Below are 57,671 nucleotides of genomic sequence, written 5' to 3' on the forward strand. Positions count from 1 at the left end.
CCACTCTACCCGATGTCTCAACCTGTTCCAAACGGACCTCGGATCCAGCTGAAACGGTCACGCCATCGGGCGCCAGTCAAGGCCGGCGCTGTCCGCGCCACCCGCCTGGATTGGCCCGCCACCTCCGGAATTCGATCTCCGGCGGCCCCGCGGGCAAAGAGAAAGTTACGCCCGCCCAACCATGATCGTCAAATCCGACGACCTTGTCCTGCGTCACATCCCAGCCACGACCGTCCGAGATGGACGATCCGTTGGCCGGTGACCAGGACGCCAGGTGGGCGAACACCATCCTCAACCCCGACCGGGGGAACTTCATTCCCCTCGACCGGCAGTCCAACCCGCATCGAGCAGCAGCCCGACACCGAGCAGAGGACCCTCACATCAACGCCGTGGACCAGGAAGTCATTCCCGCAACCGGCAACCGCGACCGCACGGACACAGCCGTACGAGCGAGCGACTGAGAGTTCAACTCCAACCGCCGGAACTTCATTCCCGCGGCCGGCGCCCCGACCCTGTACCGAGAAGACCCGGCACCGGATCCGACGCTTCTACGTCAACGCCGCAGTCCCCGGAACAATTCCCCCGACCAGACGACCGCCGGACGGGCGAACCCGCACCGGCGGTGGAAGTGGTTCAACACCGCCTCTGTCCCCAGCATTCCCCGCATCCGTGCAGGGAGATGGCAAGGTCACGACGGCAGACCACATGCATCGTCAACGCCATTGGCCGGGTAGACGTGTCCTGAGCTGGCGCCTAAGGACTCAACACCGAACACGCGGATATGGTTCCCACGACCGGTGCCCGGTCTCGTGCCGAGTGACTCGGCCCGGTCCGGGCTGCCTGTGTGTCAACGCCGTTTCCTCGGGAGACATCCCCGGACCAGCGGCCCGCTGATGCGGACCAGCCGTGCGGTCGGAACGACGCAGGGAGGTCAACGCCGACGAGAGAACGCTCATTCCCGCGTCCCGCCCGGGGCCGCCGGAAGCTCGGCAATGCCCCGGTCGACGCCGAACGAGTAGCGATCCTGTTGAGATCCAGAGCTTGTCGGCAGGCACGCGCGGGGCGCACGTCCGGCCGCCCTGGGCGACCGACGATCCGATTCGCTGCCCAGTGCACCCGTTGACCGGGAACCGGCAGGGTCAAGAGACTTCCACGCGAGTAGCCGGGTCCTCTGCTGCTCTCCGCAACACCGTACGGGCGAGCACCTGCTGGATGGTGGCGGTCCGCTGGGAACGGCCGCGACCGATGAAGCTGACGAACCAGTGCAGCACTGCGGTGACGCGGTTCTTGAAACCCACCAGGTAGAGCAGGTGGACGGCGAGCCAGAGCAGCCAGCCGACGAAGCCGGACAGGCGCACCTTGCCGACACTGGCGACGGCCGAGAACCGGGAGATGGTCGCCATGCTGCCCTTGTCGTGGTATTGGAAGGGCTGCCCGGTTGGCTTGCCGTTCAACCGGCGGACGATCTGGCCGGCGGCGTGCTGGCCGCTCTGGATGGCGACCTGCGCCACACCGGGCAGTCGGTTGAGGCTCATCAGGTCGCCGACGACGAACACCTCCGGGTGCCCGGGCAGGGAGCAGTCCGGTTCGACCATGACCCGGCCGGCCCGGTCGGTCTCCGCGCCGGCCGCCCGGGCCAGCAGCGGGCCGAGCGGGGACCCGGCGACGCCGGCAGCCCAGATCTTGGTCATGGCCTCGATGCGGCGGCGGTTGCCTGCCGAGTCGACGACCTCGATGCCGGTCTCGTCGACGCCGACCACGGTGGTCTGCAGCTCGACCTCGATGCCGAGGCGGTGCAGCTGGCGCAGCGCCCGGGTGGACAGGTGATCGCCGAACGAGGGCAGGACCGCCGGCGCACCGTCCAGCAGCAGGACCCGCGCGTTACGCGTGTCGATGCGGCGGAAGTCTCCGGGTAGGGCGCGGTGAGCCAGCTCGGCGATCTGCCCGGCCATCTCCACGCCGGTCGGACCGGCGCCCACCACGACGAAGGTCAGCCAGCGATCGACCACAGCCGGATCGCTTTCCAACTCGGCCAGTTCGAACGCCCCGAAGATCCGCCCACGCAGCTCCAGCGCGTCGTCGATGCTCTTCATACCGGGCGCGTGTTCGGCGTACTCGTCGTGGCCGAAGTACGACTGGGTGGCGCCGGCAGCGACGATGAGGCTGTCGTAGCCGACGGTGTAGGTGGTACCGGTGGTACCGGGTGCGGTGACGGTGGCGGTACGGGTGGCGAGGTCGATGTCGGTGACCTCGCCGAGCAGTACCCGTGCGTTGCGCTGCCGGCGCAGGATCTCGCGGGTCGCCGGAGCGATCTCACCTTCTGACAGGATGCCGGTGGCGACCTGGTACAGCAGTGGCTGGAACAGGTGGTGGCCGGTGCGCGCCACGATCGTCACATCCACCGGTTCCCGGCGCAGTGCCTTGGCGGCGAACAGGCCGCCGAAGCCCGACCCGATGATCAGCACCCGGTGGCGCGGGCTCTGACGGCCGTCCTGCCCTGGCGAGCTCCCGTCATCCATGCGCCTTCTCCCGTCTTTCGTCCCGGTCGTTTCCACTGGGGTACCCATGCGGCGCCGTTACCCCACTGCCCCGGACGGTGATGGTCCCCATCACCTCCTGGAAGGCACGAACCGGCAGGTCAACTTGGGACAGCAATCACATTCCGGACGGTGGCGGACCGGCGGTCCGCCGCGCTTGAGGTTCAAATCCGGTCTCCGGAGTGCCCTCCGGTACCGGACACCGCCCCGGGGTGGGCAGCGTCCTTGCGGGAGCAGGCGCCATGCCAGGACCCACGGCCGGACAGTACCCAGCACGGGCCGGGGAATGTGGGGGGCGTTGAATAAGGCTTATGGCATTTGACCTTGAAGGGCGGGGCGCGACCGCGGTTGTCACCGGTGCGTCCTCGGGGATCGGCGCGGTGTACGCCCGTGAGCTGGCCAAACACGGGTGGAACCTGGTACTGGTCGCGCGCCGTGGGCAACGGCTGGACGACCTAGCCGCTGGACTGTCCGGCATCAAGGTGGAGACCGTCACGGCGGACCTCGCCAAGCAGGACGACCTGGACCGCGTCGCGGAGCGTGTCGCCGAGGACGATGTCGCGCTCCTGGTCAACAACGCCGGGATCAACGGGTACGGGTCGTTCACCGACGTCGAACCCGGGGTGCTGCAGCAGGTGATCGCCGTGAACGTCGTCGCGCCCACGTTGCTCACCCGGGCCGCGGTGCCCGGCATGCTCGACCGCGGACGTGGCGCGGTCGTCAACGTCGCGTCTCTGCTCGCCTTCGCCTCGGCGATGCCGCCGAATCCCCTGCCGTACCGGGCGACCTACGCCGGCACCAAGGGCTACGTCGTGACGTTCACCCGTACCCTCGCGGCCGAACTCGGTGATCGCCCGGTGCAACTTCAGGTGCTGTGCCCGGGACTGACCGCGACGGAGTTCCACCTGACCACCGGCATGGAGTCGGTCGGCGGCCGTGAAGCGCGAGTGCACGGCGACGGTGGCATGCCGGCCGACGACGTTGTCGCAGCGTCGCTGGTAGGCCTGGAACGCGGTGAACTGGTCTGCGTGCCCGGCCTTGCCGATCCGGCCGCGCTGGAGCAACTCACCGATGTTGAGGCCCTCCTACGAGCCGCGAGCAGATCCCCTGGCAGGGCGCCGCGCTACCGCGCATAACCCCGGGCGCGGGCGGCCGCTCTCGGACGCGACGGTCACGCCCGAGGGCCGAGCGCCTTCGCCGGCCACGCCAGGCGTGGCCGGCGCAGCTACGCCGGTCGCAGGACAGCGACGAGAAAGTCTGACCGCTCGGTGAAGGGACGTAGGTCCCAGGTCGACAACAGCAGGTCGGTCAGCAGCCCGCTCGCTTCGACGTCGGTGAGGAACTCCTCGACGTCATAGCCCCGTGCGGTGCCGAACCCCACGACGACGCGGCCGCCGTCGCGCAGATGTACTCGCATCCGGCGGAGAATGTCGCGACGGGTACTCGGGGCGACGAACGTCATCACGTTGCCCGCGCAGACAACGGCGTCGAATCCCTCGACGATGCCCCGAGCCGGAAGGTCCAACTCCGACAGGTCCCCGACCAGCCAGCGCGGGCCCGGATGATCCTGCTGAGCCGCGGCGACGAGTACCGGATCGAGGTCCACGCCGACGACCTCATGGCCAGCCGCGGCCAGAAACGATCCCACCCGACCCGCGCCGCAACCGGCGTCGAGGACTCGTGACCGCCTCGCGAGCATCGCGTCGATGAAACGCGCCTCGCCGGCCAGGTCCTCGCCCGCGCTGGCCATCGACCGGAAACGCTCGATGTACCACTGCGAATGACCCGGATCGGCCTCGATGAGCTTGATCCACCCGTTCTGTTCACCCACGTCGCCCATCCTCACACCATTATCCTGCCCGGCCACATCCAGGCCCTCGGTCACGAACGGCCGTGCGATGTCAGGCTCCGGAGCCCAGCATTGCGGGCCTGAACACCAGGACATACAGCCCACCCGGTCGCGGCGGGCCCGGCCCGGCGGCGCATGGGGTACAAACGACGCATGATCCGGGTGTACCTGCTCGACGACCACGAGGTCGTCCGGCGTGGCCTGCGCGACCTGCTCGAGGCCGACGGCGACATCGAGATCGTGGGCGAGTCCGGCTCGGCGCTCGACGCCGGGCACCGCATCCCGGCGCTGCGCCCGCACGTCGCCGTGCTCGACGCCCGACTGCCCGACGGCAGCGGCATCGACGTCTGCCGCGACATCCGCTCCGTGGACCCCACCATCCAGGCGCTGATCCTCACCTCCTACGAGGACGACGAGGCGCTGTTCGCCGCCATCATGGCCGGCGCCGCCGGCTACGTCCTCAAGCAGATCAAGGGCACCGACCTCGTCGACGCGGTCCGCCGGGTCGCCGCCGGCCAGTCCCTGCTCGACCCCGCCGTCACCGCCCGCGTGCTCGACCGCATCCGCCGCGGCCCCGACCAGCCCGACGAGCTCAAAAACCTCACCGAGCAGGAACGACGCATCCTCGCCCTGATCGCCGAGGGGCTGACCAACCGCGACATCGCCCAACGCATGTTCCTTGCCGAGAAGACCGTCAAGAACTACGTGTCGAGCCTGCTGGCCAAGCTCGGCCTGGAGCGGCGCACCCAGGCCGCCGTGCTGGCGGCGAAGCTGCTCCACAAGCGTTAGACAGAAATTGCCGCGGCCGTCCGGACCGCGTCGCGGGATACGGACGCCGCAGGCCGCGTAGACGGCGCGGCAGCGGGTAGCCGACCGGCATGAAACTCGGGTACTTCCTGTCGTGCGAAGAGTACTCACCCGGCGAGTTGATCGAGCAGGCCAAGCTGGCCGAACAGGCCGGCTTCGAGGCGCTGTCGATCTCCGACCACTACCACCCCTGGCTGGAGGAGCAGGGTGAGAGCCCCTTCGTCTGGTCGATGATCGGCGCCGTCAGCCAGGTCTGCTCGCTGCCGATCACCACCGCGGTGACCGCACCGACGGTCCGCATCCACCCCGCGATCATCGCCCAGGCTGCCGCCACCAGCGCGGTGCTCACCGGCGGAAAATTCACCCTGGGCGTGGGTACCGGCGAAGCCCTCAACGAACACATCCTCGGCGACCCCTGGCCGCCGGCGGTGGTGCGCCTCGCCATGCTCGAAGAGGCCGTCGACATCATGCGCAAGCTGTGGGAGGGCAGGTTCGTCACCTACCACGGTGAGCACTACGCCGTGGAGCACGCGAGGATCTACACGCTGCCCGACGAGCCGCCGAAGGTGTACATGTCCGCCCTCGGGCCGAAGTCCGTCACGGTGGCCGGGCGAATCGCCGACGGGTACATCGGCATCGAGCCGGACCGCGAGCTGGTGCAACGGTTCCGCGACAGCGGCGGCGGCTCCAAGCCCGCCCAGGGCGGGTTCAAGGCGTGCTTCGCGCGTACCGAGGACGAGGCGGTGCGGATCGCGCACGAGAAGTGGCGCAACATGGCCCTGCCCGGTGAGCTGGCCGTGGTCCTGCCGTCACCCCGCCACTTCCAGCAGGCGAGCGAACTGGTCGAACCGGAGATGGTCAAGGACCTGTTCGTGCTCGGCCCCGACCCCGGCCGGCACCTGGCGATGATCGAACAGTACGACAGGGCCGGCTTCGACGAGGTGTACCTGGCGAACATCGGCCCGCACTACCGCGAGCTGTTCGACCTGTACGCCAAGGAGGTCCTGCCTCGCGTGCGACGGCGGGAGACGGTCGGCGCCTGACCGCGGACACCACCTCGACCGCCTCACCGCCGCTCTCGTTGGACACCCCGCCGGGCGTACTGATGCAATCGGCCCATGACGAACCACCGCATCGCGCTCATCCCCGGAGACGGCATCGGGGTCGAGGTCCTGCCGCCCGCCCAGCAGGTCCTGGACACCGTCGGCCGGCGCCACGGCATCGGGTTCTCGTACACCTCGTACGACTGGTCCTGTGAGCGCTACCTGCGCGAGGGTGCGATGATGCCCGAGGACGGCCTGGACCAGCTGCGCGAGGCGGACGCGATTCTGCTCGGCGCCGTCGGCTACCCCGGCGTGCCGGACCACGTCTCCCTGTGGGGACTGCTGATCCCCATCCGTCGCGGCTTCCGCCAGTACATCAATCTACGACCGATCCGGGTCTTCGAAGGGGTGGAGAGCCCGCTGCGCACCGCCGTTCCCGGCCAGGTCGACTTCGTCGTGGTACGGGAGAACGTCGAAGGCGAGTACAGCGAGATCGGCGGCCGGCTGAACAGGGGAACGCCGGAGGAGCTGGCCGTGCAGGAGGCGGTGTTCACGCGGGCCGGGGTCACCCGGGTCGTCGACTATGCCTTCAGGCTCGCCGCCCGTCGCCGCGGACGGCTCACCTCGGCCACCAAGTCCAACGGCATCATCCACACCATGCCGTTCTGGGACGAACTGGTCGCTGAATGCGGCGCAGCCCACCCCGACGTCAGCTGGGACCAGGAGCACATCGACGCGCTGGCCGCCAAGTTCGTGCTTGACCCCACCCGCTTCGACGTGGTCGTCGGCTCCAACCTCTTCGGCGACATCCTCAGCGACCTCGCGGCTGCCGTGGCGGGTTCGATCGGCATCGCCCCGTCGGCCAATCTCAACCCCGGGCGCGAGTTCCCCTCGATGTTCGAACCGGTCCACGGCTCCGCTCCCGACATCGCGGGCCGCGGCATCGCCAACCCGCTCGGCGCGATCTGGTCGGCGGCGCTGATGCTCGACCACCTCGGCCACCCCGAGGCGGCCAGGAACGTCACCGACGCCATCGCCACGGTCCTGGCCAAGTCGGATGTCCGCACCGGCGACCTGGGTGGCGCGGCGACGACCGCCGAGTTCACCGACAGACTGCTCCAGCTCCTCTGAGGGGCTACGACGGCGGAGCCGTTCGCAGTGCCTCGAACGGCGACGCCGTGGTCTGAACGCACCCGCCGTCACGCAGCGAGTTGACCATCACGGTCAGTGACGTTCGTGAATGATGCCAGCGATTCTGGCGACGCCGAGTAGCTTTCCAAGTACCTCGTGAAGTGGTCCTCAAACGAAGTGGTCGCCGGCATTGGCGGGACAGTCTGCAACCGTTATGGTCTGTGCCGATCATCGTTGGCAGGTCGCCGGAGGCGGCCGCGGTGGTTGCCGCCGAGTCACCACAAGGGTGAGCCGGGGACCCAGGTCGTTGGGGTGAGTCCGCAGCGTGCGGTAGGGCGTGTTCCGGCCCGAACCCGTCAGCTAACCCGGCAGGCGGTGGATGCGAAGGAACCTGTACGTGACGCTGTCCACCGCCCGTGTCCGATCGGCTCTGCCGGTAGCGGTGCTCCTGGCCGCGGCTGTCCTCATTGGACTATTGCCCGCCGGTCCCGTTCGCGCCGAACCCGGCACACCCGGCCCGGAAGGCGGCAGCGCGTCCCTGCGTGACCAGCTCGAAGCGGCGTCGCGCGGGTTCAACGACGCCGCAGCCCGTCTCGATGCGTCCAAAGCGCGCCACGCCCAGCTCACCGAACAGAAGCGGGTCGCCGAGGCCGAGTTGTCCCGCCTCAGCGACGAAGTCGGTGCGATTGCCGCGGCCGCGTACAAGGGCGGCCCGGTCGGCGGGGTGGCCGCTCTCCTCGACAGCGACTCCCCCACCGGGATGTTCGAACGCGCCCTCACCCTCGACATGCAGGCCCGTGTCAGCGACGGGCAGCTGCGCCGGGCCAGGCAGGCCCGTGAGGCGGTGGCCCGCCAGCAGGCTGCGCTCGACGCGGAGATGAAGACCCAGCAGGAACAGCTGACCGAGATGGACAAGCGCCGCAACGCCGCCGAGCAGGCCCTCGGCATCGTCGGCGCGACCACCGGCGGATTCGGCGGCACCAGCGGCGGACGCGCGGTCGCGGTGGCCCGCCGCGCCGACGGCACTCTGGCCCGGGAATCCTGCAACCAGAACGACCCGACCACCTCCGGCTGCATCACCCCGCGCACCCTGCACTCCCTGCAACAGGCCCGTGCCGCCGGCTTCACCCGGTTCACCTCCTGCTACCGCTCCGCCGAGGACGGCGGCGAGCATCCCCGGGGCCGCGCCTGCGACTTCTCCGTCCAGCAGAGCGGCTTCGGCGGCGTGGCCGGCGGCGGCGATCGCGACTACGGCAACCGCCTCGCCAACTGGCTGGTCTACAACGCCAGAGCCCTCGGCGTGCTCTACGTCATCTGGTTCAAGAAGATCTGGATGCCCAGTACCGGCTGGCGCTCCTACAGCGGTGGCGGTGGCGATCCGTCCAGCGACCACACCAACCACGTACACCTGTCGGTGCAGTAACGCACGACCCCATAGGCTCCTTGGCACACTCGAACGGGCCGCACCGTACGTGAGCTGCGCGGCGGACCGGTGGCGTCACAGCCGACAGGTGTGACACCGTCAAGATCATCTTACCGGCCGGGAGCACACGTGAGCGACGACACCAGCGCCGTCACCGAGTCCACGACGGGGGCCGGCCACAGCCACCACGCCCGTCTGCCGCTGTCGGCGGGGGTGCGGCGGACCGGACTCACCGCGCTCGTCGCGGCAGCGGTGCTCACCCTCGCGGGCCTTGTCTGGCTGTGGCCGCACGGCGCATCGGGTACGGCGCAGCCGACCCAGCCCGACACCGAGCAGCGCATCGCCGCAACGGTCATGTCCCTGCACCCTGCTCCGTGCCCACCGGGTGAACCGGGGTTCCCTGCACCCGCCGACCGGGTGTCCTGCGGTACGGCACGGGCCACCCTCACTGAGGGTCCGGACGCCGGGAAGGAAGTCAGCACCGGCATGCCCGGCGGCCCGGGCGCCCCCACCGTCAAGGTGGGCGACCGCATTGTTCTGATGCACCTGCCCGACAGCCCGAGCGGCGAGGCCTACCAGATCATCGACCACCAGCGGGGTCGGCAGCTGTGGGCGCTGGTCCTGGCGTTCGCCGTGGCAGTGATCGCCTTCGGCCGGTGGCGAGGCCTGCGCGCCCTGGCCGGCCTCGCGGTCAGCTTCGCGGTCCTGCTGCTGTTCGTCGTGCCGGCGATCCTGGACGGCCGCTCGCCGCTCCTGGTCGCGATCGTCGGGTCCGCGGCGATCATGCTCGTCGTCCTGTACCTCACCCACGGAATCACCGTGACCACCTCGGTAGCCGTCCTCGGTACGCTCGCCAGCCTCACGCTGACCGGCGTACTGGCTGCCGTCGCCACCGGCGCCGCGCGGTTGACCGGCGTCTCCGGCGAGGACACCACCTACCTCACGATCACCTATCAGCAGGTGAACATGCACGGCCTGTTACTGGCCGGCATCCTCATCGGGGCGCTCGGCGTACTCGACGACGTTGCCGTCACCCAGGCCTCGACCGTCGCCGAACTCGCACGAGCCAATCCGAGCCTGTCGGCCGGACAGCTCTACCGGGCCGCCGGGCGTGTCGGCCGCGCCCACATCGCCTCGGTCATCAACACGATCGTCCTGGCCTACGCCGGAGCCTCACTGCCCCTCCTCCTGCTCCTCGCCGCCGGCGACCGCCCCCTCGACGAGGTACTGACCAACCCCAATCTGGCCGAGGAGATCGTGCGCAGCGCCGTCGGCACCATCGGGCTGATCGCGGCCGTACCCGTCACCACCGCCCTCGCGGCGTTCGCCACCACCCGCCACGGCGCACCCGGGCCGGCGCACGGCTCCGGACTCTTCCCCGCCCGGCGGTCACGCCCCGGGGAGGACGAGTGAGCCCCGTCGTGGCCGCCGAGCGGGAATCTCGTCACGCTGCCCACATCGGTCGAGGCGTTTACGCGCCGCCCTGCGTGCAATAGTGACCGGTGTGACCACACCGACCGGACGCGACCACGACCTACTGACGATCATCGCCGCGTTGCGCGCCAAGCCCGGTAAGGAGCAACAACTGCGCCAGGCGGCCGAGGCCGTCGTCGAGCCGACCCGCCACGAAGAGGGTTGCATCGCCTACCACCTGCACCAGGCCATCGACGACCCGACGGTGTTCTACTTCTATGAGAATTGGGCGGGGCCGGAAGCGCTGGATGCACACATGAAGACCCCTCATTTCCAGAATTTCGTCGCCACCGCGAACGACCTCCTCGCCGGCCCGATAGACATCCAGCGCCTGCGAAGGATCACCTGACCCTCAGCGCACCAGCCGGTCGCCTTCACCGCGGCACCGGGCCTGCCGCGGTGAAGGGCGGCGTCCGGACGGGTGCGTTTGCCAGCTCCCCCCGCACGGGTATCGGGTAGCCATGGCAGAGCCGCATGTCACCCTCGAGCAGACCGACCTCGACCCGGCACCGGAGAAGTTGCGCGGACCGCTGGAGGAACAGCTCAGTTCGGCCCTGCAACGGGCCACCGAGGTCGTCTCCGACGACTACGACGGCGAGCCGGTCGACGAGGTCACCGACCGGCTGCTCTCCGAGACTCGGGCAGCCTTGCACCCGGACATCGCCGATGCCTTCCAGCCCGATCCGGCGGAGCTGCGGCGGGTGGCCGAGGTGATCGTCAACCGGCACTGACCCAGGTGCCGCACACCGACGGCCTGTGTCCAACGACACCATGATCGGCCAGTCGGCCCACTTGCACGATCAGGTACCCTGACCTGCGTGAACATGGCGCTGTCGTTGGACCGGACCCCGCTCGCGGTCCGTGTCGTCGCCGCGCGCCGTATCTGCTGTTGTTGACGATCAATCACCGAGGCCCGCGCCCCTGATACCCAGCGCCGCGCTGCCCGTCGTCATCAACGTCCGTTCCACCCTCTTTTGAGTACCCTCGTCACCGCACCGCCGCGACCGCGCGCTGCGGCTCCCACCTGCCTGGAGCAAGGACATGACCGCTCACCACCGGCCGTCGGCCGGTCGATTCCTCGCGCGCCACCTGCGCCCGCTCGGTGCGCTCACGGCCACCGCCGCCCTCACGCTGCTCCTGGCCGCCTGCGGCTCGTCGAAGGGCACCGGGTCGGCGGGCGCCGCCGACGCCGATGCGACGATCACGATCGGTTCGCTGAACGAGCCGACGACCCTCAACGTGGTCAAGGGCGGTAACACCGGGCACGCCCAGGTACTGCTGCGCAACGTCGTCGAAGGACTGACCGTCCTGACCGACGACGGCAAGGTCGAGCCGCTGCTGGCCACGTCGTGGGACGTGTCGCCGGACGGCACCGGCTACACGTTCCACCTGCGGTCGGGCGTGACGTTCTCCGACGGCACCCCGCTGACGGCGAACGACGTGGTGGCGGCCCTCAAGCGGGTGACGTCCGACGAGTCGACCAGCGCCCGCAAGAAGAACCTTTCGATCATGAAGACGATCGAGGCCCCGGACGACAGTACGGTCAAGGTGACCCTGTCCTCGCGGTCGCAGTCGTTCCTGTTCTACCTCACCGCCACCGGGGCTGCGGTGACGAAGCCGAACGCCGGCAACCCGGAGACGACGGTCATCGGCACCGGCCCGTACAGCCTGGGCGCGTGGAAGCAGGGCGACTCCATCACCCTGACCCGCAACGACAAGTACTGGGGCGAGAAGGCGAAGAACAAGGAGGTCGTGTACCGGTTCTTCAAGGACGCCACCGCCGAGAACAACGCGCTGCTCGCCGGTCAGCTCGACCTGGTCACCCAGGTGACCTCGCCGGACATGCTCGCCCAGTTCGACAAGCGGTCGGACTTCTCCATCGTGGAGGGCACGTCGACGACCAAGGAGCTGTTCAACTTCAACGACGCGGTCGCCCCGTTCAACAACCCGGACGTGCGGCACGCCATCCGGCAGGCCACCGACCGTAAGGCGCTGCTGAAGGCGGTGTGGGCCGACCGCGGCCAGGTGATCGGCTCGATGGTGCCGCCGACCGACCCGTGGTACGAGGACCTGACCAGCATCGACACGTACAACGTCGACGGCGCCAAGCAGCTGCTGGCCAAGGCCGGGTTCGCCGGCGGGCTGTCCTTCACTGTCGACTACGTGCCGTCCGACTCGATCAACATCGTCGCGCAGGGGCTGAAGAGCCAGCTGGCCAAGGCCGGCATCACCATCACGCTCAACCCGGTCGACGACGCCACCTGGACCGACAAGGTCTACAAGAACCACAACTTCCAGGCCACGATCATGACCCACGTCAACCAGCGGGACCTGGTCTGGTACGGCGACCCGAAGTTCTACTGGCAGTACGACAACCCGCAGGTGCAGCAGTGGGTCAAGGACTCGGAGGCCGCCGCGACGGCCGACGAGCAGACCGCGCTGCTGAAGAAGGTGGCCCGGCAGATCTCCGAGGACGCCGCGAGCAACTGGCTGTTCCTCGACCCCGCCATCAAGGTGGCCAGCACCTCGGTCAGCGGGTACCAGAAGAACAACACCACGGACAGCTTCTATGTCGCACCGATCACCAAGCGCTAGGAGCTGACGGTGCTCGGCTACCTCGTACGCCGGGTCGCCTGGCTGCTCGGCTCGCTGTTCGTGGCGGGCTCGGCGGTGTTCTTTCTGCTCCGGGTGCTCCCGGGGGACCCGGCCGTCACACTGCTGGCGGTCGGGTCCTCCCCCGACGAACTCAACGCGATCCGGCACCGGCTGGGCACCGACCGCCCCCTGCTCGACCAGTACGCCGGCTGGTTCGGCGGCCTGCTGACCGGGCACCTCGGCGACAGCCTGTTCACCCGGACGCCGGTGCTCGACCAGATCACCGGCCGGCTCCCGGTGACCGTGCCGCTGGCGCTGAGCGCCTTCGTCGCGTCGATCGTGGTGGCCGTACCCGTCGGCGTCTTCGCCGCGGTCCGGCGCCGGGGCCTGCTCGGCGTCGCGGTGTCCACGCTGGCGCAGCTCGGCATCGCGCTGCCCATCTTCTGGGTCGGGATCGTGGTGGTCTGGCTGGTCGCGGTGCAGGGACGGCTGCTGCCGCCGGGCGGGTTCCCCCGCACCGGCTGGCAGGACCCGGCGGCGGCGGTCGGATCGCTGGTCCTGCCGGTGGCGACGCTGACCATCGCGCAGGGCTCGGTACTGGTGCGCTACGTACGCTCGGCGACGCTCGACGTGCTCAACCAGGAGTACGTGCGCACCGCCCGCTCCCTCGGGTACAGCCTGCCGCAGGCGCTCCTGCGCCACGGGCCGCGTAACGGCGCCGCGACGGTCGTCAACATCCTCGGCATCCTGCTGGCCAGTTCGCTGCTGGGCACCGTGGTCATCGAGAGCGTCTTCGCCCTCCCCGGCCTGGGCTCGCTGCTGCTGGCGAGCGTAAAGGCGCGCGACCTGCCGGTCGTGCAGGGCACCGTCTTCGCAATGACGGCGACGGTACTGGTGATCGGACTCGTCGTGGACGTGACCCAGCGGCTCATCGACCCCCGGCTGGGAGGTTCGGCATGACGACACCGCTGATCGAAGCGAGCGAGACGGTCGACGCGATCGCGGCGCCCACCCGGCCACGCCGGGGATGGCGCTCGCCCTCCCTGATCGTCGGCTCGGTACTGCTGCTCGTCGTCCTCGCCCTGGCCCTGGTTTCACTGGTGTGGACCCCGTACGGGCTGGATCAGGCCGATCCGGCCGCCCGGCTGGCCGGTCCGTCGGCGCAGCACTGGGCGGGCACCGACCGGCTGGGCCGCGACCAGTTCACCCAGCTCATGCTCGGTGCCCGGACCGCCGTGTGGATCGGGGTCTCCTCGGTCGCGGTGGCGTTCGCGCTCGGTACCCCGCTGGGCCTGCTCGCGGCAGCCGCCGGCCGGCTGGTCGACGACGCGGTCGCCGGGGTCATCGACATCGTGATCGCCTTCCCGACGCTGCTGCTGGCGATGCTGCTGGTCACCGTCTACGGCGCGTCGACCACGGTCGCGATCAGCGCGATCGGGATCGGCGTGTCCGCCGAGGTGGCCCGGCTGGCCCGGATCTCGGCGAGCCGGGTGTTCACCCAGGACTACGTGCTCGCGGCGCGTACCTGCGGCACCTCGACGCCGGTGATCCTGATCCGGCACGTCCTGCCCAACATCTGGCACACCCTGCTGGTCCAGGCCACCCTCGCGTTCGGCGTCGCGGTCATCGCCGAGGCGTCGCTGTCGTACCTGGGCCTCGGCACGCCGCCGCCCGCGCCGTCGTGGGGCCGCATGCTCCAGGAGGCGCAGTCGACGGTGGGCGTGGCCCCGTGGAACGTCCTGCTGCCCGGCCTCGCCGTCGCCGTCGCGGTGGTCGGGGTCAACCTGCTCGGCGACGGCCTGCGGGAGATCGGAGACCCGCAACTACGCACACGAAGGCGGGCCACGGGCCGATGACCGTACTGGAGACCAGCGGGCTGACCATCACCCTCGACGGCGAGCCGCTCGTGCGCGACGTCGGCTTCGAACTGGCCGCCCGCGACCGGGTCGGGCTCATCGGCGAGTCCGGCTCGGGCAAGTCGCTGACCGCGCTGGCCCTGCTGGGCCTGCTACCGGCGGGCATGCGCGCCAGCGGCCGCATCCTCATCGACGGCCGGGACTACCTCGACGCGCCGGACCGGCAGTGGCGTCGGGTCCGCGGCCGCACGGTGAGCATCGTGTTCCAGGAGCCGCTGACCGCGCTCGATCCGCTGATGCCGGTCGGCCGCCAGATCGCCGGGCCGCTGCGGCTGCACCACGGCCTCAACCGCAGCGACGCCGAACGGCGCGCGATCGAGTGGTGCGACCGCGTGCACCTGCCCGACCCGGCGCGGCTGGTACGGGCTCTGCCGCACGAGATCTCCGGCGGCCAGCGGCAGCGGGTCGCCCTGGCGATGGCCCTGGCGTGCCGCCCGCGGGTGCTCATCGCCGACGAACCCACGACCGCGCTGGACGTGACCGTACAGGCGCAGATCCTCACCCTCCTCGACGAGCTGATCGAGGAGACCGGGGTGGCGCTGCTGTTCATCAGCCACGACCTGCCGGTCGTCGCCGGGCTGGCCCGCCAGCTCCTCGTCATGCGCGACGGCCGGCTCGTCGAGTCCGGCCCGGTCGACGACGTGCTGCGCCGGCCCCGTTCCGACTACGGCCGGCAGCTCGTGGCGAGCGCCGCCCGGGTGACCCGGCTGGCCCGCCCCGGCTCCGTTTCCGGCACCGGCGGGGAGGACCGATGACCGAGCCGATTCTCAGCGGCCACCAGCTCACCCGGCGGTTCCCGCGCCGCAGCCACCCGGCCCTCGACGGGGTGGACATCTCCGTGCGGCCAGGAGTCAGCCTCGGCATCGTCGGCGAGTCCGGCGCCGGGAAGTCGACCCTGCTGCGGTTGCTGCTCGGCGTGGACCGGCCGAGCTCCGGTGAGGTCCGCTTCGCCGGGCAGCCGCTCGACCGGGTACGGCCGCGCGAGTTCCGCCGGCAGGTACAGGTCGTCTTCCAGGACCCCCGGTCCTCGCTCAACCCCCGCATGTCGGTGGCGTCGATCGTCGGCGAGCCGCTGCGCTCGCTGCGGATCGGCGCGGACCGGGCGGCCCGCGCCGAGCGGGTCGCGGAGGTGCTGACCGCGGTGGGGCTGCGCCCGCAGGACGGGCGGCGCTACCCGCACGAGTTCTCCGGCGGGCAGCGCCAGCGCATCGCCATCGCCCGCGCGCTCGCTCCCGCCCCGCGGGTACTGCTCGCCGACGAGCCCGTCAGCGCCCTCGACGTATCGGTCCGGCTGCAGGTCATCGACCTGCTCAGTGATCTCGTCGACCGGCTCGGGCTGACGCTGGTACTGGTCTCGCACGACCTGGCGATCGTCAGCCAGCTGTGCCAGGAGGTGCTCGTGATGCGCCACGGCCGCGTCGTCGAACGCGGTCCGACCGCGGACGTGCTGACCCGCCCGGTCGACGAGTACACCCGTACCCTGCTGGCGGCCATCCCGCAGCTGCCCACCGACCTCCTGGAGGAACAGTGACCTTTGTCGATGAATGGCAGGCCTGGCACGCCCGCCGGGAGGCGGCCGTGTCGGCGCCGGGTGGCGACCTCACGCTGACCGGGACGCACTGGCTGGTGGGGCGTACCGAGATCGAGGGGTTGCCCGGCACCTGGTGGGTCGACGGGGGCGTCGTGCACGTCTCCGGCGCGGACGGCCACCTCCTGGCCGATGGCCGGCCCGTCAGCGCGGGGCTGCTCCATCCCGACCAGCGGCTCACGGTGGGCGACGTCGAACTGAAGATCATCCGGCGCGGCGACGACCTGGCGGTACGGACGTACGACCCGCACGCGCCGGCCGTGGGCCGGTTCGGCGGCATCGACGCGTACGCCCCCGACCCGGCCTGGGTGGTGACCGCCGAGTTCACCCCGGCCGACGCCGAGCGGACGCTGCGCCTCGCGCACAGCCACGCCGACCGGCTGGTCGACTACCCGGTGGTCGGCACGTTCGCGTTCACCGTGGACGACCAGCACGCCGAGTTGGTCGCGCTGTACACCGGCCACGAGGGCGAAGCGCACATCACGTTCCGCGACGCCACCAGCGGCCGGGAGAGCTACGGGGCGGCCCGCTTCCTGTTCCTGCCGCTGCCGGCGTCCGCGGGGCCCGTGATCCTGGACTTCAACCGGGTCACCCTGCCACCGTGCGCGTTCTCGGACGCCTTCATCTGCCCGCTGCCGCCGCCCGGCAACGTGCTGCCGTTCCCCGTGCGGGCAGGCGAGAAGTCGGTACTCGACCGGTCCGCCGAGTAGACGACGAGGCGGTCCGGCCGCTGTCAGCGGCCCGTGATGCTGCGAGCCGTCTCGGCGATGGTGAGGGCGTCGATACCGGCGGCCTTCAACAGTTCGTTGGGGTCGCCGGAGGCGGGCAGCGTGCGTACGGCCAGGTGGGTGACCCGTATCCCCTCCTCGGCGCAGACGGCCATGACGGCCTCGCCGAGGCCCCCTTCCGCGTAGTGGTCCTCGGCCACGATCACCCGCCCGCCGGTCACGCGCGCCGCCTCCAGGATCGCCGGGCCGTCGATCGGCTTCACCGAGTACAGGTCGATCACCCGGGCCCGGATGCCGGCATCCGCGAGCATGTCGGCGGCGGCGAGGCAGTTGTGCAGGGTCACCCCGGCGCCGAACAGCGCGACGTCGTCGTTGTCGCTGCCGCGAACCTGCTTGCTGCCGCCGATCGGGAAGCTCTCGTCGCTGTCGTACAGGACGGGGTACGAACCCCGCGTGGTGCGGATGTAGTTCACTCCGTCCCGGTCGACCATCTGGCCCACCAGCGCGGCACAGGACACCGCGTCACTGGGGTAGAGCACCGTCGAACCGAGGACCGACCGCATCATCGACATGTCCTCCAGCCCCATCTGCGAGGGGCCGTCCGGGCCGATCTCCACCCCGACGTGCGAGCCGGCCAGGGAGATGTCGGCCTGGGAGATCGCCGCCATCCGGATGAAGTCGTGCGCGCGGGTGAAGAACGCGGCGAACGTCGCCGCGAACGGCCGGTACCCGCGTACCTGCATCCCCACCGCGGCGGCGACCATCTGCTGCTCGGCGATGAACATCTCGAAGAACCGGTCGGGGTACGCCTTGCCGAACTCGTCGGTGTGCGTGGAGTTGCTGACCTCGGCGTCCAGCACGACCACATCGGTACGGGCGCCGAGGGCGAGCAGCGCGTCGCCGAACGCCTTGCGGGTGGCCACCTTGTCGCCCTTGTCGTAGGTGGGCAGCGTGACCTGCCCGCCGGCGGTCGTGGCGCCGGCGGGTGTCCCGAGCTCGGGGCGAGGGCTCGTCACCCGGATGTCACGGAGGCCGCCGAGCTCTGCCACGGCCTTCTCGGCGAGGTCCGGTGGCAGCGCCTTGCCGTGCCAGTTCGCCTCGTTCTCGACCTGCGGCAGGCCCTTGCCCTTGATGGTGCGCGCGAGGATCGCCGTCGGCCGGTCGATCCCGCGGACCTGCCGGAGCGCCTCGTCGACAGCACACAGGTCGTGGCCGTCGATGACGATGGCGTTCCAGTCGAACGCCTCGAACCGGCGCCGGTAGGCGTCCATGTCCCACTCCAGCTCGGTCGGCCCCCGCTGGCCCAGCCGGTTCACGTCCACGATCGCGGTCAGGTTGCGCAGCGGTAGTAGCCAGCCTTGTCGATCGCCTCCCACATCGACCCCTCGGCCATCTCACTGTCGCCGCACAGCACCCAGACCTGCAGCGGTAGCCGGTCGAGACGCTGGGCCGCCAGCGCCACGCCGACGCCGACCGGCAGCCCCTGCCCCAGCGAGCCGGTCGCCACGTCGACCCAGGGCAGCATCGGAGTCGGATGACCCTGCAGCCAGTTGCCGAACCGCCGGTACCCGTTCATCAGATCCTCGTCGGAGATGACGCCGACCGCCTTGAACACCGAGTACAGCAGCGGCGACGCGTGCCCCTTCGAGAAGATCAGATGGTCGTTCAGCGGGCTGTCCGGATTTTCCCAGTCGTAGCGCAGGTGCCGGGCGACGAGCACCGCTAACAGGTCGGCCGCGGACAGACTCGACGACGGATGCCCGGAGCCGGCGGCCGTGCTGGCACGTACCGAGTCCACCCGCAGTTGCGCGGCCAGTTCGCGCAGCCGATCCAGGTCCTCGCCGCCGAGCGTCGTCGTCTCACACCGGACCGCCGTCGTCATGATCGCCTCCACAGGCCAGTCGCCGCGTAGCAACCGGCGACCGTGCTGCTTCGCCGGTCAGCTGACTCGGGTCACGCCTACCCTGGTCGGGGGGCGTCAACCGTCGGCCGTGCCGTGGCCCGAGGGCACGTACGTTCAACCGGCCGTCCCGGTGCGGTCAATCTCAACGGTCGTCGGCCGTGTACCCGACACCCCGGACGGTACGCACGAGCGCGGCCGCGTCACCGAGCTTCCCACGCAGCGCAGCGACGTGCACGTCGACGGTCCGGGCCCCGGCATGCGCGGCGTACCCCCACACCGACGCGAGCAGTTCCTCGCGGCTGAACACCTGCCCCGGCCGGGCCATCAGGTGTCCCAACAGGGCGAACTCGATCGGCGTGAGGGTGACCGGGCGACCGTCGACCTCGACCATGCGCCGGCCGGGATCGAGCGTGACCGGCCCGAGCCGACGTACCCGGTCGCCGTCCGGCGGCCCGGCGGCGCGCCGTAGCAGCGCCTTGACCCTGGCGACCAGTTCGCGCGGGCTGAACGGCTTGGTGACGTAGTCATCAGCGCCCAACTCCAGGCCCACCACCCGGTCGGTTTCGTCGCTGCGCGCGGTGAGAAGGATGACGGGCGTCCAGTCACCCGCTTCCCGCATCCGGCGGCACACGTCGGTGCCGTCCAATCCCGGCAGAAGAATGTCGAGGATGCAGGCGACGGGTCGCAGCTTGCGGGCTGCGGCGAGGCCCGCCACACCGTCGTGCTCGACGTGTACGCCGAAACCGCCGCGGACCAGGTAGTGCCGGACCAGGTCGACGATCGGGCGTTCGTCCTCCACGACGAGCACCAGCCCCTTGCCGAGGGCTCGCTCGCTCACCCTGCAATCATCCCGCGACGGCCGTCATGATCCGCGACAGATCCCGGGGCTGTATGAGCCGCGGCCGGTGTCCGGACCCGGCGTGGCACCACCGGGTCCGTTTTCTACGGTCGGGTACTCAACTGGTTGGCGGCGCCGTCGGCCTCAGCGTCGGGTGAGCGCTACGGACCGCCATCAAGTCCTTGTGCAACTTTTGGTGGTCGGCCTTCACCGCCTGCAGCGCGGGCTGGGCGGCCTGGAGACCGGCCTGGTTCGTCGCCGCGTCGACCTGACGTCGGGCGGTGGTGGCGTCGGTGATCAGTTTGTTGAGGTCGGCGTCGAGCGTGGCCTTCTCCGCCGGGGTCAACGTCGAACTGGCGCTGACGCGCTGACGGGCGGTGGTCGCCCCGCTGATCGTCTTGGCCAGGTGCTGGTCGATCCGGCGCTTCGTCTCGGTGAACGACATCGGCGAGGCGCTGGCTCTGGTTCCCGGCGGCGGTGGTGGCGTGGTCTGTGCCGTGGCGGCGGTGGTGCCGGAGCCGAGCAACGCGGCTACGACCGCGCCCACGGTGATTGCTTTATGAGTCAGTTTCATCGGCAGGGACCCCCTCGAGGTCGAACCAGAAGAACGGCCGGTCCTTCCGTTCCGTACTCGGCACCCAGCCTTCCCACGAAATGCTCGTTTTCGACAAAACCCACGTGAAGCTTGTGTAAGCGCGCCGCCGGTAATCGCGCCGCCGGTAATGCGGCACCATCCGGTACCGAAGAAGCCTCCGTCCGGTCAGGCCTGGTCGGTGTGGTGCGGGAGTAACCCGCAGTATCTTGTTTCCCGACGGATACAGGTTGAAGGTCACGGAGGGTCGTCACGTCCAGGCAGACCGGTCGTACGCTCGTCGCCTCGAACAAGAAGGCGCGGCACGACTACACGATCCTCAAAACGTACGAAGCGGGCATAAAGCTGCTCGGCACCGAGGTCAAGTCGGTGCGTGAGGGCCGGGTCTCGCTGGTGGACGCGTTCGCCCACGAGCACGAGGGCGAGATCATGCTGTACGGGCTGCACATCGCCGAGTACAGCCATGGCAGCTGGACCAACCATCGGCCTCGCCGCACCCGCAAGCTGCTCCTGCACCGGGTGGAGATCGACCGGATCATCGAAAAGGTACGCGAGGGCGGCCTCACGCTCGTCCCCCTGTCGATGTACTTCAACGACGGCTGGGCGAAGGTCGAGCTTGCCCTGGCGCGCGGCAAGCGATCATGGGACAAGCGGCAGACCCTGGCCGAACGGGACGCCAACCGGGAGATCGCCCGCGAGATGGGCCGCCACCTCAAGGGGATCACCGGCGGTACATGAGCCCGCCGGGGCCCGATCGTTTCTGCTCGATGCGTCGACGGGCCGCTGCAGATAGCCATAGATCCTTGACGATCGCTTCGCAGTGTTCCTAACGTCCGTGCCAACGGACCGTCCGTCCACTGTCGAAGGGACCGCCATGACCCGATCTCGTCGGCTTCCGGCCGCTCTCACCGCGGTGGTGCTCACCAGCACCACCGCGGTCGCGTTAGCGGGCCCGGCCACCGCCATCCCACCACGCCCACCGGACGAGTACCGGCCCGTCCGCGGACCGTCCGCCCCGGCCGACTACCGGTACCTGCAGAAGACCATGCGTGGCGAGACGCTGCCCCGGCACGCGTACGCCACCGCCGCCGAGCAGGCGCGGCAACTGCCGACCACCGGCGGCGCGTGGAGGTCGGTGGGCCCGACCAACATCGGCGGCCGGATCACCTCGCTGGCGCTGGACCCGCGTCGGCCCGACACCGTGTACGCGGCCGCGGCCACCGGCGGCGTGTGGGTCAGCCACGACGCCGGGCAGCGCTTCGAGCAGGCCTGGCCGGCCGACCAGACGCAGGCGATGGGGGCGGTGGCGACCGCGGCCGACGGCACGCTCTACGCCGGTACCGGCGAGGTCAACCCGGGTGGTGGCGGCATCACGTACGAGGGGACCGGCCTGTACGCCTCCCGCGACGGCGGCCGTAGCTGGCGGCTGCTGGGGTTGCGCGACTCCGGCGCGATCGGCGCTATCACGATCGACCCGGCCGACCCGAAGCGCCTGTTCGTGGCCGCGGCCGGCTCCCTGTACAGCCCCGGCGGCGACCGTGGCGTCTACCGCTCGACCGACGCCGGCGCGACCTGGCAACGGGTACTGGCCGGGGCGACGCCGTTCACCGGCGCGACCGAGGTGCTGCTCGACCCGGTCGACCGCAACCGGCTGTACGCGGTGATGTGGGACCACCGCCGCGAGCCGGACCTGCGCTCGTACGGCGGGGTCGGCTCCGGTGTGTACCGCTCGACCGACGGCGGGACGACCTGGACGCTGCTCACCGGCGGGCTGCCCGGCGCCGCCGCCGGCGTCGGCCGGATCGGGCTCGGGCAGGCGCCGTCGGGCCCGCGGCGGCTCTACGCGATCGTCAACACCGCCAGCGGGCCGTTCGAGGGCTTCTACGGCAGCGAGGACGGCGGCGACTCCTGGCGCCGGCTGCCGGACAACCCGGGGCTGGCCGGCTCGCAGTCGACCTTCGGCTGGTGGTTCGGCAAGGTGTGGGTCGACCCGGACTCGCCCCAGCACGTACACCTCGCGGGCGTACCGCTGATGACCACAAAGGACGGTGGGCGGACCTGGACCGCCGACACCACCACGGTCCACGCCGATCAGCACGCGATGGCCTGGGACCCGCGCCGCGCCAACCGCGTCTACCTCGGCAACGACGGCGGCGTGTACCGCTCCGACACCGACGGCGACGGCGGCTGGGTGAAGGCCGTGCACGAGCCGTACACGCAGTTCTACAGCGCGGCGATCACCCCGCAGGACGTCACCCGGATCTCGGGCGGCGCGCAGGACAACGGCTCGGTGCGGTCCTGGCCCGGGCCGGGGTTCACCGAGTACCTCGGCGGCGACGGCGAGGAGAACCAGATCAACCCGCGCGACAAGAACAACGTCTACGCCTGCTACCAGTACGGCAACTGCTTCTGGTCGACCGACGGCGGCGACACCATGACGTACTTCGCCAACAACGTCGCCGGTACCCGGCGCAACTGGTTCACTCCCCTGGTCTTCGACCCGAGGGACCCGACGGTCATGTACTACGGCGCCAACGTGCTCAGCCGCTCCGCCGACGGGGGTCGGACCTGGACGGCGATCAGCGGCGACCTGACCGGCGGCCCCGGGCGCGACCCGGTCTACACCAACTACGGCACGATCAGCACGATCGCGCCGGCCGGTGACGGCAGGACCGTCTACGTCGGTACCGACGACGGCCGGGTCTGGGTCACCCGCGACGCGGGCGCGAACTGGACCCCGCTGCTGTCCGGGCAGCCGTGGGTCACCCGCGTCGTGGTGGACCCGGCCGCGCCCAACCGGGTGTACGTGACGCTGTCCGCCTACCGGGCCGGCTCCGACACCCCGCACGTTCTGGGGTCGCTCGACGGTGGCCGGCACTTCGTCGACATCAGCGGCAACCTGCCGCAGGCCCCGGTCAACGACCTCGTGATCGCGCGTGGGGCCACCCTCTACGTCGCGACCGACCAGGGCGTGTTCGTCAGCCACTCCGGCGGCTGGCGCTGGCAGCGGCTCGGAACGGGGCTCCCGCTGGTACCGGTCGACGACATCGAGTACGACGGAGACCACCAGCGCCTGGTGGCCGCCACGTTCGGCAGCGGGATGTACGAGACGCGGACGCCCTGACGCGCCGGGGCGGAGCCGGTCTTATCCGGTTACCTGATCGAGCAGTTCCAGCAGGTGGTGGTAGGTCTGGCCGGTGGCCCGGGACATCCCGATCTCGCAGGTGCGGTTGACGGAGGCGTGGGCGGCGTAGCCGCCGTCGGCGAGCGCGGCCGCCTCGCCGCGGGTCGCCGAGGCGGTGAGTTCGGGGTGCAGCAGGCCGCGGTCGCCCGCGAAGGCGCAGCACTGCCAACTGTCGGGGACGACGACGCGCTCGGCGACCGCCTCGGCGATGCGCGCGATCGCGGCGTCGAGCCCCAGCCGGACCGAGGAGCAGGTCGGGTGCAGCGCCAGGGACGGCAGCCGCCGGCCAGCGGGCAACCGCGGCAGGACGTGCTCGGCCACGAACGTCACCGCGTCGACGACCTGGATGCCGGGCACGGCGTCCAGCAGCCGGTGGAGGCCCTCGGTGCAGGACGCGGCGTCACTGACGACCGGGAGCCGGCCCCCGCCGGTGGCGGCGGTGAGGACGTCGTGCACGCGGCGGCGCATCACCTCGTACCCGCCGGGCAGTCCCTTGGACGACCACGGGGTGCCGCAGCAGAGGTCCCCCACGCCCTCGGGGATGTGCAGCCGGATGCCGGCCTTGGCGGCCAGCGACCGCACCGAGGCCATGACCCCCGGGCCGCCGTCGGCGGGGCCGAACATGGTGTTGAGGCAGGAGGGCAGGTAGACGGCGTCGGCGTCCGGTTGCGGCGCACCACGGCGCGGGGCGCCGCCGCCGGGCAGGTCGGGGCTCCAGGCGGGAACGACGTCGGGGTTGCCGATCGCGCGGGCCGCCCGGGTGGCGCCCTGCGCGAGCGGGGATGGCGCCGCGGCGGCGGCGTCGAGGGCGCGCCCCATCGCCCGGCTCGTGGTGTCCCAGTGGTTCGCGGCGGCGGTCCACACCCGCTGGGCCGTACGGCCGTTGTGCTCGGCGCGTAGTCGCTTGGTCAGGTCCCCGGTGTTGATCTGCACCGGGCAGGCGGTGGCGCACATGCCGTCCACGGCGCAGGTGTCCACGGCGTCGTAGCGGTACTCCCGCTCCAGTTCCCGCGCGAGCGCGGTGTCGCCGGCCGCGCGGGCCGCGGCGAGTTCGCGCCGCAGGACGATGCGCTGCCGGGGCGTGGTGGTGAGGTCGCGGCTGGGGCACACCGGCTCGCAGTACCCGCATTCGACGCACCGGTCGACCTCGGGCTCCACCGTGACGACGGGCTTGAGGTGGCGCAGGTGCGCCTGCCGGTCGTCGGTGAGCAGGACGCCCGGGTTGAGGGTGCCGGCCGGGTCGCAGTGCCGTTTGATCTCGAGCATCATCTCGAACAGCTCGTCGCCGTACTGGCGGCGCACGAACGGGGCCATCACCCGGCCGGTGCCGTGCTCGGCCTTGAGGGTGCCGCCGCGGCCGAGGACCGCGTCGACCATCTCCTCGGTGAAGTCGGCGTAGCGCTGCACGTCGTCGCCGGCGCCGAAGTCCTCGTTGAGCATGAAGTGCAGGTTGCCGTCCTTGGCGTGGCCGAAGATGACGCTGCGCTCGTACCGGTGCCGGACGAACATCTCGTTCAGGTCGTCGCAGAGATCGGCGAGGACGGGCACCGGAACCGCGACGTCCTCCAGCAGCGCGACGGTACCGGTGGGGCGGGCGCCGGCGACGGCGGCGTAGAGGCCCTTGCGGATGTGCCAGAGCCCCGTTCGGCCGCGCGCGTCACGGCTGAGGCGCGCCGGCGCGGCGAGGCGCAGGCCGCTGAAGATCTGCTCCGCCTGCCGCTCCCGACCGGTGAGGTGCTCCGGGTCCGGTTCCTGCCACTCCACCAGCAGCGCGGCGTGCCGGTCCACTAAGAGGGTGCGCAGTACGTCGTCGGCCTGCGGGTCGGTCTGGGCGACCCGCAGGGACTCGGCGTCCAGCAGCTCCACGGCGGCGGGCGCGGCCGCCACGAGCTGCGGCATCGCCGACATCGCAGCGTGCAGCGTGGGGAAGATGACCAGCCCGGTCGTGGCGGCGGAATGCACCGGAACCGTCCGCAGCACCGCCTCGGCCACGAAGCCGAGCGTCCCTTCGCCGCCGATGACGAGGTGGGCCAGGATCTGCGCGGGCGACGTGTGGTCGAGGAAGCTGTTGAGCCCGTACCCCATGGTGTTCTTCAGCGAGAACTGCGCCTTGATCCGGCGTACCAGGTCCGGGGCGGCCCGGATCCGGTCGCGCAGCCGCTCCAGGGCGGCCGCCAGGTCGGGCTCCGTCGCGTGCAGCCGGGCGTCGGCGTCGGCGGCTGCGGTGTCGACGACGGTACCGCTGGGCAGCACCAGCACCATCGACTCCAGCGTCTGGTACGTGTTGGCGTGAGTGCCGCAGGTCATCCCGCTGGAGTTGTTGGAGATGACCCCGCCGATGGTGCACGCCGACTCGCTGGCCGGGTCCGGACCGAGCCGGCGGCCGTACGGGGCGAGGCGGGCGTTGACCTGCCGTAGGACGGCGCCCGGCTGGACCCGGACCCGGGCGCCGTCGTCGAGGACCTCGATGGCGCGGAAGTTGCGGCGGACGTCGACGAGCAGGTGCCCGGTGACGCCCTGCCCGCTGAGGCTGGTTCCGCCGGAGCGGAAGGTCAGCGGCACCCCGCGGGCGGCACCGACGCGCATCAGGGCCGAGACCTGTTCGGCGCTCTCCGGCACCAGCACCGCCTGCGGCGTGAGCAGGTAGTGCGATGCGTCGTGGGCCATGCCGAGCCGGTCGCTGGCCCGGGTCCGGGTCGTGCCCGGGGCCGCGGCTTCCAACGCCGCCAGCAGCTGCGGCTCGATGGGGGCCGAGCCGCGAGGGCTGGAATCGGTCGCGTTCATGTTCGTCATCCCGTGGTGCTGTCGGCAGCAAGGTTGACGTGGATCGTAAGCCCCGGCCCGATCCGGCCCGCCGGGGCGTCGCCGGCCAGGACGTCGGCGACCCCTTGACAGCCCCCTTCCGGCATAGCTCCACATATTGAAGTCTCTCAATATTCACGTACCGTGTGGGCAGGGCAATCCCCCTCAAGATCCAGGAGGCCACCCATGCCCCTACGAAGACTGTCGGCCGCGGCGCTCGGTGCCGTCGTCATCGCGGCGGTCCAGCTCGCCGCCGTGGCGCCGGCACACGCGGCTGCCCGGGTGCTGTACTACGACGCCAGCCGCGCGGCGGAGTTCGTCTCCGTCGTCAACCAGGGCGCGCAGATCTGGAACAGCCGGGTCAGCAACGTGCGACTGCAGCCGGTGTCGGCCGGCCAGCGGGCCAACATCACCGTGTACGCGGACAACGGCTGGCCGCGCACGTACTCCACGTCGCTCGGCAACGGCTCCTGGTACATGGGCCGCCAGGCGGTCGACCAGGGCTACTACCAGCCGCGCATCGCCGCGCACGAGTTCGGGCACATCCTCGGCCTGCCCGACCGCCGCACCGGGCTGTGCAGTGACCTGATGTCCGGCAGCAGCGCTCCGGTGTCGTGCACCAACGCGTACCCGAACAGCCGGGAGGCCGCCGAGGTCAACAGCAACTTCGCGAGCCTCCAGACGACCGGCGCCCGCACGTACGAGTGGGCCGACACCGCCGGGTACGCCGCCGCACCGGAAGACGCCGACGCCGCCTCGGACACCGACCCGTCACCGTTGATCGTCAACGGTCGGCCGGCGTCGCAGAACTACTCGTTCCTGGCGTACGTGTCCGGCTGCACCGGCTCGCTGATCAAGGCGAACTGGGTGGTCACCGCCAAGCACTGCTCGACGCCGTCGTCGGTACGGGTGGGTAGCGTGAACCGCACCAGCGGCGGGGCCGTCGTGTCCGTCGCCGGCTCGGTCAGCCACCCCAGCATCGACGTCAAGCTGCTGCGGCTGGCCAGCTCGGTGAGCTACGCCCCGGCGCCGATCCCGACCACCGCGGGCGCGGTCGGCACCGCCACCCGGATCATCGGCTGGGGTCAGACCTGCCCGACCCGGGGCTGCGGCTCGGCACCGGCCACCGCCAACGAGCTCGACACGTCGATCGTGGCCGACAGCCGGTGCGCGGGCATCAACGGCCCGTACGAGATCTGCACCGACAACACCAACGGCAACGCCGGCGCCTGCTACGGCGACTCCGGCGGCCCGCAGGTGCGGATGGTCAGCGGCCGGTGGAACCTCATCGGCGCCACCAGCCGATCCGGCAACGGCAGCTCGGTCTGCGCCACCGGCCCGTCCATCTACGAGGACCTGCCGTCGATCCGCTCGTGGATCAACACCCAGGTGGGCGGCCTGCCCAGCTGAACGGTCAACCCGCGGCGGGGTGACCCGGTGTCACCCCGCCGTCCCGGTTGCCGCCCCTGCTCTCGGCGCGGCCCTTCGGCCGGTCCCCCGAGACGACGCGTCAGGTCAGCGACAGGACGCGCCCGAGCCCGCGCGGGCCTTCCTTCGCCGGGGGTGGCAGCAGGAGCACGTGCATCCCGGTGGTCACCGCGCCGGAGTCGGTGAGCGGGTTGTCGCCGACCATGAGGGTCCGCTCCGGGCGCACCCCCAGGTGCTCGCAGGCGGTGAGAAACGGCTTGGGATCGGGCTTGCAGACGCCGTACTGGTACGACATCACGACGGTCTCCACGAACGGCGACAGTCCGAGCAGCTCCATCGCCGGGCGCAGGTCGAAGCCGGTGTCACTGACGACGCCGACCCGTAGCCCCCGCTCGCGCAGGGCCTTCAAGGTCGGGAGGGTGTCCGGGAACGCCTCCCAGGACCCGGCGTCGACGGTGAGCGCGTACAACGCCTCGCTCAGCCCGCGGGCCAGCCGCTCGCACCCGGCCACACCGTACAGCGCGGTCCACACCTCCCGGTGCCGGGCGTTCGACAGGTCCCGCCCCTTGGCCAGCTCCTCGGCGGTACTGCTGCGGTCGAGCACCCGCCGCCAGACCTGCCCGACCTCGTCCGGGTCGAGCGGGCCGGCACCGAGGTTGGCCGCCGCCCGGTGCAGCAGCGTCTCGCCGTTGCCCGACAGCCGGATCAGCGTGTCCCCCGCGTCGAACAGCACAGCCTCGAACCGACTCACCTCGACACCTCCTTCACCACCGCGCTGACCAGGAACTTCTGCCGGCGCACGGGGCGGGGCGGGCGGTACCACAGCCACCCGACGTCACGGCCGAAGGACTCGACGAGCAGGGCCAGCGACACCGCCACGGCGGCGGCCGTCAGCGGCCGGGGCAGTACGTCGGCGGTCGCGGCGACGAGCACGATGCCCTGGGTCGCCGCGACGACCTTCCGCCAGTAGCGCGGCGGCAGCGCCCCTCGCATCCAGGGCAGCACCCAGCCCGCCGCCACGAAGGCGTACCGCATCGCTCCGATCGCGAGCACCCAGGTGCCCACCGGGCGCGCGACGTCGACGCTGAGGACCAGGATCAGGAACGCGTCGACCTCCATGTCGAAGCGCGCGCCGAGCGCGGAGACGGTACCGGTACGCCGCGCGACCGCGCCGTCGACCGCGTCGAGGACCAGCGCGACGCTCGCCAGGGCGACCAGCACTCCGACGGGCGCCGGGCGTTCGAACGAGTCCACCGTCAGCGCCGCCACGCCGCCGACGAGCGTGGCCCGGGTGAGCGTCACCCGGTCGGCCGGGCCCAGCGCACCGGCACCGGCCCGGGACAGGCCCGTGCTGAGAGCGGCGCAGACGACCAGCCCGTACCCGGCGCCCGTCAACCAGCCGGCGGCGCCGAGACCGACCGTGCCGGCCAGGGTCGCCAGCAGGGCAACCTGAAAAGTCAGTCCGATTATGGGACCCGTTCGAACCGCGGGCACCGTACCTCCGTGAACATGGGTGTCACTTGATCGTGCACACGCAGGAACCGGCCGACCGGTTCACCATGCTGAGGAGGACGTCGATTGAGGCGAGAGGCGCAGGCCTTCTGGCTCCACTCGCCGGGCACGGGTGAGCTCCGGGCGATGAGGCTGCCCGACCCCGGCCCGGACGAGGTGCTCGTCCGGACCCTGTACTCCGGCATCAGCCGGGGCACCGAGACGCTGGTCTTCTCCGGCGGAGTACCCGAGAGCCAGTACGCCGCGATGCGCGCGCCGTTCCAGGAGGGCGGCTTCCCCGGGCCGGTCAAGTACGGGTACCTGAACGTCGGCGTCGTCGAGGCGGGCCCGCCGGCGTTGCGCGGCCGGACCGTCTTCTGCCTGTACCCCCACCAGACCGCGTACGTCGTGCCGGCCGACGCCGTGGTCTGCGTACCCGAGGATGTACCGCCCGCCCGTGCGGTACTGGCCGGCACGGTGGAGACGGCGGTGAACGCCCTGTGGGACGCCGCGCCGCTCGTCGGCGACCGGATCACCGTCGTCGGCGCCGGCATGGTCGGCTGCTGCGTCGCGCGGGTCGCCGCCCGGTTCCCCGGCGTACACGTCCAGCTTGTCGACGCGGACGCGACCAAAGCCGCCGTCGCCGCCGCGCTCGGCGTGGAGTTCGCCCTACCGGCCACGGCAGAGCCGGGCCGCGATCTCGTGGTGCACGCGAGCGCCACCTCGGCCGGGCTCCAGCACGCGCTCGAACTGCTCGCGCCGGAGGGTACGGTCATCGAACTGAGCTGGTACGGGGACCGCGCCGTCAACCTGTCGCTGGGCGGGTCGTTCCACTCCGGGCGCCTGACCATCCGCAGCAGCCAGGTCGGCACCGTCTCGCCGGCCAGGCGGGGCAGCCGCACGTTCGCCGACCGCCTGGCGCTCGCCCTGGAGCTGCTGCGCGATCGGGCGTTCGACGCGCTGATCACCGACGAGTCCCGCTTCGAGCAACTACCCGACGTCCTCGCCCGACTGTCCACCGGCGACCTGCCGGGGCTGTGCCACCTCATCACCTACGGAGACAGACCGACGTGTTCAGCGTGACCGTCCGCGATTCCATGATGATCGCCCACAGTTTCCGCGGCGAGGTCTTCGGACCCGCACAGCGGCTCCACGGCGCGACGTACGTCGTCGACGCCACGTTCCGGCGCCCCGAGCTCGACGCCGACAACATCGTCGTCGACATCGGCCGGGCCGCGAGCGAGCTGAACGCCGTCCTCGGCGAGCTCACCTACCGCAACCTCGACGACGAGCCCGCGTTCGCCGGCGTCAACACGTCGACGGAGGCGCTCGCCAAGGTGATCGCCGACCGGCTCGCCGAGCGCGTATCCGCCGGCGCCCTCGGTGACGGTGCCCGGGGACTGACGGGGATCAGCGTCACCCTCCACGAGTCGCACATCGCCTGGGCCAGCTACGAACGCGCCCTATGACGCACGTACACGTCGTCCTGCCGAACGACATCGACGACCCGGCGACCCCGAGCGGCGGCAACGCGTACGACCGCCAGGTCTGCCGGGGCCTCGCCGCCCGTGGATGGCGCGTCACGGAGCACGCCGTGCCCGGCGCCTGGCCTCGGCCGTCGGCCGCCGAGCGCGCCGGCCTGGCTCACGTACTCGACAGGGTTCCCGGCGACGCCGTCGTCCTGCTCGACGGGCTGGTCGCCTCGGCGGTTCCGGAGATCCTGGTACCGGCGGCGCGCCGGCTGCGCCCGGTCGTCCTGGTACACCTGCCGTTGGACGACGCCTCGGAGCGTGAGGTCCTCACGGCCGCGCGTGCGGTCGTCACCACCAGCGCCTGGACTCGTCGCCGATTGCTCGACCTCTACCCGCTGCCCGCCGACCGGGTACACGTCGCGACGCCCGGAGTGGAGCCCGCACCGCTGGCGCCCGGCTCCGGCGCCGGCTCGGAACTGCTCTGCGTCGCGGCCGTCACGCCGCACAAGGGGCACGACGTGCTGGTCGACGGCCTCGCCAAGGTCGCGGACGCGCCCTGGACCTGCACGTGCGTCGGGGCGCTGAGCCGGGATCCGGCGTTCGTCGACCGGCTCCGCCGCCAGCTCGCGGAGGTCGGTCTCGCCGACCGGATCCGGCTGGTCGGCCCGCGCACCGGGGCCGACCTCGACGCCACGTACGCCGCCGCCGACCTGCTGGTACTGGCGTCGCGCGGCGAGACGTACGGCATGGTGGTGACCGAGGCCCTCGCCCGGGGCATCCCGGTGCTCGCGACGGCGACGGGCGGGCTGCCCGAGGCCCTGGGCAGCGCACCGGACGGCAGCCTGCCGGGCGTCCTCGTCGAGCCGGACGCTGAGCTGGCCGTCGGCGCCGCGGGCGCCGACCCCGCAGCCATGGCCGACGCACTCCGTCGCTGGCTGTACGAGCCCGAACTGCGGCGCCGGCTGCGGCGGTCGGCCCGCGCCCGCCGGACCACGCTGACCGGCTGGGCGGTCACGGCCGAGTTGATCTCGAATGTCCTGAAGGGAGTGTCCGCATGACCCGCGCCTTCGTCGACTGGCTCACGCTCCGGGAGGGCGCCGACGCGGCCGCCCGCGCGCCGGAGCTCGTCGAACCGCTCCGCCAACGGTTGGCGGAGCGCTCCCGGCTGGTCATCCACGACCTCGGCAGCGGCACCGGATCGATGGCCCGTTGGCTGGCGCCACGGCTGCCCGGCCCCCAGAGCTGGGTCCTGTACGACCGCGACGCCGACCTGCTGGCGCGGGCCACCGCCGAGCCGGTCGCCGCCGCCGACGGCACGCCCGTCACCGTCGGGACGCGGCAGCGCGACATCACCCGGCTGACCGCGGACGATCTCGACGGCGCCTCCCTGATCACCGCTTCCGCGCTGCTGGACATGCTGACCGCCGACGAGGTCGAGCGGGTCGTCGCGACGTGCGTCGACGCCGGCTGTCCGGTCCTGCTGACCATCTCGGTGATCGGCCGGGTCGAGCTCACGCCGCCCGATCCGCTGGACGCGACGGTCGCCGAGGCGTTCAACGCCCATCAGCGCCGCACGACCGGCGGCCGGACCCTGCTCGGACCGGACGCCGTCGACGCGTGCGTCGAGGCGTTCCGCCGTCGCGGCGTCGACGTCGTGGTCCGGTCCAGCCCGTGGCGGCTCGGCGCGGACCGGTCCGACCTGGTTGACGAGTGGTTGCGCGGCTGGCTGGGCGCCGCGTGCGAGCAGCGGCCGGAGCTGACCGACCGGGCGGCCTCGTACGCGGCCCGCCGCCTCGCGGACGCCGCCGCGGGTCGGCTCGGCGTCGTGGTCGGCCATCACGATCTCCTCGCCGGCTGCACCTGAACCGGCGACGCCGACGATGCGTGTGTGGCAATAAGACGATCCTTCCGGGAGACCTGTTGCGCACCGTGTTGACACCGACGTTCTGGGCCTGGGCCCGGCCGCTTGCGGGCTTGGGCATCCTCGCCGTGCTGCTGTGGCGGCTGGGCACCGGCCCGTTCCTCGCGGGCCTGCGCCTGATCGACGCCGGTACGCTCGCCGCGGCGCTCGGGATCGGCGTGCTGACCACCTACTGCTGCGCCTGGCGGTGGAGCCTGGTCGCCCGTGGCCTCGGGGTGCACCTGCCGCTGCGGGCCGCCGCAGCCCACTGCTACCGGTCGCTGTTCCTCAACGCGACGCTCCCCGGCGGGGTGCTCGGCGACGTGCACCGCGCGGTACGCCACGGACGGGACGTCGGCGACGTCGGCCGTGGCGTCCGGACCGTGGTGTGGGAACGCTCCGCCGGGCAGGCCGTCCAGGCCGCGATCGCGGTCGTCGTGCTGCTCGCGTACCCGTCACCGGTGCGGCCGTACCTGCCGGCAGTGATCGCGGTGACGGTGGTGACCGGCCTCGGGACCGTACTCCTGGCCCGGGCCGTGCCGAGCAGGCGCCTGTCACGGGCGCTCCGCACGGCGCTGGCGGACGTCCGGGACGGGCTGCTCGCGAGCCGCAACTGGCCGGGCATCGTGGTGGCCTCCGTCGTGGTCGTATCGGGCCACCTGGCGACGTTCGTCATCGCGGCGCGTACGGCGGGCTCGGGCGCGCCCCTCTCCCAGCTGGTGCCGCTGACATTGCTGGCGCTGCTGGCCATGGGGCTGCCGCTGAACGTCGGCGGTTGGGGGCCGCGCGAGGGCGTGGCCGCGTGGGCGTTCGGCGCCGCCGGCCTGACCGTCGCGCAGGGAGTCGCAACCGCGGTGGTGTACGGGGCGCTGGTGCTCGTCGCGAGCCTTCCCGGCGCCTGCGTGCTGATGTTTCCACGGAAGAGCCGGCCGAACGAAGGAGAGCAATGAGCCAAACACCGCCCGTCGCAACGGTCCGGACGCAGGTGACGGTACCGCTGCGGTTTCCCGACGGGTACGCCACGACCGCGCGGGTGTTCTCCTTCAACGGGTTGGTGGACGGCCGGGAACATCTCGCGTTCGGCCTGGGCGACCGGGCGAGCCTCGGCGACCGGGCGAGCCTCGGCGACCGGGCGCGATCGCAGCCGGCGGACGGGCCCGCGCCGCTGGTCCGTCCGCACAGCGAGTGCCTGACCGGGGACGTGTTCGGCAGCCAGCGCTGTGACTGCGGCCCGCAGCTGAGGGAGGCGGTCGAACGCATCGCCTCCGTCGGCGGCTTCCTGCTCTACCTGCGGCAGGAGGGCCGGGGCATCGGCCTGTACGCCAAGCTCGACGCCTACGCCCTGCAGGACGGCGGCCTGGACACCTACGAGGCGAACGTGGCGCTCGGTCACGGCGAGGACGAGCGCGACTACACCGCCGCGGCCCAGATGCTCGCCGCCCTGGGCGTGCGGCGCTGCGCGCTGCTGACCAACAACCCGGACAAGGACGAACAGCTCAGCCGGCTCGGGGTGACCGTGACCGGGCGCGTGCCGACCGGCGTGTACGCCTCCCCGACCAATGCCCGGTACCTGGCGGCGAAGGCGAGCCGCACCACCGGCGAGCCGGTCCGGTACCGGACGTCGACGTTCCCCGGAGCGGCCTGATGACGACGCCGGCCAAGCGTGCGACCACCGTCCTGGCCGGGCTGCTGGTGTTCATCGCCCTCGTTCTCCCCGACCGGCTCGCCCATCTCACGCCGGCCGCGCTCGTCCGGATCCCGCTGGAGGGCCTCGTCGTCGTCGCGCTCCTGCTCGTCCTACCGGCGCGCTCGGGGCGGATCGCGGCGGTGGCCGTCGGCGTCGTCCTCGGTCTGTTGACCGTCCTGAAAATCCTCGACCTGGGCTTCTACGAAGCCCTCGGCCGGCCGTTCGACCCGGTGATCGACTCGAAGCTGCTCCGTGACGCCGTGGATACTCTGGGGAGGTCGATCGGCGAGGGGCGGGCGGTCGCGGTCGCGGTCGGCGTCGTGGTTGCCGCCACCGCCATGTTCGTCCTGTTGACGCGCTCGATGCTGCGCCTGACCCGGATCGCGGTCCGGCACCGGAGCATCACGGGCCGTACCGTCGCGGTGTTCGGGGTCGTCTGGCTGGCCTGTGCCCTGCTCGGTGCCCAGCTCGTCCCGGGCCTGCCGGTCGCCTCCTGGAGCACGGCCGCCGTCGTGGGCGACAGCGCCCGCCTGGCGCACGCGAGCCTGAACGATCCGACGGTGTTCGCCCGGCAGGCCACGGTTGACGCCTTCCGCGACACTCCGGCCGACCGGTTGCTGACCGCCCTGCGCGGCAAGGACGTCATCTTTCCCATCATCGAGAGCTACGGCCGTTCCGCGATCGAGGACCCGGCGCTCGCGCGGATCGTCGGCCCGGTCCTCGACGCCGGTACCCGTGAGCTGACCGCTGCCGGGTTCACCGCCCGGAGCGCCTTTCTGACCTCACCGACGTACGGCGGTGGGAGCTGGCTGGCCCACTCCACGCTCCAGTCCGGATTGTGGATCAACACCGAGCAGCGCTACGGCCAGCTCGTCACCACCGACCGCCTGACCCTCGCCGGCGCGTTCCGGCGCGCGAACTGGCGGACGGTCAGCGTCATGCCCGGTACGGCCGGAGCCTGGCCGGAGGGCCACACGTTCTACCACTACGACCAGGTCTACGCCGCGCAGGATCTCGGCTACCACGGCCCGAAGCTCACCCTGGGCACCATGCCCGACCAGTACACCCTGTCGGCCTTCCAGCGCCTCGAGTACGGCAGGCCGGACCGCGCCCCGTTGATGGTGGAGGCGCCCCTCAGCTCGAGCCACGCCCCGTGGGCGCCGGTACCGCAACTGATCGACTGGAACGACGTCGGCGACGGCTCGGTCTTCGGCCCGGTGGCCGGCTCCACCGACCAGCCGGCCTCCGTGTGGCGCGACCCCGGTCGCATCCGCACCGCGTACGCGCGCTCCATCGCGTACTCCCTTAGCGCTCTCGTCTCCTGGGTGAAGACCTACGGCAAGGACAACCTCGTCCTCGTCTTCCTCGGCGACCACCAGCCCGCGGTCGTCACCGGCGAGTTCGCCAGTCGGGACGTACCGGTCACGATCGTCGCCAAGGATCCGGCCGTGCTGGACCGGATCTCCGGGTGGGGTTGGCAGGACGGCCTGAAGCCCGGTCCGCGGGCCCCGGTGTGGCGGATGGATTCGTTCCGCGACCGGTTCCTGACCGCGTTCGGGCCGCAGGCCGAGCCCACCCGGTGACCGAGGGCGCGCCCCGGCGCGTCAGAAGGTGATGCCCAGCTCGGTCTCGACGACGGCCGCGGGGGATGCCACCCCGAAGCGCAGCGGGTCGCCGAGACTGGTGGAGCCCGAGGCGAAGTACAGGCCGACCGCCCGGTTGTCCGGCCCCACCACCAGCGAGCCGGAGTCTCCGCTCTCACCGAAGACGATCGACTGTGGGAAGTCGGCGCGGATGTGGATCTGGTTGGTGAAGGTCCGCAGTGTGGTCGGCACGAACCCCACCGCGGGGAACGCGGGGAAGTCGAGGATGACGCTGAGACCGGTGCCGGTGACGATGCCGAACGTCTGGCCGGTGGTGCGGCCCCGCTTCGTCACCAGCATCCCTGGCGTCGCGTCAACCGTCTTGAAGACCGGTCCGATGTCGACGATCTCCGGCACCGAGTCGAGCTCGAGCCGGCAGATGGCGGCGTCCACCGGGCCGCTCGGCGTGTTCTCCGGGAACGACCAGTCGGCGAGGGTACCGATCCGGTCTCCGGGCAACGAGCCGAGTGGGCTGGGCTCGGGCTGGACGATCTCGTCGCCCACCGCGCGGTTCGGGTCTACGCACAGCACGTGGAAGTTGCTCAGCCCGTAGAAGATCGACGGGTCTAAGGAATCCTGGACGACGGCCCCGAGGGTACCGACGTGCACGCTGCCGGTGGCGACGAAGCGGGACGCGGCGACCGAGCTGCCGCCCATGACCGGCCGGAAGCGGGTGGTGTCCGGCAACTGGGCGGTGAGCTGGAAGACCCGCTGGATCACCACGACCGGGAAGGGGAACGTGTCGACCGCCGCCTGGACCTCGAAGGGCACGGACTCGGCGTCCGCGACGAAGATCCGTAGGGCAAGGTCCTCGGGATCGGGTGTCTCCTCGTCGCGCAGGCCGAAGTCGACGCCGGTGATGAGGCCGGCTTGCAGCAGCGGACCCTCCAGGGCCTCCTTTGCCGCGACGACCTCGGGCGAGATCTCCATGACGCCTCCTCAACGCGCTGCCGCTCACGTTCGACGCTAGGGCACGCTCTCGCGTCATCCAGGTTTCCGTCGGCCAACCGACATCGGCGGTCGCAGGTGCCGGCCTGCCGTCGGGCCACGCGGGGCACCGACGGCAGGCCGAGGTACGGGTCCCTGCCCCTGATCGACGGTCAGGCAGCGGACGCGCCGACCTCCTGCGGGTCGGACTGCTTCGACCGGCGGAGCCGGCCGACCAACGCGTCCACGCTGAACCGGCCGGCACCGAAGGCGGCGAGCAGCAGCGCGCCGATGCCCAGGGCGACCACCAACTCGAAGCCGCCTTCGGTGACGAACGGGCCCTTGGTCGCGTGGACGAGGACGAACGCGCCGGCCATGTCCAGGGCGAGGAGCAGCCCGGCAATCGGCACCGCCACCCCGAGGATCAGCGCGAGGCCGCCCACGAGTTCGACCGTGGCGGCGAACGCGGCCGCAGCGGTGGGCGCGGGGATGCCCATCTTCTCAAATCCACCGGCCGTGCCCGTCAGACCGAACGTGGCCCACTTCTGCCAGCCGTGGGCGACGAACACGATACCCAGGCCGAGGCGGGCGACGAGCAACGCGAGGTCACGCAGCGTGGTGTTGGTCATGAGAAGCGACTCCTCCGGTAGTTGAGCTTTCAACAATCGGGGCAACCATACCGTGTCATGGTTGAGCGTTCAACAAAACCCTGGGTACTCGTCACTACCCGGAATCTCCCGACCTACCCGGACGTGCGCCGCTCATCAGCGACGGCGACCGCCCCCGCACAACCAGGCGGTGAACCGGTCGAGGTCGTACCGGGGCCGCCAGCCTTGCGCGGTCGCACGGGTCGTGTCGAGGACCACGCCGTTGGCGAGCTGGTCGACCGCATACCGGGTGAGGGTCGGTGAGGTCGAGCTCAGCCGGCCCGCGAGGCGCGCCGCCGACGCCGCCGCGTAGGCCAGGCCCGGTGGTACGTGCACCAGCCGGGCCGGCGTACCCAGCGCGTCAAGGACCCGGCGGACCGCGTCGTCTCGCCGGTACGCCGTCGCATCCGTGATGTTGTACGCGCCGGGCGGCCAGTCCAGCGCGGCCAGGCAGGCGTCGGCGAGGTTCTCCACGGCGGTCAGGCTGAGCATGGCGTCCGGGCCGGGCAGCAGGGCCACGCCGGCGCGTACCGCCCGGCGCAGCCGAGGCAGCAGGTGCGGGTCGCCGGGGCCGTACACGGCGCGCGGCCGCAGCGCGACCGCCCCGGCGGCCAGGGCGAGCGCCTCGCCGTCGGCCTTGGTCCGGCCGTACGCGGTGCGCTGGCCCCCGATCGGGTGCTCCTCGGTGAGCGGCTGCTCGTACCGGCCCGGCGCGTACACGCTCGCGCTGCTCACGTACACGACGGGCCGTCCGGCGGCCGCCGCCGTCAGCCGGGCGGTGCCGTCCACATTGACCCGCCGGAAGGCCGCCTCGACGGCGGCGCCCGGCGGTGGGTCGCCGACCGCGGCGGCGAGGTGCACGACCGCGTCCGCGCCGGCCAGGTCCGGGGTGTCGGCTGCTGCGTCCCACGGCACGTGGCGGCCCACCGGCCCCGAGCGCCGGCCCAGGCACACCACCTCGAAGCCGGCCGCCACGGCGGCGCGGGCCACCGCGGCGCCGCAGAAGCCGCTGGCCCCGGTCACGGCGAGGCGCACGCCGACACCTCCAGGACGGCCCAGCCGGGCAGGGCGCTGCGACGGTCGACCCGTGCCCGCGACACGACCGGCCGGTACGGCGCGAACGCGGCGAGGGCGTCGGCGAGCTGGACGCGGGCCAGCCGGGCACCGGGGCAGGCGTGCGGTCCGGCGCCGAAGACGAGCTGCGCGGTAGCGGCCGGCTGCGCGGCGGACACGGAAGGGTCCCGGTCGTGGGCGCGGGCGGCGTGCCGGGCCACCAGGATCAGCCGGTCACCCGCCCGTACCGGGCGGCCGCCGAGCGTACCGTCGGCGCCCGCCACCCTGGGCAGGAGAGGCGAAGGGGCCAGGACCCGCAGCAGCTCATCGGCGAGGGCCTCGCGCGTCGCCGGGTCGGCGGCCTGCGGCCACCGGCCGTCGTCGGCGCACCACGCTATGGCTCGGGGAATGGCCGCGGCGGTCGTGTTGACCGCCGCCACGGCGAGCATCGCGGCGCGCTCGTCGCCGACCAGCGCCAACAGTTGCCCGGCCGCCGTGGCGGCGGCGGACCGGTGCCGACGGGCCAACGGGCCGGGCAGGTGGACGCGGGCCGCCGCTGCGGCCGCCACCCGGGCGGCGTCGGCGAGCCGCCGCGGCGCGAGGTCGAGGCCCAGCAGCTCGGCCGTGACGGCGCCCGCCAGTTCGAGCGCGACGTCCACGACGTCGACCGACCCGCCGTCCGCGAGCGGGGCCAGCCGGCGCTCCAGGACCTCCCGGCCGAGCGGTCGCAGCCGCTCGACCCCGGATGCGTTCAGCGCGGCCGCGAGCGCCCGCCGGGCGCCGCGGTGGTCGGCGCCCGCCTGGTCGAACAGGACGCCGTCACCTCCGCTCACCTCGCGGGCGATGCCGCCGGTGGTGCCGGTCGCGGTCCGGTCCAGCGGCAGCCGGGTCAGGACCTCCCGGTACTGATCCGTGCCGTGCACGAGCACCGTCCGTCCGATCCGGACGACCGGGGCACAGCGGGTCAGGCTCAGCAGCGCGAACAGGGCGGGATGGCTGCGGGTGTAGACGGCCCGGTCACGGCGGCGCGCGGCGGTCACGCGGCCACCTCCCGGACGTGCGCCGCGTCCTCGTGGGCCGGGAGGTAGCGGCGGTCCCAGTACCACAGCAGCGTCCGGCGCGGTCCCCAGGCGCGCAGCCGGCGCAGGCTGTTGTAGACCACGAGCCGCTCGTCGCGCACGATCCGGTCGGTGTGCCGGCGGGCCCGGTTGAGCAGCTCCACGTCCTCGGAGCCGGCGTGCAGCGGGATGCGGCTGGTGCCGCCGCAGCGCAGGTACAGGTCGGCGGTGATGGCCAGGTTGTGGCCGTGGCACAGCACGTACGGCGCGCGGTACTCCGGACGCCGGTGCGCCGGCCGCAGCCGCCCGTACCAGGCCGCCATCCGCACGGCGGCCGGGAACAGGTACCGCTCGGTGAGGGTCGGCTGCTCGTCGCGGCGCGGCACGCTGCGCCCGCAGATCAGCTCCGCGCCCCCGGCCAGCAGTGCCTTCGCGCGGGCCACCCAGTCGGGTGCGGGCAGGCAGTCGGCGTCGGTACGGGCCAGCAGCACGGCGCCGTGCGCGACCGCGTACCGGAAGCCGGCGTCGGCGGCCGTACCCGCGCCGCGCTCGGCCTCGTCCAGCACGGTCACCGGGAACGGCGCGCCTGAGCCGAAGCGGCGGACCAGCTCGGCGGTGCTGTCGGTGGAGGCGTTGTCCACGACCACGAGCGAGAAGTCGAGGTCGGTCTGGAGGGCGAGCGCGCCGAGGGTCGCGCCGATGCTCGTGGCCTCGTTGTACGCGGGGACCACCACCCACAGCGGCCCGGTCACGGCCGTCGGGACCGGGGCGGGTACCGCGTCGGCGGTGGACGCCCACGCCGCGGCCCGCAGCACGATCCGGCAGGCCATGTTGCACCACACCAGCACACCCACGACCGCTCCGGCCGAGCGGTACAGCGTGGCGTGCAGCGCCGACGCCGCCGCGAAGTACGGGCCGGCCGCCACGGTCAGCACGTGCAGGGCGACGGCGGCTCCCGCTGCGGCGCGCAGCGCGGCCGGCCACCGTGGGCGGCCGTCGCCGCGCCAGGAGCAGCGCACCATCGCCGTAGCCAGCAGCACGGCCAGTACCGGCAGACTGAGCAGGACCCCCCACCCGCTGCCGCCGGCGGCGAGCGCGGTGGCGACGGTCGCCACCGCCATCGCCGCGAGCAGCACCACGCCCAGCAGCACGTCCCGGGCGGCGTCACGGACCGGGTTCCCGCTGCCGGCCGGCTGGCCGCACATCGCCCGTACCCCCGTGCGCAGCGCCCGGACCAGCCGCAGCGAGCCCCACAGCAGGGCGGCGACGAGGACGACCCGCAGCGCGACCGGCCCCGGCTGGATGCCGTCGACGGCCGCCGCGACGTGTTCGGGCAGGACGACCCCGGCTGCGCGGTGCAGCAACGCGGCGACGGTACGGCTGCTCACGCCGAGCCCGCCGAGCACCAGCGTGGCCAGCGCGACGAACGGCGCGGCGCTGATCAGCAGGGCGTACGTGAGCGCACCGGCGAGGGCGTCGCCGTTTGCTGACGCGTACCGGCGGTGCGCCACCATGACCCGTGCCCAGGCCCGCCGGGCAAGCATCCGCTTACCCACGACCGCTCCCCGTCAGCCTCGCCGCCAGCGCCGCCGCCGCGGCGCGGTCCGGTTTGCGGGAGCGGCCGGCCACCGGCACCGGGGCGAACACCACCGCGTCCGGCCGGGCCGCACCCATCCGGGCCAGCGGCGCGGTGAGCGACTTCCGGACGGCCCGCTCGTCGGCGCCCGGCTGCGGCTCCACCACGGCGACGAGCCGCTCGTCGCCGTCGCCGGCCGGCACCCCGACCAGCAGCGCCAGGTTGACCCCGGATACGTGCAGCGCCGGCTCGTACAGGCCCGGATAGATGTTCTCGGCGCGGCGCAGGATCATGTCCTTGCACCGGCCGGCGAGCACGATCCGGCCGTCGGCGTCGAGGCGGGCCACGTCGCCGGTCGCCACCGCGTTCAGCGGCTCCTCACCGAGGTACCGGTGTGCGGCCGACGGGCCGGCGAGCAGCAGTTGGCCGGTCTCGTCCAGCGACGCCTCGACACCCGGGAGGGGTGCGCCGATCAGGTCGCCGTCACCGTCGAAGGAGGCCTTCTCCGCCGCCTCGACGGCGGCGGCGGGGAACAGTTCGGTCAGCGCGTACACGCCGTAGGCGGCCGTCGCACCGGCCGCCCGTACCCGGCCCAGCAGCGCCGCGCTCACCGGGGCGGAGCCGCTGTACACGGATCCGGTGAAGCGGGCACCGGCGTCGAGCACGGCACGTAGCTGCGGCGGCGTCAGGTACGTGTGCCGCGGCCGTACCCGGTCCAGTTGTACAGCGAGCCTGCGGGCCGACCGGGCCGGCTGCACCACGGCCGCCCCGGCGGCGAGCGACGGTACGAGCACGAAGAACGTCCCGCCCAGCACGACGTCACCGGGGCGGGGGCCGACCAGGCCGGTGACCGCGGCCATTCCGGCGTTGACGCTCGCGCGGGTGTGCACCACGGCCCGGGGCCGGCTGGTGGTGCCGGAGGTGAACACGATGACCGCGTCGCCGTCGCTGTCCGAGCGGTCCGGCACTCCGGCAGGCCCGCGCGGTGCCAGGGCGGGTGCGCTGCCGGGCAGCCGGCGGCCGACCGTCACGACCGGGCCGAGCCGGTCGAGCGCCGGCAGGGCGAGCCCGGCCCGGCCCGCGAGCCGCTGCGCCCAGCCCGCCACCGCCTGGGCCGCCGCGTCGGCGACCACGAGCGCGGGCCGGGCGAGCGCCAGCCGGGCGGTGAGCACGTCGGGGCCGGCCGACGGGTCGAGGACCGCCACGCGCAGTCCGAGCCGGTACGCCGCGAGCATGATGGCCAGTGCCCGCGGGCCGGGCCGTACCGCCACGCCGATGGTGTCGCCGGCCGCCAGGCCCCGGTGGTGGAGTGCGCCGGCGTACCCGGCGGCGAGGTCGGCCAGGTCGCCGCGCCGGATGCCCCGGCGCCCGAGGACCGCCGGCCGGTCGGGGTGACTGCGGCGCAGCGCCGCTTCCAGTCCGTCGAGCATCAGCGCGGGTCCGGGCTCAGGCCGCCGCTGCCGCCGTCGAGGTACCAGCGCGCGGTGCGGACGAGGCCGTACGCCCGCAGCCGCCGGGTGGAGTTCTCCACCACCATGTCGCGGCTGCGGCTGATGGACGCCGTGGTGCGCCGGACCCGGTTGAGGAACGTCCGGTCGGTCGGTGACGGGCGGCGTGGCATCCCGCCGCAGCGCTGGTACAGCTCGGCGGTGATCGCCATGTTGTTGCCGGCGTGCATCCGGTACGGGGCGAGATATTCGCCGCGGTGCGCGGGGCGTAGCCGGCCGAACGCGGCGGCCACCGCAACCGCGACGGCGAACCCGGCCCGGGCGAGCGGGCCGTTCTCGTCGCGCCGGGCGGTGATCCGGCCGCACACCATGCCGGCGCCGCCGTTCAGGGCCGCCCGGGCGGCCGCCACCCAGCCGGGGCGGGGCAGGCAGTCGGCGTCGGTACGGGCCAGCAGCGTGGCACCGGACTCGATGGCGTACCGGAAACCGGTGTCCACCGCGCAGCCGACGCCCTTCTCCGGCTCGATCATCAGCCGTACCGGCATCGGCGCGGTCGCGGCGAACTCGCGTACCACGTCGGCCGTGCCGTCGAGCGAGTTGTTGTCCACCACGAGCAGCGTAAAGTCCACATCGGACTGGGAGGCGAGGGCGTCGAGGGTGGCGCGGATTCGCCGGGCCTCGTCGTAGGCGGGCACGACCACCCACAGCGCTCCGGTCACGCCTTCTCCCACGCCATCGTCATGACGCTGACGCCGCCGCCGAGCCCGACGAAGAGGACCCGGTCCCCGGCCGCGAGGGACGGCCACACCCGGTCGAGCTGTACGCCGAGGGTGGCGCTGGCCATGTTGCCGTGGTCGGCGACGGTGATCTCGAGCAGGTGCCGGGGTACGCCGGTGACCTCGACGAAGCGGTCCAGGTAGGGCACCGTCACCTGGTGCACCAGCACCCGCGCGTAGTCGGCCCACTCCAGGCCGGTGCGGTAGCGCACGCCCTCCAGGACCGAGGTGCCGATCTTCTCGAACACGCCGCGCAGTTCCCGCCCGTCGCCGGTGAAGTACGTGTACTCGTCCCCGCGCGGGTGCCGGGATCCGCCGCCGGGAATGCCGCCGACGGTCCAGTGCTCGGAGTGGGTGTCGGTGTCCACGTCGAGGATCCCGCCCGCCTCGACCGCCTCGACCACCACCGCCGCGCCGGCGTCGCCGAAGGTGTACCCGGCGAAGGCCTCCCGCGCCTGGGTCAGGGAGTCGAGCCGGGGACGCATGGACCGGGTCGGGGTCTCGCCGGTGACGACCAGCACCCGCCGGGCGCGGCCGGCCAGGATGTAGGTGCGGGCGGCGTCGATGCCGTTGAGGAAGCTGTTGCAGGCGTTGGTCAGGTCCAGCGCGTGGGCCCGCGAGCCGAGCTCGGCCTGCACGATGTGCGCGGTCGCCGGCTCCACCAGGTCCCGGGTGGCCGAGGCGAACAGCAGCAGGTCGATGTCGAGCGGGTCGAGGTCCGCGGCGGCGAGCGCCCGCCGCGCGGCGCGTACGGCCAGCGTCGAGGCGTACTCGTCGGGCGCGGCCACGTGCCTGCGGCCGATGCCGCTCACCGCCTCGAACAGCCGCTCCGGCAGCCGCAGCCCGCTCGCCCGCTCGATGTCGCGCTGCAGCTCCGCCGTCGTGAGGACCCGCTCCGGCAGGTACGACCCGGTGGCGGTGATGCCGACCCGGCTGAGTGGTTGGACGGTTTCGATCATGTGCTCAGCTTCCGGGGCGGCGGGCGGGTCGGGCATGAGTACCGCAGCCTAGATGGGCCGGTCACGGTACTCAGCCGGGCACGATACGGCGGTCCGTCCGTACACTCGCCGCTACCCGATCGGCGCCGGTGACTGCCGGGTCAGACGACAAGTCCGGAAATATGCCCCGAGCCGCACCCTGCACCGGGAAGAGCCACACCTCTGGCACGAAAGCTCCCGATAGTCCCCGCTGTGACGTTTTGGCGAGCAGTGGCGCCATGACGACGTGACGTTTCTGTGGGATGAGCTGGAGTGTTGCGGTGACAGCGCATGAGCCGGCAGCGCTCCGGCCGACGGATCTGTCCCCGCTTCTCGCTGCTGCGCAGGGTGGCGACGAGGAGGCGTTCCGGGGCCTGTACCGGGCGGTGCAGCCCGGCCTGCTGCGCTACCTGCGGGCCCTGCTGGGTGACGACGCCGAGGACGTGGCCTCCGAGACCTGGCTTCAGGTCGCACGGGACATCCGCACCTTCCGGGGCAAGGACGAGTTCCGGGCGTGGGTCGCGAGGATCGGCCGTAACCGGGCCATGGACCACCTGCGCTACCAGCGTCGTAGGCCCGCAGTGAGCACTCCGATCGAAGACCTGGTGGAGTTGCCTGCCGTGGTGGACACCGCCGACAGTGCCTCGGACTCGATCTCGACGGACGCGGCGCTGGCCCTGATCCGGACGCTGCCCCGCGACCAGGCCGAGGCGGTACTGCTGCGGGTAGTGGTCGGCCTCGACGCCGAGACGACCGGGAAGGTGCTGGGCAAGCGGGCGGGCGCGGTGCGTACCGCCTCCTACCGCGGACTGCGCCGGCTCGCCGAAAGCCTCGACCAGCTCTCCCACCCTCACGACCAGTACGCCGGCCCGGCTGTGACGCCTCAGGGTGTGACAGACGCGAGTGCCAAGACGCCAGCAGGAACGAGATGATCAGCCAAACTGCCCTTCGCCTCGACCGCCGCACGGCCGAGCAGCTACTCGCGGGCGACCCGACAGCCGGACGCGACAGTCACCCGCCACTGGCCGCTCTACTGACCGCGGCCGCCGCGCCCGGCCGCCCGGACGAGCTGGCCCGTGAGCGGGTCAGCATGGCGGCGTTCCAGACCGCCTGCCTCACCCCCGCCCCTCGACCAGGAAGACTGGACATGGTCAAAACCGCCGTGCTGAAGGTCCTCACGGTCAAAGTCCTGGCGATCGCTGCCGTGACCGCTGGAACCGGCGGCGTGGCGCTGGCCGCGAGCACCGGAGTGCTGCCGAACCCGCTGGCCGGGCCCGCTCCGTCGGCCTCCTCCGGGCTGACCGTGGCGCACCCCACCGCCGGGTCGTCGCGCCACACGCATGAGGCCGGCCGTGACGACGCCACGAGCAACGACGCGGTCAAGGCTCCGTCACCGTCACTGGTCGGGCTGTGCCACGCGTACGGAGCCGGCAACAAGGCCGAGCATGGCAAGGCCCTCGACAACCCCGCCTTCTCCGTCCTGGCCACCGCCGCGGGCGGCAGGGACAAGGTCGATGCGTTCTGCCAGGCCCTGGTCGCCACACCCGCCGACGGCGGCGCCGCCAAGCCCGGCGGGAAGGCCGGCAAGGACCACCCCACCGGTCCGCCCGCCGACCACGGTTCGAAACCCGAGGCGAACCCCAAGCGCTGACCACCACACCCCGCACGGCCAGCCAACCACCGGGGCGGACATCAGACGGCCGCGGATCGGCCGGGACAAGGCCATGGAATGCAGACAGACAAAGGCAGCACCGAGCCGGTGTTCGTGGATACCGCCGGCCGGCGTCGGCGCTTCGTCATGATCACCGGCGCCGCCGGTGGCGTGGTACTGGTCCTGACGCTGCTGGCGTTGCTGGCGGGCTTCACCGGGGCGGGGCCGCGGCACCTGCCCTGGCTTCCGGGATCGGGCGCCGGGCAGGCGCAGGAGGCCGCCGCGACCCCCCATCCGTCCGGCACGGCCGGGTTCGGGCGGCGAGCGCGACAGGGCACCTCGCCGGCCGCCGGCGTACGGCTGCCGTCCATGGTGCCCAGCCCGGCCGTCGCACCCGCAGCGGACATCACCACGGCCAGCCCGGCTCCCCCCGAGAGCACGAACACGCACCGCCGGGTACCCACGCAGACCCCCGCCGCCCACCCGTCGAAGAAGAAGTGACGATGGCAGCGCATGTGGCGAGACGGGAACCGCGGGCGCACTGGCTGCTGCTGTGCCTGTTCATGCTGGTACTGCTCGGGGTGCTGTGCCTCAACGGGTACGTGTCGCACGTGGGCGCGGCGGGCACCGGCCCGGCCGCGACATCCGCCGCTGACGCCGCCCCGGCAGCGGTCACCGGCGGTGCGCCGGTCCAGCGGATCGGCGCGGACCGGACGGTGACCAGCCGCGCGATGCCGGCCAAGACGATCGCGTTGACCTTCGACGACGGGCCGGACCCGCGGTACACCCCGAAGGTCCTCGACGTGCTGGCCCGGCACGGCGCCCACGCCACGTTCTTCCAGGTCGGCTCGCGGGTCAACGAGCACCCGGAGATCGCGCGCCGGGTGGTGGCCGGTGGTAACGAGATCGGCTCGCACACCTTCACCCACGTCGAGCCCGGTCGCACGCCCGGCCGGCAACTCGACCTCGAGCTGACCCTGACGAGCAACGCGATCGCCGCGGCCACCGGGCAGGTACCGGTGCTGATGCGCCCGCCGTACTCGTCGGAGCCGGCCGCGGTCACCGGCGACGACTTCACCGCGCTGCAACGGATCGGGTCGGCCGGCTATCTGGTGGTGCTGGCCGACCACGACACCGACGACTGGCAACGGCCGGGGGTCGACGCGATCGTGTCCCGTGCGCAGCCGGCCGGCGGGTCCGGTGCCGTGGTGATGATGCACGACTCCGGCGGGGACCGGTCGCAGACCGTGGCCGCCCTGGAGGTACTGATCCCGCGGCTGCAGGCGCAGGGGTACCGGTTCACCACCGTCTCCGGAGCGCTCGGCCTGACCAGCGCACCACCGGCGTCGATGGGTCAACTGCTGCGGGGTCAGGCCCTGCGCTGGGCACAGCTCGCGGGCGCCTGGATGGCCCGCGCGATGACCGCACTGATGGTGGTCGCGGTCGTACTCGCCGGCCTGCGCCTGCTGGCGCAGGTGTGGTGCGCCTGGCTGCACGTGCGCCGGGAACGTCGCCAGAGGCGCGAGCCGTTGCGCTACCTGGGGCCGGTATCGGTGATCGTGCCGGCCTACAACGAGTCGGCCAACATCGCCGCGACGGTCCGGTCACTGGTCGCCAGCGACTACCCGCAGGTCGAGGTCATCGTGGTCGACGACGGCTCCACCGACGGCACCGCGGAGATCGTGGAGCGGCTGCGGCTGCCCGGCGTGTACGTGATCCGGCAGGCCAACGCCGGCAAGCCGGCCGCACTCAACAACGGGATCCACCACGCGCGAGGTGACCTGCTGGTGCTCGTCGACGGGGACACCGTCTTCGGGCCCGGCTCGATCGGACGGCTGGTCCAGCCGCTGCACGACCCCGAGGTCGGGGCGGTGTCGGGCAACACCAAGGTCGCCAACCGCAACGGGCTGCTGGGCCGGTGGCAGCATCTGGAGTACGTGATCGGGTTCAACCTGGACCGTCGGATGTTCGACCTGGGCCGCTGCATGCCGACCGTGCCCGGCGCGATCGGCGCCTTCCGGCGGGCGGCCGTGATGGACGTCGGCGGGGTTTCCGATCAGACCCTGGCCGAGGACACCGACTTCACGATGGCCGTGATCCGGGCCGGCTGGCGGGTGGTCTACGCCTCCGACGCGGTCGCGTGGACCGAGGCGCCGGCCAGCCTGCGGCAGTTGTGGCGGCAGCGGTACCGCTGGTGCTACGGCACCATGCAGGCGATGTGGAAGCACCGCCGCGCGCTGGTCCAGGGCGGCGCGGCGGGCAGGCTGGGCCGGCGGGGCCTGAGCTACCTGGTGCTGTTCCAGGTCCTGTTGCCGCTGTCGGCGCCGATGGTCGACGCGTACGGCCTGTACGGCCTGTTGTTCCTGCCGCTGACCAAGACCGCCACGGTGTGGGCCGGGTTCGTGCTGGTCCAGATGCTCACCGCCGGTCTGGCCCTGCGCCTGGACCGCGAAAGCTACGGCCCGCTGTGGAGCCTGCCGCTGCAGCAGATCGTGTACCGGCAGCTGATGTATCTGGTCGTCTTCCAGTCCACGGTGATGGCGCTGCTGGGCGGCCGGCTGCGCTGGCACCGCATGGTGCGTACCGGCGCCGCCACCGCGCACGCCCGCGCGGTGACCGACGCCCGACCGGGTGACATATCAGTGGACGCGTAAAGCCTGGCGCGACCCTGCTCGCCGCCGGCGGGCAGGGTCGAGGAGCGCCGGTGCAGCCGAGAAATCGGCTACACGCCGTAGAATGCGGATCTGGCACGGGGGTCCGGTCAGTCGTCGCTGCGGCTGAGGAGACGGTGTGACGCCGACCCAACTACGCGCCTTCGCCGCGGTGGTCCGGCTGGGTTCGGTCAAGCACGCCGCAGCGGATCTCCAGGTGTCCGAGGCCGCGGTCTCCCTCCACATCGGTCAACTACGCCGGGAACTCGGCGACAGGCTGTTCGTCCGTACGTCCTCGGGGCTGGCCTTCACCCCCGGCGGACTGCGTCTCGCCAGTAGGGCGACCGAGCTGCTCAACCTGCAGGATCGCACCATCATCGAGGTACGCCAGGCCGGCGGTGGCCGGCGGCTGCTCCGGGTGGCCACGGAGGCTCTGTTCGCCGAGCACGCCGCGCCCGGCCTGATCGAACTGTTCGCCGACCGCGCGAACGATCTGGACGTCGAGCTCAGCAGCCACGACCCCCGTCGTTTCGAGTCGCTCCTACTGACCCGTGCGGTCGACGCGGTGATCGGTCCACGACCGGCCAGCGTGGACGCCTCGATCGTCAGTACCCATTTCCTGAACTATCAGGTCGTCGCCGTGGCGGCACCGGACCACCCGATCACCAGGCTCCAGCCGGGCATCAACGCGCTCAGGGAGCAGACATGGTTGCTCGGCCCGTCAGCGGCCTACCAGACGGGCGTCATCCCGGACATCCTGCGCCGGGTCAACGTACCCGAGGACCACCAGCGCATCTTCCAGAGTTCCGCGGCGGCGGTCGACGAAGCCAAGCGCGGCAAGGGGCTGGCCCTGGCCGTGTCGTTCGCCGTCGCACAGGACCTGGTACATGGCGACCTCCGGCGGGTCTCGCTCCAGGCCCAGGGCACCTGGAGCATCCTCACCCTCACGGCGCAGCAGGCGCCGCCGGCGGCGGCCGAACTGGCGCGGTTCGTCACCACACCCCGCGCGATCCAGGCCATGTTGCGTGGCTCCGGGGTGACCGTGGGCCACTTCAAGCCGTCGATCCACGTCACGCTCTGGACCTGAACAGCGACGCTGACATCAGACAGGCGGTTGCGGGTTGCCGCGCATGGCCTCCCACAACCGTGACGGCGTCAGCGGCATGTCGGCGTGGCGGAGGCCGTACGGTTTGAGCGCGTCCATCACCGCGTTGACCACGGCCGGGGGCGAGCCGACGGTCGCGGACTCCCCCACCCCCTTCGCTCCGATCGGGTGGTGCGGCGACGGGGTCACGGTGAACCCCGTCTGCCAGTCCGGCACTTCCAGGGCGCTGGGGAGCAGGTAGTCCATCAGCGATCCGCTGAGGCAGTTGCCGTCGTCGTCGAACGCGATCATCTCCATGAGCGCCATGCCGACGCCGTCGGTGAGGCCACGGTGCACCTGCCCTTCGATGATCATCGGGTTGATGCGGGTACCGCAGTCGTCGACGGCGACGAACCGCCGTACGGTGACCACCGCGGTGTCGGGGTCCACGTCGACGACGCAGATGTACGCGCCGTTGGGGTAGGTGAGGTTCTCCGGGTTGTAGTGGACCTGCGCCTCGAGGCTGCCCTCGACGCCGTCGGGCAGCTCACCGGTGCCGTGCGCGTGCATGGCGATGTCCTGGATGGTGACGCACGAGGTCGGGTCGCCCACGACGGCGAAGGAGCCCTTGTCCCATACGAGATCGGCGACCGAGATCTCCAGCATCGCGGAGGCGATGAGCCGGGCCTTGTCCCGTACCTTGCGGGCGACCATGGCCGCCGCGGCCCCGGACACGGAGGTGGAGCGGCTGCCGTAGGTACCGAGGCCGAACGGAGTCTGGTCGGTGTCGCCGTGCACGACCTTGATGTCCGCCGGCGGGATGCCGATCTCCTCGGCGACGATCTGCGCGAACGTCGTCTCGTGGCCCTGTCCCTGCGTCTGGCAGGACACCCGCAGGACGGCCTTACCGGTGGGGTGTACGCGCAGTTCCGCGCCGTCGGCCATGCCGAGGCCCATGATGTCCATGTCCCTGCGGGGCCCGGCGCCGACGGCCTCGGTGAAGAAGGAGACGCCGATCCCCATCAGTTCGCCCCGCGCGCGCTTGTCCCGCTGCTCGCGTCGCAGCCCGTCGTAGTCGGCGATCCTCAGCGCCTCGCGCAGGGTGGCCTCGTAGTTGCCCGAGTCGTACACCCACCCGGTCCTGGTCGTGTACGGGAACTGCTCGGGCCTGAGCAGGTTCGCCAGGCGCAGCTCGACGGGGTCCAGCTCCAGCTCGAAGGCCAGGCAGTCGACCAGGCGCTCGATCAGGTAGACGGCTTCGGTGATGCGGAACGAGCAGGAGTACGCGACGCCGCCGGGGGCCTTGTTGGTGTAGACGGCCGTCATCGCGCAGTAGGCGGCCCGGATGTCGTAGCTGCCGGTGAAGACCCCGAAGAAGCCGGCGGGGTAGTTCGTCGGTGCCGCGACGCCGTTGAAGGCACCATGGTCGGCGAGCACGCGGGTGCGGATGGCGAGGATCCTGCCGTCCCGGGTGGCCGCGAGCTCACCGTGCATGATGTAGTCGCGGGCGAAGGCGGTACTGGTGAGGTTCTCGGAGCGGTCCTCCGTCCACTTGACCGGCTCGCCGGTGAGCAGCGACGCGACGATCGCGCAGACGTACCCCGGATAGATCGGCACCTTGTTGCCGAAGCCGCCGCCGATGTCCGGGGAGATCACCCTGATCATGTGCTCGGGAAGGCCGGAAACGAGCGCGTACAGCGTCCGGTGGGCGTGCGGCGCCTGGGTCGTGCACCACAACGTGAGCCCGCCGTCCACCGCGTCGTAGTCGGCCACCGCGCCGCAGGTTTCCAGCGGCGCCGGATGGACCCGGGGGTACACCATGTCCTGGCTGACGACCACGTCCGCGTCGGCGAACGCCGCCTCGGTCGCGGCCCTGTCGCCGGTCTCCCAGTCGAAGCAGTGGTTGTCGGTCTTGCCCGCGAGATCGTCGCGGATCACCGGCGCGGCCGGGTCGAGCGCGGTACGGACGTTCGCGACGGCCGGCAACTGCTCGTACTCGACGTCGATGAGTTCGAGCGCGTCCCGGGCCGCGTAGCGGTCCTCGGCGACGACGAAGGCCACCTCCTGGCCCTGGAAGCGGACCTTGTCGGTGGCCAGTACCGCCTGCACGTCGCCCGACATGGTCGGCATCCAGGCCAGGCCACGCTCGGCGAGCATCGCGCCCGTGACGACCAGCTTCACCTTCGGGTGCGCCTCGGCCGCGGTGGTGTCCACGCCCAGGATCCGTCCGTGCGCGATCGGCGCGCGCAGCAGCGCCAGGTGCAGCATGCCGGGCAGCTGGACGTCGTCGATGAAGCGACCCTTGCCGCGGACGAACCGCGGGTCCTCCTTGCGCAGCATCCGGCCGTAGCCCACCGGTTTACGGTCGTTGTCCACGAACTCGGTGCTCATGGCGTACCGGCGTCGATGATCGACGTCCGGGCGCCGGCCTCTTCGGCGGCGGCCCACTGGACCGAGCGGACGATCGTGGCGTAGCCGGTGCAGCGACAGATCTGGCCGGAGATGGCCTCCCGGATCTCCTGCTCCGAGGGGCTTGGATTGAGATCGAGCAGGGCGCGGGCCGTCATCAGCATCCCCGGCGTACAGAATCCGCACTGCAGCCCGTGGCACTCCATGAAGCCGCGCTGGATGGCGTCGAGCTCGCCGAACTGCTCCAGCCCTTCGACGGTACGCACCTCGTGGCCCGCGGCCATGGCGGTCAGCACGGTGCACGACTTCACCGGCTCACCGTCGAGCCACACCGCGCAGGCACCGCAGTTGCTCGTGTCGCACCCCCAGTGGGTACCGGTCAGCGCGAGGTGGTCGCGCAGGAAGTGCACCAGCAGCAGGCGACCCTCGATCTCGGCGGTCACCTCCTCGCCGTTGACCGTCATCGTGAGCTGCACGCTCACAACTCCCGGCCGTCGATGCGGGCAACCGCCCGCCGCAGTGCCCGCCGGGTCAGCTCGGCCGCGAGGTGGCGCTTGTAGTCGACGCTTCCCCGCTGGTCGTCGACGGGCGTGCAGTACTCCGCCGCGATGGCGCCGGCCGCGGCGAACAGCGTTTCCGACGGCGCCCGGCCACGCAGCGCCTGCGAGACCGCGGGGATCCCGGTCGTGTTCGGCCCCACGGCCGCGAGCCCGACCCGGGCATCGGTGATCACAGCGCCGTCCAGCCAGACGGCGACGCCGCAGGACACCACCGCCCAGTCGCCGGCACGGCGCCCGACCTTCTCGAAGGCGCTGGAACCGCCTGCCCGCAACGGAATGCGGATCTCGGTGAGGATCTCGGCGGGACCGACCGCGGTCTCGTAGGGGCCACGGTATAACTCGGCCATGGTCACGACCCGTTCACCGCCGCGCCCGCGGATCACACAGCTCGCGTTCAGGGTCGTACACACCGCGGAGAGGTCCTCGGACGGGTCGGCCTGGCACAGCGACCCGCCGATCGTGCCGCGGTTGCGGACGAGCGGATCGGCGATGACCCGCTCCGCGTCGTGGAAGATCGGTAGCGCCCGGCGTAGCTCGGGGCTGTCGAGCAGCTCGCGGTGGCGTGTCATCGCCCCGATCCGGATCCGGGTCGGCTCCACGCGGATGTAGCCCAGCTCGCCGTGCAGGTCGTTGATGTCGATCAGGTACTCGACGTGCACCAGCCGCAGCTTCATCATCGGCAGCAGACTGTGCCCGCCGGCCACGATGCGTGCCGTACCGCCGAGCCGGTCGAGCAGCTGGATGGTGTGGTCGACACTCGTCGCCCGCTCGTAGTCGAACGGGGCCGGCAGCTGCATGTTCGGCCCCTCTCGTTCCGGTACGACCACTGCCCGGGAGATTCATTGGGCCCCCGGTCCCGGCATTTGTCAACCACGACCTCCGCGATGAGGTGAGCCGGGCCGCCGCCCGTCCGCGCGGCCGGACAGTGACTTAAGGACTTCTTTAATCATCGATTGCGGGTTCGTGAAGGGGGGCGCACGATGACGCGCACTACCTGCGACAGCACCCATAGGGCACGGTCCGAGGAGGGCGTCGTCATGGCGGTCGAATCGAGCGGACACCAGGGCAACCCACGGCTGTACGAGTTGATCGAGAACGCGCCGAAGACCGGCAAGAGCCCCACGATGTGGGCCTTCCCGCAGCTTGTCGAGTACCTCAAGGTGGCCGCCCAGCCGGTGCGGGGACCGTGGCCGCCGCACCAGCAACCCCGGCCCGATCCGGAGGCGGAGTCGATGCCGCAGGCGGTGGCCGACCCCTCCTACTTCACGCCACGCGAGAGCTGACCAGGAGGCAGGATGTATCCGTCCCGGTTCCGCTACGAGTCACCGCGCTCGATCGACGAGGCGATCGCCCTGCTCCAGGAGGGCGGCGGCGAGGCGAAGGTCCTCGCCGGTGGTCAGAGCCTGGTACCGCTGCTGAAGTTGCGCTTCGCCGCACCGGAACTGCTGGTCGACATCAACGACCTGCCGGGGCTGGGCTACCACACGGTCGACCCCGACGGCACCACCCGCATCGGTGCGCTGTGCCGGCACGCCGACCTCGAGCGCTCGACGGTCCTGCCGACCCGGCAACCGACGATGGCCGCGGCCGCTCCGCTCGTGGCCGACCCCATGGTTCGCAACCGGGGCACGCTGGTCGGCTCGTTGTGCCACGCCGATCCGCAGGGCGACTGGGCCTCGGTCGTCACCGCGCTGGGCGGCCACGTCGTCGCGCAGGGAGCCGGCGGGCGGCGCAGCATCCCGATGGCGCAGTTCGTCACCGGCCCGTTCCAGAACGCTCTCGGGTACGACGAGATCGCGGTCGAGGCCGTCATCCCGGCTCCGCACGGCAAGCCCGCCGGCGGGTACCTGAAATTGGAGCGGCGGGTCGGCGACTTCGCCACGGTGGCCGTCGCCGTCGCCGTCGAACGGTCCCACAGCGTCGTCACCCGGGCCGGCATCGCACTGACCGGCGTGGGCGGCGCGACCATCAACGCCGTCGAAGCCGCGCAGGCTCTCGTCGGGCACCCGCTCACCGCCCGCACCATCGGCGACGCCGCCGACCTGGCCGCCCGGGCCGCCCAGCCCCGGACCGATCACCGGGGAAGCGCGGAGTACAAGCGCCAGGTCGTTCGCACCTTCGTGAAGCGCATCCTGACCGGCGTCAATGAGCCAACCAGGAAGGCAGCCTGACATGACCGGCCTGTACGAGGAGATCCGGGAAGAGCCGGCTGCTGACGTGCCGGTACGGCGGGTCAGCATCACGGTGAACGGCGCGAAGCGCACGGCCGACGTCGAACCTCGGCTGCTACTGGCCCACCTGCTGCGACAGGGGTTCACCCTCACCGGCACCCACGTCGGCTGCGACACCACCAACTGCGGTGCGTGCACCGTGCTGTTGGACGGGCAGCCGGTCAAGAGTTGCACCATGCTCGCCGTGCAGGCCGACGGGCACGAGGTCACGACCGTGGAGGGCCTGGCCGGCCCGAGCGAGCTGCATCCGATCCAGGAGGGCTTCTCCGACGAGCACGGCCTGCAGTGCGGCTTCTGCACGCCAGGCATGATGCTGGCCGCCAAGGCGCTGCTGGAGACCAACCCTGACCCGACCGAAGACGAGGTCAGGTGGGCGCTGTCCGGCAACCTCTGCCGCTGCACCGGCTACCAGAACATCGTGAAGTCCATTCTGTGGGCCGCCAGGAAGCTTCAGTCGCAGGCCGGAACCTGAGCGAGACGGGAGCGATCATCGTGACGCAGGCACGGGACGAGATAAAGATCGGCGGGCTGGGCGCGAGCCGCAAGCGCGTCGAGGACAACCGCTTCGTCCGCGGTAAGGGCCGCTACGTCGACGACATCGTCCTGCCCGGCATGCTGCACATGGAGATCCTGCGCAGCCCGCTGGCGCACGCCCGGATCACCTCGATCGACGTCAGCAAGGCCTGGCAGATCCCCGGGGTCAGGCTCGTCCTGACCGGCGACATGATGGCGGCCCGCAACCTGGCGTGGATGCCGACGCTGTCCTACGACACGCAGGCGGTACTGGCCACGGACAAGGTGCGCTTCCAGGGCCAGGAGGTCGCCTGCGTGGTCGCCGACGACCCGTACATCGCCAAGGACGCGTGCGAGGCGATCGTCGTCGAGTACGAGCCGCTGCCGGTGATCGTCAACCCGGCCCAGGCGGTGGCCGAGGGCGCGCCGGTGATCCGCGACGACAAGGAGAACCAGCCCGACAACGTCGTGTTCACCTGGGAGGTCGGTGACAAGGCGGGCACCGACCGGGCCTTCGCGCAGGCCGACGTGGTGTCGACGCTCGACCTGCACTACCCACGCTCGCACCCCTCCCCGCTCGAGTGCTGCGGGTCGATCGCCGACTTCGACCGGTCGACGTCCAAGCTCACGGTCTACATGACCACGCAGGCGCCACACATCATCCGCGCCGCGGTGGCGCTGGTCGCGGAGCTGCCCGAGCACATGATCCGCATCGTGTCCCCGGACCTCGGCGGCGGCTTCGGCAACAAGGTGCCGGTGTACCCGGGCTACGTCGCGTCGATCCTCGCCTCCATCCTGCTGGAGCGGCCGGTCAAGTGGATCGAGGACAAGACCGGCAACCTGATCTCCACCGGCTTCGGGCGCGACATCTACCTGCGCGGCGAGATGGCGCTGCGCAACGACGGCAAGATTCTCGGCGTACGGATGTACACCGACTCCGACCACGGGGCGTTCTTCTCCGACGCCCAGCCGAGCAAGTTCAAGATCGGGCTGCTGCACTCGGCCTTCTCCTGCTACGACATCCCCGTGGCGCACCTGGTCAACCGGGGCGTCTACACCAACAAGGCGCCCGGCGGCGTCGCGTACCGGTGTTCGTTCCGGGTCACCGAGGCGATGTACTTCCAGGAACGCATGGTGCAGGCCGCCGCCGACGATCTCGGCATGGACCAGGCCGAGTTCCGGCGCCGCAACTTCGTACGCGACGACGACTTCCCGCACCGCACCCCATGGGGGTTCCTCACCGACTCCGGCCAGTACGGCAAGTGTCTCGACGTCGGCCTGGAAGCGATCGGCTACCAGGACTTCCTCACGGAGAAGGAGGAGGCGCGCAAGCAGGGTCGCCTGCTCGGCATCGGCATCTCGACGATGACCGAGCCGCTGGGCGCCGGCAACAGCCGCGAGTACGACATCCTCGGCATCAAGATGTTCGACTCCGCCGAGCTGCGGGTGCACATCACCGGCAAGGCGATCCTGCGTACCGGCGCCAAGAGCCAGGGCCAGGGGCACGAGACGACGTGGGCCCAGATCGTCGCCCACGAGCTGGGCATCCCGGCCGAGGACATCACCGTCGAGGAGGGCGACACCGACACCGCGCCCTTCGGGATGGGCACCTACGCCTCGCGCAGCACCCCGGTCGCCGGGGCGGCCGTCTCGATGGTGGCGCGCAAGGTACGGGCGAAGGCCCGCAAGCTCGCCGCACACCTGCTCGAGGTGTCCGAAGAGGACATCGAGTGGGAGCTCGGCCGCTTCTACGTCCGCAGCGCGCCCGACCACGGCGTCACCATCCAGGAGTGCGCGATCGCCGCGTACAGCAACATGCCCGACGGCATGGAGCCCGGACTGGAGAACGTCGCCTACTACGACCCGCCCAACCTGACCTGGCCGTTCGGCTGTTACATCGCGACGGTCGAGGTGGATCCGCAGACCGGCGTCTGGGACGTGCTGCGCGTCGTCGCGGTCGACGACTGCGGTGTCCGGATCAACCCCATGATCGTCGAAGGGCAGATCATGGGCGGCCTCACCGAGGCGTACGCCATGGCCAACATGCAGTTCATCACCTTCGACGCCCAGGGCAACTGCG

48 protein-coding genes, 5 pseudogenes and 1 riboswitch (1 of these 54 running past the window's edge) are annotated in these 57,671 nt (G+C 71.7%); of the genes and pseudogenes, 34 read left to right on the forward strand and 19 right to left on the reverse strand.

Annotated elements, in window-relative coordinates; genetic code table 11:
- Positions 1-1,139: 1,139 nt before the first annotated feature.
- On the reverse strand, positions 1,140-2,519 hold the full coding sequence (locus Pme01_RS26505; RefSeq protein ID WP_168117678.1) for an NAD(P)/FAD-dependent oxidoreductase: 1,380 nt from the start codon (positions 2,517-2,519) through the stop codon (positions 1,140-1,142).
- A gap of 329 nt (positions 2,520-2,848) precedes the next feature.
- On the opposite strand from Pme01_RS26505, the gene Pme01_RS26510 reads away from it, so the two are divergent.
- Entirely contained in the window at positions 2,849-3,673 is an 825-nt protein-coding gene (locus tag Pme01_RS26510; RefSeq protein ID WP_168117679.1) for an SDR family NAD(P)-dependent oxidoreductase, read from the forward strand.
- Between the two features lie 89 nt (positions 3,674-3,762).
- Here the strand turns inward: Pme01_RS26510 and Pme01_RS26515 are convergent, their stop codons facing one another.
- Entirely contained in the window at positions 3,763-4,377 is a 615-nt protein-coding gene (locus tag Pme01_RS26515) for a class I SAM-dependent methyltransferase (protein WP_203935891.1), read from the reverse strand.
- Positions 4,378-4,539: 162 nt separating this feature from the next.
- Here Pme01_RS26515 and Pme01_RS26520 point away from each other — a divergent pair, with 162 nt between their 5' ends.
- The 13 genes from Pme01_RS26520 (at position 4,540) to Pme01_RS26580 (ending at position 17,072) form a co-directional block, all read left to right on the forward strand.
- Positions 4,540-5,175, forward strand: coding sequence for a response regulator (locus Pme01_RS26520; protein WP_168117680.1), 636 nt, complete (start codon positions 4,540-4,542; stop codon positions 5,173-5,175).
- An 89-nt stretch (positions 5,176-5,264) separates the two neighbouring features.
- Entirely contained in the window at positions 5,265-6,236 is a 972-nt protein-coding gene (locus tag Pme01_RS26525) for a TIGR03557 family F420-dependent LLM class oxidoreductase (RefSeq protein WP_168117681.1), read from the forward strand.
- Positions 6,237-6,311: 75 nt separating this feature from the next.
- Complete coding sequence (locus Pme01_RS26530) at positions 6,312-7,367, forward strand: tartrate dehydrogenase (protein WP_168117682.1); 1,056 nt, start codon at positions 6,312-6,314, stop codon at positions 7,365-7,367.
- A gap of 258 nt (positions 7,368-7,625) precedes the next feature.
- Positions 7,626-7,758, forward strand: a riboswitch (cyclic di-AMP (ydaO/yuaA leader).
- Positions 7,759-7,764: 6 nt separating this feature from the next.
- Positions 7,765-8,790 (forward strand): coiled-coil domain-containing protein, encoded by a 1,026-nt coding sequence (locus tag Pme01_RS26535; RefSeq protein WP_239088481.1) that lies wholly within the window; start codon positions 7,765-7,767, stop codon positions 8,788-8,790.
- A gap of 129 nt (positions 8,791-8,919) precedes the next feature.
- Positions 8,920-10,203, forward strand: a complete 1,284-nt coding sequence (locus tag Pme01_RS26540; protein ID WP_373315529.1) for a YibE/F family protein — start codon at positions 8,920-8,922, stop codon at positions 10,201-10,203.
- 91 nt (positions 10,204-10,294) lie between these two features.
- Positions 10,295-10,612, forward strand: a complete 318-nt coding sequence (locus Pme01_RS26545) for a putative quinol monooxygenase (RefSeq protein ID WP_168117684.1) — start codon at positions 10,295-10,297, stop codon at positions 10,610-10,612.
- A gap of 112 nt (positions 10,613-10,724) precedes the next feature.
- Positions 10,725-10,994, forward strand: coding sequence for a hypothetical protein (locus Pme01_RS26550; protein WP_168117685.1), 270 nt, complete (start codon positions 10,725-10,727; stop codon positions 10,992-10,994).
- Between the two features lie 310 nt (positions 10,995-11,304).
- The gene (locus Pme01_RS26555; RefSeq protein WP_168117686.1) at positions 11,305-12,858 is read left to right on the forward strand and encodes an ABC transporter substrate-binding protein; all 1,554 of its coding nucleotides are present in this window, start codon (positions 11,305-11,307) and stop codon (positions 12,856-12,858) included.
- Positions 12,859-12,867: 9 nt separating this feature from the next.
- On the forward strand, positions 12,868-13,818 hold the full coding sequence (locus Pme01_RS26560) for an ABC transporter permease (protein WP_168117687.1): 951 nt from the start codon (positions 12,868-12,870) through the stop codon (positions 13,816-13,818).
- A complete protein-coding gene (locus Pme01_RS26565; protein WP_168117688.1) occupies positions 13,815-14,714 on the forward strand; it encodes an ABC transporter permease in 900 nt (299 codons plus the stop codon). The genes Pme01_RS26560 and Pme01_RS26565 overlap by 4 nt, the downstream gene beginning before the upstream one ends.
- Positions 14,711-15,529 carry an ATP-binding cassette domain-containing protein gene (locus tag Pme01_RS26570; protein WP_168117689.1) on the forward strand — a complete coding sequence of 273 codons (819 nt, stop codon included), beginning with the start codon at positions 14,711-14,713 and terminating at the stop codon, positions 15,527-15,529. The genes Pme01_RS26565 and Pme01_RS26570 overlap by 4 nt, the downstream gene beginning before the upstream one ends.
- Positions 15,526-16,305 carry an ATP-binding cassette domain-containing protein gene (locus Pme01_RS26575; RefSeq protein ID WP_168117690.1) on the forward strand — a complete coding sequence of 260 codons (780 nt, stop codon included), beginning with the start codon at positions 15,526-15,528 and terminating at the stop codon, positions 16,303-16,305. Before Pme01_RS26570 ends, Pme01_RS26575 begins: the two co-directional genes overlap by 4 nt.
- The gene (locus Pme01_RS26580) at positions 16,302-17,072 is read left to right on the forward strand and encodes a DUF1684 domain-containing protein (RefSeq protein WP_239088482.1); all 771 of its coding nucleotides are present in this window, start codon (positions 16,302-16,304) and stop codon (positions 17,070-17,072) included. The genes Pme01_RS26575 and Pme01_RS26580 overlap by 4 nt, the downstream gene beginning before the upstream one ends.
- Before the next feature lie 23 nt (positions 17,073-17,095).
- Here Pme01_RS26580 and Pme01_RS26585 read toward each other — a convergent pair.
- The 3 genes and pseudogenes from Pme01_RS26585 to Pme01_RS26595 form a co-directional block, all read right to left on the reverse strand.
- Positions 17,096-18,972: pseudogene (locus Pme01_RS26585) on the reverse strand (transketolase).
- Positions 18,973-19,135: 163 nt separating this feature from the next.
- The gene (locus tag Pme01_RS26590; protein WP_168117691.1) at positions 19,136-19,831 is read right to left on the reverse strand and encodes a response regulator transcription factor; all 696 of its coding nucleotides are present in this window, start codon (positions 19,829-19,831) and stop codon (positions 19,136-19,138) included.
- A 118-nt stretch (positions 19,832-19,949) separates the two neighbouring features.
- Positions 19,950-20,378: a hypothetical protein gene (locus Pme01_RS26595; RefSeq protein ID WP_168117692.1), complete on the reverse strand. Its 429-nt coding sequence runs from the start codon at positions 20,376-20,378 to the stop codon at positions 19,950-19,952.
- Between the two features lie 303 nt (positions 20,379-20,681).
- Between Pme01_RS26595 and smpB the strand changes: the two are divergent.
- Positions 20,682-21,161 (forward strand): annotated as a pseudogene (smpB, locus tag Pme01_RS26600) (SsrA-binding protein SmpB); the annotation flags it as partial.
- Between the two features lie 136 nt (positions 21,162-21,297).
- Positions 21,298-23,547 (forward strand): WD40/YVTN/BNR-like repeat-containing protein, encoded by a 2,250-nt coding sequence (locus Pme01_RS26605; RefSeq protein WP_168117693.1) that lies wholly within the window; start codon positions 21,298-21,300, stop codon positions 23,545-23,547.
- Positions 23,548-23,568: 21 nt separating this feature from the next.
- Here the strand turns inward: Pme01_RS26605 and Pme01_RS26610 are convergent, their stop codons facing one another.
- Positions 23,569-26,391, reverse strand: a complete 2,823-nt coding sequence (locus Pme01_RS26610; protein WP_203935888.1) for an FAD-binding and (Fe-S)-binding domain-containing protein — start codon at positions 26,389-26,391, stop codon at positions 23,569-23,571.
- A gap of 204 nt (positions 26,392-26,595) precedes the next feature.
- On the opposite strand from Pme01_RS26610, the pseudogene Pme01_RS31875 reads away from it, so the two are divergent.
- Both Pme01_RS31875 and Pme01_RS31880 read left to right on the forward strand, forming a co-directional pair.
- Positions 26,596-27,069, forward strand: a pseudogene (locus tag Pme01_RS31875) (snapalysin family zinc-dependent metalloprotease); the annotation flags it as partial.
- Between the two features lie 39 nt (positions 27,070-27,108).
- Positions 27,109-27,819: pseudogene (locus tag Pme01_RS31880) on the forward strand (S1 family peptidase); the annotation flags it as partial.
- 100 nt (positions 27,820-27,919) lie between these two features.
- Here the strand turns inward: Pme01_RS31880 and Pme01_RS26620 are convergent.
- Positions 27,920-28,588, reverse strand: coding sequence for an HAD family hydrolase (locus Pme01_RS26620; protein ID WP_168117696.1), 669 nt, complete (start codon positions 28,586-28,588; stop codon positions 27,920-27,922).
- Positions 28,589-28,635: 47 nt separating this feature from the next.
- Positions 28,636-29,331 (reverse strand): annotated as a pseudogene (locus tag Pme01_RS26625) (CDP-alcohol phosphatidyltransferase family protein); the annotation flags it as partial.
- A gap of 84 nt (positions 29,332-29,415) precedes the next feature.
- On the opposite strand from Pme01_RS26625, the gene Pme01_RS26630 reads away from it, so the two are divergent.
- From Pme01_RS26630 to Pme01_RS26660, 7 genes are read left to right on the forward strand one after another with little or no spacing between them, the layout of a single operon-like run.
- On the forward strand, positions 29,416-30,411 hold the full coding sequence (locus Pme01_RS26630; protein WP_168117698.1) for a zinc-dependent alcohol dehydrogenase: 996 nt from the start codon (positions 29,416-29,418) through the stop codon (positions 30,409-30,411).
- On the forward strand, positions 30,399-30,797 hold the full coding sequence (locus Pme01_RS26635; RefSeq protein WP_168117699.1) for a 6-pyruvoyl trahydropterin synthase family protein: 399 nt from the start codon (positions 30,399-30,401) through the stop codon (positions 30,795-30,797). Before Pme01_RS26630 ends, Pme01_RS26635 begins: the two co-directional genes overlap by 13 nt.
- Positions 30,794-31,858: a glycosyltransferase family 4 protein gene (locus tag Pme01_RS26640; protein WP_168117700.1), complete on the forward strand. Its 1,065-nt coding sequence runs from the start codon at positions 30,794-30,796 to the stop codon at positions 31,856-31,858. Before Pme01_RS26635 ends, Pme01_RS26640 begins: the two co-directional genes overlap by 4 nt.
- Positions 31,855-32,664 carry a class I SAM-dependent methyltransferase gene (locus tag Pme01_RS26645; RefSeq protein ID WP_168117701.1) on the forward strand — a complete coding sequence of 270 codons (810 nt, stop codon included), beginning with the start codon at positions 31,855-31,857 and terminating at the stop codon, positions 32,662-32,664. The genes Pme01_RS26640 and Pme01_RS26645 overlap by 4 nt, the downstream gene beginning before the upstream one ends.
- A 56-nt stretch (positions 32,665-32,720) precedes the next feature.
- Complete coding sequence (locus tag Pme01_RS26650) at positions 32,721-33,650, forward strand: lysylphosphatidylglycerol synthase transmembrane domain-containing protein (protein ID WP_239088485.1); 930 nt, start codon at positions 32,721-32,723, stop codon at positions 33,648-33,650.
- Positions 33,647-34,345 (forward strand): GTP cyclohydrolase II, encoded by a 699-nt coding sequence (locus Pme01_RS26655; protein WP_168117703.1) that lies wholly within the window; start codon positions 33,647-33,649, stop codon positions 34,343-34,345. The genes Pme01_RS26650 and Pme01_RS26655 overlap by 4 nt, the downstream gene beginning before the upstream one ends.
- The gene (locus tag Pme01_RS26660; protein WP_168117704.1) at positions 34,345-35,970 is read left to right on the forward strand and encodes an LTA synthase family protein; all 1,626 of its coding nucleotides are present in this window, start codon (positions 34,345-34,347) and stop codon (positions 35,968-35,970) included. Before Pme01_RS26655 ends, Pme01_RS26660 begins: the two co-directional genes overlap by 1 nt.
- Before the next feature lie 21 nt (positions 35,971-35,991).
- On the opposite strand, the gene Pme01_RS26665 is transcribed toward Pme01_RS26660, so the two are convergent.
- The 8 genes from Pme01_RS26665 to Pme01_RS26700 form a co-directional block, all read right to left on the reverse strand.
- A complete protein-coding gene (locus tag Pme01_RS26665) occupies positions 35,992-36,960 on the reverse strand; it encodes a chymotrypsin family serine protease (RefSeq protein WP_168117705.1) in 969 nt (322 codons plus the stop codon).
- Positions 36,961-37,130: 170 nt separating this feature from the next.
- A complete protein-coding gene (locus Pme01_RS26670; RefSeq protein ID WP_168117706.1) occupies positions 37,131-37,586 on the reverse strand; it encodes a DoxX family protein in 456 nt (151 codons plus the stop codon).
- 135 nt (positions 37,587-37,721) lie between these two features.
- Positions 37,722-38,639: an NAD-dependent epimerase/dehydratase family protein gene (locus Pme01_RS26675; RefSeq protein WP_168117707.1), complete on the reverse strand. Its 918-nt coding sequence runs from the start codon at positions 38,637-38,639 to the stop codon at positions 37,722-37,724.
- A complete protein-coding gene (locus tag Pme01_RS26680) occupies positions 38,624-39,697 on the reverse strand; it encodes a cytochrome P450 family protein (protein ID WP_168117708.1) in 1,074 nt (357 codons plus the stop codon). Before Pme01_RS26680 ends, Pme01_RS26675 begins: the two co-directional genes overlap by 16 nt.
- Positions 39,694-41,271: a YhjD/YihY/BrkB family envelope integrity protein gene (locus Pme01_RS31260; protein ID WP_239088486.1), complete on the reverse strand. Its 1,578-nt coding sequence runs from the start codon at positions 41,269-41,271 to the stop codon at positions 39,694-39,696. Before Pme01_RS31260 ends, Pme01_RS26680 begins: the two co-directional genes overlap by 4 nt.
- Complete coding sequence (locus tag Pme01_RS26690; RefSeq protein WP_168117709.1) at positions 41,264-42,721, reverse strand: class I adenylate-forming enzyme family protein; 1,458 nt, start codon at positions 42,719-42,721, stop codon at positions 41,264-41,266. Before Pme01_RS26690 ends, Pme01_RS31260 begins: the two co-directional genes overlap by 8 nt.
- Positions 42,721-43,458 carry a glycosyltransferase gene (locus tag Pme01_RS26695; protein WP_203935889.1) on the reverse strand — a complete coding sequence of 246 codons (738 nt, stop codon included), beginning with the start codon at positions 43,456-43,458 and terminating at the stop codon, positions 42,721-42,723. Before Pme01_RS26695 ends, Pme01_RS26690 begins: the two co-directional genes overlap by 1 nt.
- Positions 43,455-44,474 (reverse strand): 3-oxoacyl-ACP synthase III family protein, encoded by a 1,020-nt coding sequence (locus Pme01_RS26700; protein WP_168117710.1) that lies wholly within the window; start codon positions 44,472-44,474, stop codon positions 43,455-43,457. Before Pme01_RS26700 ends, Pme01_RS26695 begins: the two co-directional genes overlap by 4 nt.
- 299 nt (positions 44,475-44,773) lie before the next feature.
- Here Pme01_RS26700 and Pme01_RS26705 point away from each other — a divergent pair, with 299 nt between their 5' ends.
- From Pme01_RS26705 to Pme01_RS26725, 5 genes are all read left to right on the forward strand, one after another.
- Positions 44,774-45,424, forward strand: coding sequence for an RNA polymerase sigma factor (locus Pme01_RS26705; RefSeq protein WP_239088487.1), 651 nt, complete (start codon positions 44,774-44,776; stop codon positions 45,422-45,424).
- Entirely contained in the window at positions 45,421-46,143 is a 723-nt protein-coding gene (locus Pme01_RS26710; protein ID WP_168117712.1) for a hypothetical protein, read from the forward strand. Before Pme01_RS26705 ends, Pme01_RS26710 begins: the two co-directional genes overlap by 4 nt.
- A gap of 78 nt (positions 46,144-46,221) precedes the next feature.
- Positions 46,222-46,644 carry a hypothetical protein gene (locus Pme01_RS26715; protein ID WP_168117713.1) on the forward strand — a complete coding sequence of 141 codons (423 nt, stop codon included), beginning with the start codon at positions 46,222-46,224 and terminating at the stop codon, positions 46,642-46,644.
- A gap of 2 nt (positions 46,645-46,646) precedes the next feature.
- Positions 46,647-48,797 carry a bifunctional polysaccharide deacetylase/glycosyltransferase family 2 protein gene (locus Pme01_RS26720; RefSeq protein ID WP_168117714.1) on the forward strand — a complete coding sequence of 717 codons (2,151 nt, stop codon included), beginning with the start codon at positions 46,647-46,649 and terminating at the stop codon, positions 48,795-48,797.
- Positions 48,798-48,933: 136 nt separating this feature from the next.
- On the forward strand, positions 48,934-49,881 hold the full coding sequence (locus Pme01_RS26725; protein ID WP_168117715.1) for a LysR family transcriptional regulator: 948 nt from the start codon (positions 48,934-48,936) through the stop codon (positions 49,879-49,881).
- A 15-nt stretch (positions 49,882-49,896) separates the two neighbouring features.
- Here Pme01_RS26725 and Pme01_RS26730 read toward each other — a convergent pair whose 3' ends face one another.
- The 3 genes from Pme01_RS26730 to Pme01_RS26740 are packed head-to-tail and all read right to left on the reverse strand — an operon-like array spanning position 49,897 to position 53,644.
- On the reverse strand, positions 49,897-52,269 hold the full coding sequence (locus Pme01_RS26730) for an aerobic carbon-monoxide dehydrogenase large subunit (protein WP_168117716.1): 2,373 nt from the start codon (positions 52,267-52,269) through the stop codon (positions 49,897-49,899).
- Entirely contained in the window at positions 52,266-52,763 is a 498-nt protein-coding gene (locus tag Pme01_RS26735) for a (2Fe-2S)-binding protein (protein WP_275408571.1), read from the reverse strand. Before Pme01_RS26735 ends, Pme01_RS26730 begins: the two co-directional genes overlap by 4 nt.
- A 2-nt stretch (positions 52,764-52,765) precedes the next feature.
- The gene (locus Pme01_RS26740; RefSeq protein WP_168117717.1) at positions 52,766-53,644 is read right to left on the reverse strand and encodes an FAD binding domain-containing protein; all 879 of its coding nucleotides are present in this window, start codon (positions 53,642-53,644) and stop codon (positions 52,766-52,768) included.
- Positions 53,645-53,884: 240 nt separating this feature from the next.
- On the opposite strand from Pme01_RS26740, the gene Pme01_RS26745 reads away from it, so the two are divergent.
- The 4 genes in view from Pme01_RS26745 to Pme01_RS26760 are tightly spaced (at most 20 nt apart) and all read left to right on the forward strand, a layout consistent with a single transcriptional unit that may run on beyond the window.
- Entirely contained in the window at positions 53,885-54,130 is a 246-nt protein-coding gene (locus Pme01_RS26745) for a hypothetical protein (protein WP_168117718.1), read from the forward strand.
- A 12-nt stretch (positions 54,131-54,142) separates the two neighbouring features.
- A complete protein-coding gene (locus tag Pme01_RS26750; RefSeq protein ID WP_168117719.1) occupies positions 54,143-55,018 on the forward strand; it encodes an FAD binding domain-containing protein in 876 nt (291 codons plus the stop codon).
- Between the two features lies 1 nt (position 55,019).
- Positions 55,020-55,550: a (2Fe-2S)-binding protein gene (locus Pme01_RS26755; protein ID WP_168117720.1), complete on the forward strand. Its 531-nt coding sequence runs from the start codon at positions 55,020-55,022 to the stop codon at positions 55,548-55,550.
- 20 nt (positions 55,551-55,570) lie between these two features.
- Positions 55,571-57,671, forward strand: the 5' portion of a protein-coding gene (locus Pme01_RS26760) for an aerobic carbon-monoxide dehydrogenase large subunit (protein WP_203935890.1). Its footprint extends 290 nt past the window's final position; the window shows 2,101 of its 2,391 coding nt (coding positions 1-2,101); the start codon lies at positions 55,571-55,573; the stop codon falls past the right edge of the window.

The organism is Planosporangium mesophilum (assembly GCF_016863255.1).
GTDB lineage: Bacteria > Actinomycetota > Actinomycetes > Mycobacteriales > Micromonosporaceae > Planosporangium > Planosporangium mesophilum.

Excerpts from the sequence above, each read along its gene's own strand:
- Pme01_RS26565 (WP_168117688.1), top strand. The coding sequence starts at position 13,815 with ATGACGACACCGCTGATCGAAGCGAGCGAGACGGTCGACGCGATCGCG.
- Pme01_RS26710 (WP_168117712.1), top strand. The coding sequence starts at position 45,421 with ATGATCAGCCAAACTGCCCTTCGCCTCGACCGCCGCACGGCCGAGCAG.
- Pme01_RS26525 (WP_168117681.1), top strand. The coding sequence starts at position 5,265 with ATGAAACTCGGGTACTTCCTGTCGTGCGAAGAGTACTCACCCGGCGAG.
- Pme01_RS26530 (WP_168117682.1), top strand. The coding sequence starts at position 6,312 with ATGACGAACCACCGCATCGCGCTCATCCCCGGAGACGGCATCGGGGTC.
- Pme01_RS26690 (WP_168117709.1), bottom strand. The coding sequence starts at position 42,721 with ATGCTCGACGGACTGGAAGCGGCGCTGCGCCGCAGTCACCCCGACCGG.
- Pme01_RS26605 (WP_168117693.1), top strand. The coding sequence starts at position 21,298 with ATGACCCGATCTCGTCGGCTTCCGGCCGCTCTCACCGCGGTGGTGCTC.
- Pme01_RS26700 (WP_168117710.1), bottom strand. The coding sequence starts at position 44,474 with ATGATCGAAACCGTCCAACCACTCAGCCGGGTCGGCATCACCGCCACC.
- Pme01_RS26655 (WP_168117703.1), top strand. The coding sequence starts at position 33,647 with ATGAGCCAAACACCGCCCGTCGCAACGGTCCGGACGCAGGTGACGGTA.
- Pme01_RS26520 (WP_168117680.1), top strand. The coding sequence starts at position 4,540 with ATGATCCGGGTGTACCTGCTCGACGACCACGAGGTCGTCCGGCGTGGC.
- Pme01_RS26510 (WP_168117679.1), top strand. The coding sequence starts at position 2,849 with ATGGCATTTGACCTTGAAGGGCGGGGCGCGACCGCGGTTGTCACCGGT.
- Pme01_RS26610 (WP_203935888.1), bottom strand. The coding sequence starts at position 26,391 with ATGAACGCGACCGATTCCAGCCCTCGCGGCTCGGCCCCCATCGAGCCG.
- Pme01_RS26570 (WP_168117689.1), top strand. The coding sequence starts at position 14,711 with ATGACCGTACTGGAGACCAGCGGGCTGACCATCACCCTCGACGGCGAG.
- Pme01_RS26715 (WP_168117713.1), top strand. The coding sequence starts at position 46,222 with ATGCAGACAGACAAAGGCAGCACCGAGCCGGTGTTCGTGGATACCGCC.
- Pme01_RS26550 (WP_168117685.1), top strand. The coding sequence starts at position 10,725 with ATGGCAGAGCCGCATGTCACCCTCGAGCAGACCGACCTCGACCCGGCA.
- Pme01_RS26645 (WP_168117701.1), top strand. The coding sequence starts at position 31,855 with ATGACCCGCGCCTTCGTCGACTGGCTCACGCTCCGGGAGGGCGCCGAC.
- Pme01_RS26505 (WP_168117678.1), bottom strand. The coding sequence starts at position 2,519 with ATGGATGACGGGAGCTCGCCAGGGCAGGACGGCCGTCAGAGCCCGCGC.
- Pme01_RS26740 (WP_168117717.1), bottom strand. The coding sequence starts at position 53,644 with ATGCAGCTGCCGGCCCCGTTCGACTACGAGCGGGCGACGAGTGTCGAC.
- Pme01_RS26660 (WP_168117704.1), top strand. The coding sequence starts at position 34,345 with ATGACGACGCCGGCCAAGCGTGCGACCACCGTCCTGGCCGGGCTGCTG.
- Pme01_RS26665 (WP_168117705.1), bottom strand. The coding sequence starts at position 36,960 with ATGGAGATCTCGCCCGAGGTCGTCGCGGCAAAGGAGGCCCTGGAGGGT.
- Pme01_RS26745 (WP_168117718.1), top strand. The coding sequence starts at position 53,885 with ATGGCGGTCGAATCGAGCGGACACCAGGGCAACCCACGGCTGTACGAG.
- Pme01_RS26575 (WP_168117690.1), top strand. The coding sequence starts at position 15,526 with ATGACCGAGCCGATTCTCAGCGGCCACCAGCTCACCCGGCGGTTCCCG.
- Pme01_RS26670 (WP_168117706.1), bottom strand. The coding sequence starts at position 37,586 with ATGACCAACACCACGCTGCGTGACCTCGCGTTGCTCGTCGCCCGCCTC.
- Pme01_RS26555 (WP_168117686.1), top strand. The coding sequence starts at position 11,305 with ATGACCGCTCACCACCGGCCGTCGGCCGGTCGATTCCTCGCGCGCCAC.
- Pme01_RS26755 (WP_168117720.1), top strand. The coding sequence starts at position 55,020 with ATGACCGGCCTGTACGAGGAGATCCGGGAAGAGCCGGCTGCTGACGTG.
- Pme01_RS26720 (WP_168117714.1), top strand. The coding sequence starts at position 46,647 with ATGGCAGCGCATGTGGCGAGACGGGAACCGCGGGCGCACTGGCTGCTG.
- Pme01_RS26750 (WP_168117719.1), top strand. The coding sequence starts at position 54,143 with ATGTATCCGTCCCGGTTCCGCTACGAGTCACCGCGCTCGATCGACGAG.
- Pme01_RS26730 (WP_168117716.1), bottom strand. The coding sequence starts at position 52,269 with ATGAGCACCGAGTTCGTGGACAACGACCGTAAACCGGTGGGCTACGGC.
- Pme01_RS26640 (WP_168117700.1), top strand. The coding sequence starts at position 30,794 with ATGACGCACGTACACGTCGTCCTGCCGAACGACATCGACGACCCGGCG.
- Pme01_RS26515 (WP_203935891.1), bottom strand. The coding sequence starts at position 4,377 with ATGGGCGACGTGGGTGAACAGAACGGGTGGATCAAGCTCATCGAGGCC.